Annotated in this window: 53 protein-coding genes (2 of these 53 only partly in view); 18 read left to right on the top strand and 35 right to left on the bottom strand. The window is 55.7% G+C overall.

Translation table 11 applies throughout. The features are described from left to right. Positions 1-93, top strand: partial view of a molybdopterin molybdotransferase MoeA gene (locus SADFL11_RS05245; protein WP_008196418.1) — the end only. It extends 1,113 nt beyond the left edge of the window; only the last 93 of its 1,206 coding nucleotides appear in the window; its start codon lies beyond the left edge, outside the window; the stop codon is at positions 91-93. Between the two features lie 47 nt (positions 94-140). Here the strand turns inward: SADFL11_RS05245 and SADFL11_RS05240 are convergent, their stop codons facing one another. The 7 genes from SADFL11_RS05240 to SADFL11_RS05210 all read right to left on the bottom strand — a co-directional run bounded on the left by SADFL11_RS05240 (position 141) and on the right by SADFL11_RS05210 (position 9,304). Beyond that, complete coding sequence (locus SADFL11_RS05240) at positions 141-2,384, bottom strand: bifunctional diguanylate cyclase/phosphodiesterase (RefSeq protein ID WP_008195507.1); 2,244 nt, start codon at positions 2,382-2,384, stop codon at positions 141-143. Between the two features lies 1 nt (position 2,385). Next, complete coding sequence (locus SADFL11_RS05235) at positions 2,386-3,987, bottom strand: sensor histidine kinase (protein WP_209002739.1); 1,602 nt, start codon at positions 3,985-3,987, stop codon at positions 2,386-2,388. A 622-nt stretch (positions 3,988-4,609) separates the two neighbouring features. Next, positions 4,610-5,395, bottom strand: a complete 786-nt coding sequence (locus SADFL11_RS05230; protein WP_008193510.1) for a response regulator transcription factor — start codon at positions 5,393-5,395, stop codon at positions 4,610-4,612. Between the two features lie 291 nt (positions 5,396-5,686). Next, the gene (locus SADFL11_RS05225) at positions 5,687-7,033 is read right to left on the bottom strand and encodes a FliI/YscN family ATPase (RefSeq protein ID WP_008196722.1); all 1,347 of its coding nucleotides are present in this window, start codon (positions 7,031-7,033) and stop codon (positions 5,687-5,689) included. Then, positions 7,011-7,781 carry a hypothetical protein gene (locus SADFL11_RS05220; RefSeq protein ID WP_050775944.1) on the bottom strand — a complete coding sequence of 257 codons (771 nt, stop codon included), beginning with the start codon at positions 7,779-7,781 and terminating at the stop codon, positions 7,011-7,013. Before SADFL11_RS05220 ends, SADFL11_RS05225 begins: the two co-directional genes overlap by 23 nt. Next, positions 7,778-8,509, bottom strand: a complete 732-nt coding sequence (flgF, locus tag SADFL11_RS05215; RefSeq protein ID WP_008194854.1) for a flagellar basal-body rod protein FlgF — start codon at positions 8,507-8,509, stop codon at positions 7,778-7,780. Before flgF ends, SADFL11_RS05220 begins: the two co-directional genes overlap by 4 nt. Positions 8,510-8,512: 3 nt before the next feature. Further along, positions 8,513-9,304: a DUF1217 domain-containing protein gene (locus SADFL11_RS05210; RefSeq protein ID WP_040452063.1), complete on the bottom strand. Its 792-nt coding sequence runs from the start codon at positions 9,302-9,304 to the stop codon at positions 8,513-8,515. A gap of 169 nt (positions 9,305-9,473) precedes the next feature. On the opposite strand from SADFL11_RS05210, the gene motA reads away from it, so the two are divergent. From motA to SADFL11_RS05175, 7 genes are all read left to right on the top strand, one after another. Beyond that, entirely contained in the window at positions 9,474-10,367 is an 894-nt protein-coding gene (motA, locus tag SADFL11_RS05205) for a flagellar motor stator protein MotA (RefSeq protein ID WP_008197164.1), read from the top strand. A 3-nt stretch (positions 10,368-10,370) separates the two neighbouring features. Then, complete coding sequence (locus tag SADFL11_RS05200) at positions 10,371-11,330, top strand: flagellar motor switch protein FliM (protein ID WP_008195690.1); 960 nt, start codon at positions 10,371-10,373, stop codon at positions 11,328-11,330. Next, positions 11,311-11,874 carry a hypothetical protein gene (locus SADFL11_RS05195; RefSeq protein ID WP_040450537.1) on the top strand — a complete coding sequence of 188 codons (564 nt, stop codon included), beginning with the start codon at positions 11,311-11,313 and terminating at the stop codon, positions 11,872-11,874. The genes SADFL11_RS05200 and SADFL11_RS05195 overlap by 20 nt, the downstream gene beginning before the upstream one ends. A 116-nt stretch (positions 11,875-11,990) precedes the next feature. Then, positions 11,991-12,266 (top strand): flagellar motor switch protein FliN, encoded by a 276-nt coding sequence (fliN, locus tag SADFL11_RS05190; RefSeq protein WP_208981091.1) that lies wholly within the window; start codon positions 11,991-11,993, stop codon positions 12,264-12,266. A 69-nt stretch (positions 12,267-12,335) separates the two neighbouring features. Next, positions 12,336-13,397: a flagellar motor switch protein FliG gene (locus SADFL11_RS05185; protein ID WP_050775945.1), complete on the top strand. Its 1,062-nt coding sequence runs from the start codon at positions 12,336-12,338 to the stop codon at positions 13,395-13,397. A gap of 55 nt (positions 13,398-13,452) precedes the next feature. Beyond that, entirely contained in the window at positions 13,453-14,529 is a 1,077-nt protein-coding gene (gene flhB, locus SADFL11_RS05180; protein ID WP_008197007.1) for a flagellar biosynthesis protein FlhB, read from the top strand. 24 nt (positions 14,530-14,553) lie between these two features. Then, positions 14,554-15,000: a hypothetical protein gene (locus tag SADFL11_RS05175; protein WP_008195900.1), complete on the top strand. Its 447-nt coding sequence runs from the start codon at positions 14,554-14,556 to the stop codon at positions 14,998-15,000. A gap of 156 nt (positions 15,001-15,156) precedes the next feature. Here SADFL11_RS05175 and SADFL11_RS05170 read toward each other — a convergent pair whose 3' ends face one another. The 11 genes from SADFL11_RS05170 to nagZ form a co-directional block, all read right to left on the bottom strand. Then, positions 15,157-16,578 carry a LysM peptidoglycan-binding domain-containing M23 family metallopeptidase gene (locus SADFL11_RS05170; RefSeq protein ID WP_085955886.1) on the bottom strand — a complete coding sequence of 474 codons (1,422 nt, stop codon included), beginning with the start codon at positions 16,576-16,578 and terminating at the stop codon, positions 15,157-15,159. 354 nt (positions 16,579-16,932) lie between these two features. After that, a complete protein-coding gene (locus SADFL11_RS05165) occupies positions 16,933-17,625 on the bottom strand; it encodes a protein-L-isoaspartate(D-aspartate) O-methyltransferase (protein ID WP_008193629.1) in 693 nt (230 codons plus the stop codon). A 228-nt stretch (positions 17,626-17,853) separates the two neighbouring features. Then, positions 17,854-18,612, bottom strand: coding sequence for a 5'/3'-nucleotidase SurE (gene surE / locus SADFL11_RS05160; RefSeq protein WP_040450554.1), 759 nt, complete (start codon positions 18,610-18,612; stop codon positions 17,854-17,856). A gap of 147 nt (positions 18,613-18,759) precedes the next feature. Further along, positions 18,760-20,040, bottom strand: coding sequence for a serine--tRNA ligase (serS, locus tag SADFL11_RS05155; protein ID WP_008193963.1), 1,281 nt, complete (start codon positions 20,038-20,040; stop codon positions 18,760-18,762). 68 nt (positions 20,041-20,108) lie between these two features. Beyond that, entirely contained in the window at positions 20,109-20,909 is an 801-nt protein-coding gene (tatC, locus tag SADFL11_RS05150) for a twin-arginine translocase subunit TatC (protein WP_008194188.1), read from the bottom strand. Continuing rightward, entirely contained in the window at positions 20,906-21,325 is a 420-nt protein-coding gene (gene tatB / locus SADFL11_RS05145) for a Sec-independent protein translocase protein TatB (RefSeq protein ID WP_008189762.1), read from the bottom strand. The genes tatC and tatB overlap by 4 nt, the downstream gene beginning before the upstream one ends. Positions 21,326-21,365: 40 nt before the next feature. Then, positions 21,366-21,590: a twin-arginine translocase TatA/TatE family subunit gene (locus SADFL11_RS05140; RefSeq protein ID WP_008189412.1), complete on the bottom strand. Its 225-nt coding sequence runs from the start codon at positions 21,588-21,590 to the stop codon at positions 21,366-21,368. 144 nt (positions 21,591-21,734) lie between these two features. Further along, positions 21,735-22,850, bottom strand: coding sequence for an ABC transporter ATP-binding protein (locus SADFL11_RS05135; protein ID WP_008193732.1), 1,116 nt, complete (start codon positions 22,848-22,850; stop codon positions 21,735-21,737). Further along, complete coding sequence (gene scpB / locus SADFL11_RS05130) at positions 22,850-23,470, bottom strand: SMC-Scp complex subunit ScpB (protein ID WP_228198277.1); 621 nt, start codon at positions 23,468-23,470, stop codon at positions 22,850-22,852. Before scpB ends, SADFL11_RS05135 begins: the two co-directional genes overlap by 1 nt. 82 nt (positions 23,471-23,552) lie before the next feature. After that, on the bottom strand, positions 23,553-24,392 hold the full coding sequence (locus SADFL11_RS05125; protein ID WP_134852911.1) for a segregation and condensation protein A: 840 nt from the start codon (positions 24,390-24,392) through the stop codon (positions 23,553-23,555). A gap of 11 nt (positions 24,393-24,403) precedes the next feature. Then, the gene (gene nagZ / locus SADFL11_RS05120; protein ID WP_134852910.1) at positions 24,404-25,423 is read right to left on the bottom strand and encodes a beta-N-acetylhexosaminidase; all 1,020 of its coding nucleotides are present in this window, start codon (positions 25,421-25,423) and stop codon (positions 24,404-24,406) included. A 129-nt stretch (positions 25,424-25,552) separates the two neighbouring features. Between nagZ and SADFL11_RS05115 the strand changes: the two genes are divergently transcribed. Further along, a complete protein-coding gene (locus SADFL11_RS05115) occupies positions 25,553-26,566 on the top strand; it encodes an alpha/beta hydrolase (protein WP_008191257.1) in 1,014 nt (337 codons plus the stop codon). Between the two features lie 4 nt (positions 26,567-26,570). On the opposite strand, the gene SADFL11_RS05110 is transcribed toward SADFL11_RS05115, so the two are convergent. After that, a complete protein-coding gene (locus SADFL11_RS05110; RefSeq protein WP_134852909.1) occupies positions 26,571-27,473 on the bottom strand; it encodes a DMT family transporter in 903 nt (300 codons plus the stop codon). Positions 27,474-27,612: 139 nt separating this feature from the next. Here SADFL11_RS05110 and SADFL11_RS05105 point away from each other — a divergent pair, with 139 nt between their 5' ends. Continuing rightward, complete coding sequence (locus SADFL11_RS05105) at positions 27,613-28,530, top strand: LysR family transcriptional regulator (RefSeq protein WP_008195712.1); 918 nt, start codon at positions 27,613-27,615, stop codon at positions 28,528-28,530. Between the two features lie 52 nt (positions 28,531-28,582). Here the strand turns inward: SADFL11_RS05105 and SADFL11_RS05100 are convergent, their stop codons facing one another. From SADFL11_RS05100 to SADFL11_RS05090, 3 genes are all read right to left on the bottom strand, one after another. Continuing rightward, positions 28,583-31,138 carry an SPOR domain-containing protein gene (locus tag SADFL11_RS05100; protein ID WP_008195068.1) on the bottom strand — a complete coding sequence of 852 codons (2,556 nt, stop codon included), beginning with the start codon at positions 31,136-31,138 and terminating at the stop codon, positions 28,583-28,585. 72 nt (positions 31,139-31,210) lie between these two features. Then, positions 31,211-32,980 carry an arginine--tRNA ligase gene (gene argS, locus SADFL11_RS05095; RefSeq protein ID WP_040450560.1) on the bottom strand — a complete coding sequence of 590 codons (1,770 nt, stop codon included), beginning with the start codon at positions 32,978-32,980 and terminating at the stop codon, positions 31,211-31,213. A 98-nt stretch (positions 32,981-33,078) separates the two neighbouring features. Further along, positions 33,079-34,317 carry a deoxyguanosinetriphosphate triphosphohydrolase gene (locus tag SADFL11_RS05090; protein WP_008196978.1) on the bottom strand — a complete coding sequence of 413 codons (1,239 nt, stop codon included), beginning with the start codon at positions 34,315-34,317 and terminating at the stop codon, positions 33,079-33,081. A 129-nt stretch (positions 34,318-34,446) separates the two neighbouring features. On the opposite strand from SADFL11_RS05090, the gene SADFL11_RS05085 reads away from it, so the two are divergent. Beyond that, a complete protein-coding gene (locus SADFL11_RS05085; RefSeq protein WP_008194073.1) occupies positions 34,447-34,788 on the top strand; it encodes a HesB/IscA family protein in 342 nt (113 codons plus the stop codon). A 135-nt stretch (positions 34,789-34,923) separates the two neighbouring features. Then, positions 34,924-35,706: an exodeoxyribonuclease III gene (gene xth, locus SADFL11_RS05080; RefSeq protein ID WP_008189871.1), complete on the top strand. Its 783-nt coding sequence runs from the start codon at positions 34,924-34,926 to the stop codon at positions 35,704-35,706. Positions 35,707-36,011: 305 nt separating this feature from the next. On the opposite strand, the gene SADFL11_RS25205 is transcribed toward xth, so the two are convergent. Together SADFL11_RS25205 and SADFL11_RS05075 are read right to left on the bottom strand one after the other, a co-directional pair. Then, positions 36,012-36,155: a hypothetical protein gene (locus SADFL11_RS25205; protein WP_008195811.1), complete on the bottom strand. Its 144-nt coding sequence runs from the start codon at positions 36,153-36,155 to the stop codon at positions 36,012-36,014. A 152-nt stretch (positions 36,156-36,307) separates the two neighbouring features. Beyond that, positions 36,308-37,165, bottom strand: coding sequence for a tetratricopeptide repeat protein (locus SADFL11_RS05075; protein WP_228198275.1), 858 nt, complete (start codon positions 37,163-37,165; stop codon positions 36,308-36,310). Between the two features lie 596 nt (positions 37,166-37,761). Here SADFL11_RS05075 and parE point away from each other — a divergent pair. The 3 genes from parE (at position 37,762) to SADFL11_RS05060 (ending at position 42,795) form a co-directional block, all read left to right on the top strand. Then, positions 37,762-39,837 (top strand): DNA topoisomerase IV subunit B, encoded by a 2,076-nt coding sequence (gene parE / locus SADFL11_RS05070; RefSeq protein WP_008195729.1) that lies wholly within the window; start codon positions 37,762-37,764, stop codon positions 39,835-39,837. Positions 39,838-40,164: 327 nt separating this feature from the next. Further along, a complete protein-coding gene (locus SADFL11_RS05065) occupies positions 40,165-41,607 on the top strand; it encodes a DEAD/DEAH box helicase (protein WP_134852908.1) in 1,443 nt (480 codons plus the stop codon). 126 nt (positions 41,608-41,733) lie between these two features. Further along, on the top strand, positions 41,734-42,795 hold the full coding sequence (locus SADFL11_RS05060) for a GGDEF domain-containing protein (protein WP_050776118.1): 1,062 nt from the start codon (positions 41,734-41,736) through the stop codon (positions 42,793-42,795). 33 nt (positions 42,796-42,828) lie between these two features. Here SADFL11_RS05060 and tenA read toward each other — a convergent pair whose 3' ends face one another. The 8 genes from tenA to SADFL11_RS05020 form a co-directional block, all read right to left on the bottom strand. Next, positions 42,829-43,491 (bottom strand): thiaminase II, encoded by a 663-nt coding sequence (gene tenA, locus SADFL11_RS05055; protein ID WP_008191330.1) that lies wholly within the window; start codon positions 43,489-43,491, stop codon positions 42,829-42,831. 31 nt (positions 43,492-43,522) lie between these two features. Continuing rightward, the gene (gene sufA, locus SADFL11_RS05050) at positions 43,523-43,903 is read right to left on the bottom strand and encodes a Fe-S cluster assembly scaffold SufA (RefSeq protein ID WP_040450566.1); all 381 of its coding nucleotides are present in this window, start codon (positions 43,901-43,903) and stop codon (positions 43,523-43,525) included. Positions 43,904-43,975: 72 nt separating this feature from the next. Further along, entirely contained in the window at positions 43,976-44,371 is a 396-nt protein-coding gene (locus SADFL11_RS05045) for an SUF system Fe-S cluster assembly protein (protein WP_008194066.1), read from the bottom strand. A 12-nt stretch (positions 44,372-44,383) separates the two neighbouring features. Beyond that, positions 44,384-45,640: a cysteine desulfurase gene (locus tag SADFL11_RS05040; RefSeq protein ID WP_008195095.1), complete on the bottom strand. Its 1,257-nt coding sequence runs from the start codon at positions 45,638-45,640 to the stop codon at positions 44,384-44,386. 105 nt (positions 45,641-45,745) lie between these two features. Continuing rightward, positions 45,746-47,065, bottom strand: coding sequence for a Fe-S cluster assembly protein SufD (gene sufD / locus SADFL11_RS05035; protein ID WP_008196449.1), 1,320 nt, complete (start codon positions 47,063-47,065; stop codon positions 45,746-45,748). Between the two features lie 13 nt (positions 47,066-47,078). Then, complete coding sequence (sufC, locus tag SADFL11_RS05030) at positions 47,079-47,834, bottom strand: Fe-S cluster assembly ATPase SufC (protein WP_008193566.1); 756 nt, start codon at positions 47,832-47,834, stop codon at positions 47,079-47,081. A gap of 59 nt (positions 47,835-47,893) precedes the next feature. Continuing rightward, a complete protein-coding gene (sufB, locus tag SADFL11_RS05025; protein ID WP_008192139.1) occupies positions 47,894-49,366 on the bottom strand; it encodes a Fe-S cluster assembly protein SufB in 1,473 nt (490 codons plus the stop codon). A gap of 106 nt (positions 49,367-49,472) precedes the next feature. After that, the gene (locus SADFL11_RS05020; RefSeq protein ID WP_008194657.1) at positions 49,473-50,642 is read right to left on the bottom strand and encodes a cysteine desulfurase family protein; all 1,170 of its coding nucleotides are present in this window, start codon (positions 50,640-50,642) and stop codon (positions 49,473-49,475) included. 287 nt (positions 50,643-50,929) lie between these two features. Between SADFL11_RS05020 and SADFL11_RS05015 the strand changes: the two genes are divergently transcribed. After that, on the top strand, positions 50,930-51,598 hold the full coding sequence (locus SADFL11_RS05015) for an alpha/beta hydrolase (protein ID WP_040450568.1): 669 nt from the start codon (positions 50,930-50,932) through the stop codon (positions 51,596-51,598). Positions 51,599-51,677: 79 nt separating this feature from the next. Here the strand turns inward: SADFL11_RS05015 and SADFL11_RS05010 are convergent, their stop codons facing one another. Further along, positions 51,678-52,187, bottom strand: a complete 510-nt coding sequence (locus SADFL11_RS05010) for a DUF2155 domain-containing protein (protein WP_008192195.1) — start codon at positions 52,185-52,187, stop codon at positions 51,678-51,680. Positions 52,188-52,532: 345 nt separating this feature from the next. Next, entirely contained in the window at positions 52,533-55,463 is a 2,931-nt protein-coding gene (locus tag SADFL11_RS05005) for a valine--tRNA ligase (protein WP_040450571.1), read from the bottom strand. A gap of 291 nt (positions 55,464-55,754) precedes the next feature. On the opposite strand from SADFL11_RS05005, the gene SADFL11_RS05000 reads away from it, so the two are divergent. Both SADFL11_RS05000 and SADFL11_RS04995 read left to right on the top strand, forming a co-directional pair. Further along, entirely contained in the window at positions 55,755-56,636 is an 882-nt protein-coding gene (locus SADFL11_RS05000) for a hypothetical protein (protein WP_008196561.1), read from the top strand. A 52-nt stretch (positions 56,637-56,688) separates the two neighbouring features. Next, positions 56,689-57,117, top strand: coding sequence for a DUF1284 domain-containing protein (locus SADFL11_RS04995; RefSeq protein WP_040450573.1), 429 nt, complete (start codon positions 56,689-56,691; stop codon positions 57,115-57,117). Positions 57,118-57,143: 26 nt separating this feature from the next. On the opposite strand, the gene SADFL11_RS04990 is transcribed toward SADFL11_RS04995, so the two are convergent. After that, positions 57,144-57,671, bottom strand: the 3' portion of a protein-coding gene (locus tag SADFL11_RS04990; protein WP_008188604.1) for a DUF2497 domain-containing protein. Its footprint extends 237 nt past the window's final position; the window shows 528 of its 765 coding nt (coding positions 238-765); its start codon lies off the right edge, out of view; the stop codon is at positions 57,144-57,146.

Below are 57,671 nucleotides of genomic sequence, written 5' to 3'. Positions count from 1 at the left end.
GCCCTTCTGGCAAAATCGGGCGGATTGATTGTACGCCCGCCGTTTGCACCGGCTGAGCCCGCAGGTGCTGCTGTTCCTGTATTGGTTCTCTGACGGATCAGTATAAACGAGCGGAAGCAGCATCGGTTCCGCTAATAAAATCAACCAAAAGCGACGCCGGGCTCCACGGCCTTGTTGATAAAGTCCGTCAGGTCCGCCGCGCTGAGGGGCTTGGAGTAGAGATAGCCCTGCAGGTAACTGCAGTTGAGATCCTGCATTATTTTCCGTTGCGCAACGGTCTCAACACCCTCAGCGGTCACGCTAAGATCAAGCGCCTTTGCAACAGCCAGAAGCGACTTCACAACAGCAAGCGCATCGGGATCCTGATCCATGTGCATGATAAAGCTGCGGTCAATCTTGATACCGTCCACCGGAAGTTTACGCAGATAACTCAACGAAGAATATCCGGTTCCGAAATCATCTATGACGACGGTTGCCCCGCGTTTGCGAAGCCACGTCAAAAGATCAAGGGTAACCTGATCATTGCTGAGGAACAAGCCTTCTGTGACCTCGAACACAAGCCGGTTTAGAGAAAGCTCAGCGTTGGTCGCAGCGTCCTCGATGTCCTTATAGATTCGGCTGGCATGTACCTGGCGGGGTGACAGATTCACGTTCAAACGAACCTGATCAGAGATGCCCTGAAAGTTGCTGAATTCCGAGAAAGACGTCCGGAACATCCAGGCACCGATCTCCGTAATCAACCCGCTGGTCTCCGCCGCTTCAATCATGCTGGCGGTGTTCAGGAATGCGCCGCCTGGTGTACGGAACCGCATCAAGGCCTCAAAGGAGGCGATGCCCTCGTCCTTGGCCGACATGATCGGTTGGTAGTGAACGGAAAACTCCGTCTGCTCCTGACCACCTGTCAACAAAGAAGCAAGACGAAGCCGTTCAAATGCCGCTTCCTGCATCAAAGGATTGAACACAGCGTAGCTGCTGTTAGCATTCTGCCGCACGTCGTTGAGCGCAATGGAAGCCTGACGTGCAATGTCTTCAGCCGCATTGGACGGATCAGACGACATCGCGAAACCAAGACGTGGACGCAGTGTCAGTTGTGTGTCGTCCAACCGGATGGGTTCCTGAAACGCCTCTTCTACGCGGGCAACGACGTCCTGAACATCGTCATCACTGTTGCCCTTCAGGAGGATCAAAAACTCATCCCGTTCCTTGCGTGCAATCGACAAGGCATCCGGGAACGTCCGCGACAAACGGTGGCCGGTTTTTCTCAGGACACCGGAGGCCTTTTCATCACCGATGCCGTCAACAATGACCCGGAACCGCTGGATATCCGCGTGCACGACCAGCAATTTGGAAGCTGTAAGGGTGTTCCTGTAAAAAGCTTCCAAAAAACCGGAAAACGTCGACAGACCCGTCATCCGGTCCACATAAGCGAGATTTCGGATGTGCTCCAACAATCCGGTTTTCTCATAACCAAGGGCAGCATTCGATACAAAGAGCTGTACCACTTCGGAACCGACAAGTTCTTCAAGTTCCTCGTAAGTGGTTCCAAGATAAAGAGCGCCTGACATACCGTTGCGGGTGACCAATGGCAGTGCAACGCCGTCTGCGTTTGCGCACATTTCTTGTGACTCGATACACTGAGACACAGCATGACGGATATCGCTGCTGCTAATCACATCCAGCGGTAAGTCAACCTTGTCTTCATGGATGCCTCGGGCGGACAACACACGGACGCCGATTTTTTCTGACCCGGCATATTCCGGTAAGGTCTCGTAGCCGCACAAAAGACAATCGATCGGCTTGCCGATCAACGCTGTAAATTGCTCCAGTACCGCCGCCGCGAATTCACTAAGCGCATTTTGCTGAACGATCTCCGCAAAATGCGCGTTCAAATCCTTGAGCTTCTTGCGGTTGGTTTCAATTGACATCACCAGCTTGTAACCCCGCAACGCGGTGACGATCGCGGTGATGAGTTTGGTGCGCGACAATTCAGCTTTTTCGGCATATCCGTCGATGTCGAATTTCATGATGACATCGGTTTGGGGCGCATATCCCGGCTGGCCGGTTCTCAGGATCAATCTGGTGAAACGATTACCGAGATCCTTGCGAATCCAGCTGACCAGACCAAGCCCGGCTGTATCGCTCTCCATAACAACGTCGACAAGCGCAACCGGAATGTCATCGTGTTCCTGAAGGATCTGCTTGGCTTCGTGTGCGGACAATGCGTGCAACAGCTGGAACGGACGGTTTTCGAACCGGCATCCCGACACTGCTATCCGTGTGACTTCGTGCACGTCCGGATCGTCGTCAACAATCAGAACCTTCCAGGGCTTTTCAAGCTCCTCGCCGGTTTTAGGCTCAGAAGGCGCCAGAAAATCCATCACCATGTCAATGCACCTTCGTCGTTGTTGTTATGTGTGCCTTTTTCTTCTGCGGTTCCGTAACCGGGATCTCAACAGTAAACTCAGTACCATGTCCAACCTTGGATGACACGGAGATTGTGCCATTCAAAGCTTCGGTTGCAAGCTGATAACAAATGGCCATACCGAGCCCGGATCCCCCTTTACCGAATTTCGTTGTAAAAAACGGTTCAAACACTTTCTTCAAATTCTTGTCGGGTATCCCGACGCCATCGTCGCGGCACTTGAACACGATTGTTCGGCCAGCAGCGCCGGCTCCCTTGCTTCGATTTTCTATACTTGACGACAGCCGGATAGTTCCGTGTTCCTTACCCTCGTAGGCGTGCTTCACCGCATTCTCGACAAAGTTGGAGACGAGCTGACTAACAGCGCCTGGATAGCTGTCAATGACCTGATCGCCATCAAGATCTAGCTCCAGTTTGAATGGCGTTTTCTGAAGTGTTGGCTGCAAGGTTGCGATCGTCTCACGGATGATGTGATCAAAGTTGAAGGCCCGCTTCTTCTCACTTTGCCGATCAACGGCAACTTGCCGGAAATTCCCGACCAGCTCGCGGGCACGCGCCAAAGTTTTCTCAATGATACTCGCGGTTTCAGATATCCGCGCAACCTCATTTTCCAGCGCTTCTTTGCTCAAAGTTTGGCGCTCGAGTTCGTCATCAAGATGTGTTGCCGAATCCTTGATGGTTGTGGCCGCCATCAAAGCATTGCCCAACGGCGTGTTGAGTTCATGCGAAACACCGGCAACCAAGGACCCGAGCGCGGCCAGATTGTCTGCCTGAATGAGCTCTTCCTGAACCAACTTTAGCTGTTCGGTCCGATGTGTGACCAGCTCCTCAAGATTGGTTTGGTACTCTTGGATTTTCTGCAGATCCAAGTGGCGCCGCTGCACCATAGACTGCAGGCTGGACGCCAGAATCCCAATCTCGTCCGCCCGGCCCGGCATCAAGGCTTCTGTCGGCGGATCCTCAATCAATCTCGGCGTTGAAAGATATGCAACAATCTCGGAAAGAGGCAGTCCGATTAGCCTATGGAAAATACTTCGGATCACAAACGCCAAAACGAGCAAATAGGCGATGATCGCGGTCACGATGAGCCCAACCGTCGAGATAATCTCGTACGAAATGGAATTCCGGTCGATCATGATAAAGACCTGACCGATCATATCCTTGTGGAGGATCGTGCTTGGCGAGTTCAGTGTGTAACTAAGCGCTGATTGCCGCCGGTCGTCGGCGAGTGGATCTCCGAAATTGCCCGTATCCGGGGTTTCAACCCAAACCTTTTCGACCACGTCCAAACTTTCAAGACCACGAATCAACTGCAGAGTTGCATCCGCGTTGACTGTCCAAATCGCGCGCTCAAAAGGGCGTTTTGTCGCCTGAAAAAATGCTTCCGTCACTCGAATGGCGCGAGCGTGCGATGCATCCCATGTGATCTTGGTCAGGATACCAATGAAAATTATGCCAAGAACAGCAAACAAACCGAGCGTATAAACAATAAAAGTTCGCGACAGGCTGTTCCGACCCATCTCTGATGCCGCGAACGGCAAAGACGTACTGGCACTCGAACTCAAATCACTGCCCCCTTGGCCGGAGCTTCAAAAGCCGAATTACCAACCAACACCAAGGCGCCGATTAGGCCTTGACCATTGCGCGTACTGCCACCCTTAGGAATTCGATACCCGCTCGACAAACAACTGCTCCAGATCATTCTAACTCCAACAACGTCAGACCGACCATTGGAAAAAGTTTTAACAAGACTCAAAGCCCAACTCGTTTGTAGAGATTGGTCTAGTTTTCTAAATTTTTCTTAAAAGACAATTGTAACTTACGCCTATATCCGTCGATTAGACATCATTTTTGGTGCGCTTTTTGTGCAGCGATCAGCATTCCTGAGAAAACAGCCATCCAAGACCGCTAATAGACGAGTTGTTCGCTCGGGCCAAAAACTTAGGTTCGATCATTTAGACAGGTCTGGAGCGGCGCAGAAAGCAGGCCGCATTCAACACAAACAACACGAAACCGCAAAAACAAGAAAATGGCGGTGTGTCTTTAAAAAAAACGCGAATTCAATACAGTCGTTTTTTTGGAGGGGGGCGTATACTGCAAGTGCCGGAGCCATGAATGACCCCGGCTGCATTAGTAGGTCCGGAGGGCCTGGGGGATAGGCCAGGACACACTGGCTATGTGAGCATTCTATCCAACATTCTCGACCGCAAGAACCAATTCCCGCTTGTTAACCGCCGCCCAAACTGGCTGACGAGCAGATTTCGGCAAAGGCGTTTCGCTGACGAGACGTTTTGGAGACGCTGTGTCTTTCAACATGTACCCGATATATCGGGTGGATTCGATGGCATCAAAACCAAGCTGCCGTTTCAGCTTTTTGCGAAGCTTGGAGATATGGCTCTCGACCACACACTCGTCTACGCCTTCGTTCATAACACCATAAACTGCATTAAAGATCTGCGTTTTGGTAACCCTGCGGCCCTTGTTTTTGACAAGATACTCAAGGATACGACGCTCACGGCGCGGCAACTCCATGACCTGCCCGCCAACAGTCGGGTCGCGACCGTCAAAAAACACCTCAATGGCACCAGCCTCCGAGGACGTGTCCCGCGCCATGGCGCGGCGGCGGAATACACCGAACCGGGCAATGATCTCGCGAACATGAACTGGTTTCTTCAACACCTCGTCGAAACCGGCTGAGAAAAGATCAAGTGTACCTTGCAAGCTTGCAGTGTCTTCAAGGGCAACAATTTGCGCTTCCGGGCAACGACTTCTGATCTGCGTTATAAAACCCGCCCTCTCAGTACATTCGCCAATCAAGATTGCATCAACAGAAGCTAGATCTTGCGAGCACCCTGTTTCCAGCCAATCAGGCAATTCACCAGGCAACAATTCGAGGGAAGCGTACCCCTCCCTCTCAAAGGCAGCGGCATAGCCACTTGTGACGATCTCTCTGTCGTCAACGATAATAAACATGATTTAGCCCCCAAAACTTTTCGATGTAGTATGGGTAAAATTACCACATCGCGCCGTCAACAATTCTTCCATCGCAAGAGTTGTATTTGGAGGTTTTTGGTAACGACTAAGCTTATTGGAAATTGCAAAACTAAATAAAACGACAGAAAGATTGAGATAAAAATAATAAGTAATTTTATTAAAATACGTTTCCACTGGTTATATCAAATGAATTAGTCGAAGATATATATAAAAAGCGCCGCTAAATAAAGCGACGCCTCGTAACTTTTACATGATTTCGGCGAAAATGGTTTACGCGTCCGCAGCCAAGGCTTGAGCCAACTCGGCAAAAGGATCTCCAGGCACCGGTTGCTTTGCACCCTGACGCATCGCTTCGTAGATCCTGGGAACAAGGCGGCACGCTTTCTCCAAGTGCTCATCGCCAGTAATCTGAAATCCACCCATCATCCGAAGATCTTTCGTATCTTCATAGTGAGAAATCAGCCCCTTGATCCGGTGGATCAATTCTTGTTGATCTTCTGTCCACGCGCGGGACGCAAGACGCGATGTTGACTTCAAAATCTCTACCGGCGGATATCTTCCTGATTCTGCGGTTTTTCGATCCAGAACAATATGACCGTCAAGCAAACCCCGAATGGCGTCAGACACGGGATCATTGTGGTCATCACCGTCTACCAGGACAGAAAAAATACCGGTAATCGAGCCCTCGCCGCTGGCTCCTGGTCCAGCGCGTTCAATCAACCGGGCAAGATCAGCAAAAACACTTGGTGGATACCCACGGGCGACCGGAGGCTCACCGGCCGCAAGAGCGACATCGCGGGCCGCATGCGCAAACCGGGTTGCAGAATCCAGAATCAGCAGAACTTTGTGGCCTTGAGCCCTGAAATATTCGGCAACACTCATTGCCGTCTTCGGAGCGAGACGGCGCTGCATTGCGCTTTCATCACCGGTGGAAGCAACAACGACGGAATTGGCAATCGTTTCACCAAGAATGTCGTCAATAAACTCCCGGACTTCACGACCGCGCTCACCAACAAGCCCAACCACGACAGTGTCGAATTCTCCGAACCCTGCGAGCATCCCGAGCAACGTCGATTTCCCTACTCCGGATCCTGCGAATACACCGATCCTCTGCCCTACACATAACGGAGTAAAAAGATCGATGACACGAACACCTGTTCGCACACCTTCCGTGACCTTCTCCCGATTCATTGCCGGAGGTGGAGCACGGTCCAGAAGAAAAGCCTCGACCCCGTGCCGCAATTGCCCCTGCCCGTCGATCGGCTCTCCGAGTGCATTGATGATGCGCCCGCGCCAACTGAGGTCCGGATGGATCGCCAAACCTCCCATCAGCGAGGCAACGCTGCCAATTCCGATGTCCGATACCCGCTCCAGAGGTTTAACAACAACATCCTTTTGTTCAAGCCGGATAATCTCGCCCTGACGAACACCGGACCGGCCTTCAAACTGGATCAGGTCTCCCAAACAAACCACGCGTGACAATCCAGACACCCGGATCGCTTCTGCGGAGACCTGCGTGACCTGACCGCTCAGTTTGACGCGGCCAATTTCTGTATCAAGAGCGGCCAAGGAGGCCGTGATTTGATCCAGGCTGTTAAGATGCTGAGAGCTTGGCATGACGCTCCTGTAGGGCTTTCAAGACATCCAGGGAAAGGTGGTTGGAGTCATGCTCTGCGAGCCTGCCCAAATCGTCGCTGCTTGGCACAACAGTCTTGGTATCGGTCTGGTCGGCTCCCCCCGGTGCGACACCTGCTGATACCCTGCCCGGTTCGGGTACGCGTTCAGCGGAACTGTTATTGTCCGGCTTCGGCGCAGGAACTGCGTCCGCTGTTAACTCGCCGAATTGCAGCAAATTAAACGGTGTTCCCAATGTTCGCTCACCGGCACTCGCAACTGTTTCGCCGAGGATTGGGGGCGGCCCGGATACCATTGTTTCGACGCCGCTATCAACGCCATCCCTACTAGATGTGTCGGCGGGGTTGATTGTTCGAGGTGTCTCAACCGATGCAACTTCAGGATCCAAAGTGTCCAGCGCAGTGCCGCTAGATCCAGGTGTTGTCATCGCATCATAGGCCATCATCAAACCGATGCCGACCGGACCGCCCAATGCAGCTCCATACAATGTGCGTCCGGCGTGACGCGCGTCTTCGGAAATCTGATCGTTCGTCAACGCGCGGTAGACGTCAGAAACACCTGGGATGTGCTGCAGCGGATTGATCACATCAACAAAATCGGAAAACCCGAACCCCGCCTTTGCCGGCGCGGTTGCGTCCGTTGCTTTTTGTGTTGCCTCCACCGCTTTCAGCAACACATGACGTGGGGATGGATCCTCAGAGGGCGAGCTTATGCCAACGACCGCACTCATGATGTCTTGCCCAATTCGCGGATGGCCGTCTTTTGGCTTTCACTGCCCATGTCGATCATTTTCGTGGCGCTTTCAAAGGCGCGGGAGATCATGATCATCTTGGTCATCTCGCGGACGGGATTTATGTTCGCCCCTTCCACATAGCCCTGACGGATCCCATGCTGGTCGAAGACCTGTACAGGAATTACGGCCCGGTCCGGAACAACTGCAGAGTTTTCCTTTCGGGTCAGTTTGGCATCATTCGGGATCAGGAAGAGACCAATCTGGCCGACGATGTCTTCATCGCCTTGTATGATGTCCCCGTTTTGCGTGATAAGAGGTGTTCCTCCGTCCGGATTAAGCTGGATCGGTTGCCCGCCGGCACCAACGACCACCTGCCCGGTCACAGTCTTCAAGGTTCCGTCATCAGAGATGTGCAAGCGGCCATCGCGTGTATAGGAAAGTCCGCCATTTGCATCCCGAATGGCGAACCAGGCTTCTCCTTCTATTGCCAAATCCAGAGGATTGTCGGTTTTGTTCAGGCTGCCGTTCTGACGCGAGATGTAGTTCTCGCCACCACTTGAAAAGCTGACTTTATCGGGGCCTGCTTTGGACACCATTTCAGCGAAATTGATCTCGTCAGCGCGGTAACCCGCAGTGTTCATATTCGCAACGTTCCGAGAGACTGTTTCCAGCCGGTTGGAAAGAGCGACTTGAGCGGACAACGCGACATAAAGGGCTGACTGCATGGCTCAACTGCCTCCGAGTTTAAAGTTCTGAATGCTGGACAAAAGGCCTTCACCAAATGGAACGATTCCGGGACCCGGACCGAATACAGCCAGCGTTGGGGCAGCTGCCGTTTGAGCACCGTTACTCAAGTCATACATCGCGGAAAATCTCTCCAAAAACTTGGAAAGGTACTCCGGGTCACTGCTTAGTTTTTCGTAGTCCAGATGTTTGTCAAAATACTCGGCTTGCTTGTCTATGTCTGTCAAAGCAAAAGCATCGGGTAACCCGAGCGCTGTACGGACTGTTTCAGCGAGCGCCCGATCTGCCAGAATATCGAACGGGCCTGTTATTTCGGACGCTTTGCGTTCGAAATATAAGGCAAGGCGCACGCCATCGTTCTGAGCACCCTCTTTGACCTCGAGGGTTTGCCGATGAAACTTATCTACTATGCCCTCTTGTGTACGGCTGAAGGAAGTTGCGGTCTCTCCGTAGTTCGCAAAATTAAATGTCTCTGCGAAATTTCGGTACTTTGAATCCGCCAATTGATTGGCGAAAGCCGCGCGGCTTGCTGTGCCCTCTGTAAGAACTTTGCGCATGAACGCTTTCGCATAAATCATGTCTTCAAGCCCCATGGCGGTCATTGCATACCGGTAAATACGATCATCCGCCATGAAGTCGTCTACAGACTTAATGTTGCGGATATTCTCGCGGTAATATTCGGTTTGTCGGTCCACCACCGGATCTGCGGCGACAGTGGCCAGCGACCGATCCATGTTGTTTCTGACAATCTGAACTTGAGTAAGCGTATTGATCATGTCCGCGCCCTTTAAGCGGTAAGTGTCTTGAAAACACATTCGCGCCCGGAGCTTACGCCAAGCTGACTGGGCCACACCGGTGCAACCGGCCGTTCGGTCAGCTTCGGACAAGTCTCGTCCCCTAGCTTTTCACCAGCACAGTAAAACCTCACCCGATAGGAGCTGTTTGGTGACTATTATTATCGGCCTGATAATCGGCGCGGCATCCCTGATTGGCGGTTTCGCCGCCATGGGCGGAAAGGTCCTCGTTCTTTGGCAACCTTGGGAACTGGTGATCATTCTCGGCGTTGCAATTGGCGCATTCATCGTTGCCAATCCAGTGAAAGTCATACTCGGGACGACTGTTGCCGTTTCCGACGCGTTGCGGAATGCGGTACCGTCCAAACGTGATTACTTGGATGTGCTGGCTCTGCTCTATGGACTGATGCGAGAATTGCGTGCGAAAGGCCGCAATGCTGTTGAACCGCACATCGAAGACCCAAGCACATCCCCGATTTTCCAGAAATATCCGTCGGTCCTGCGCGACGCCAACATGACGACGTTCATTTGCGACTATTTCCGCCTGATCATTGTCGGAAACGCCCGAGCGCATGAAATCGAAGCCCTGGTCGATGAGGAAATCCAGACCATCCACCGGGATCAGATGAAGCCTTATCATGCAATGAGCAGCGTGGCCGATGCCCTGCCGGCGATCGGGATCATTGCTGCGGTCCTCGGCGTGATCAAGGCAATGGGCGCAATCGACCAGTCGCCGCAGCTGCTCGGCAGCCTGATCGGGGCAGCCCTTGTGGGAACGTTCATCGGGATCCTGTTCTCCTACTCCTTGTTTGGCCCCCTGGCAGCAAAGATCAAATCGGTCCGGGAAACGCGGCTGCGCAATTACATCGTTGTCAAGCAAACCCTGCTTGCCTTCATGAACGGTGCTGACCCGCAAATCGCACTCGAGCATGGCCGCAAGACCATCTCCGGATACGACCGGCCAACCATCGACGAAGTCGAGAACGAAACCATGAGAGCCGGCGGAGCAGAAACCAGCACGGCCGATCTCCAGGGAGCCGCATAAACCATGCTCGATGCAGCAACAGACACGCAATCTACCTCCAACTCAGAACGGGCGATGATCACGGACCGCCTGCTGGACGCCGCCGGCATTTCCGTTGACCGATTGCCTATGCTGCCGGTGGTGTTTGACCGGATGGCGCGCTTGATGGCCGACGTAATGCGGCAGAAGTCGCCCTCACCGTCCTACATCTCGGTCAGCTACGTGGAAAACAACCGTATTGGTGATGTCCTCGATGAATTTGAATCCAATGCGCTTGTTGCCGTTCTCTACTCTCCGGAATGGGATGCTCGCGTGCTCGTCGGCTTCGACCGCGATTTCATTTTCACGCTCGTCGACGTTCTGTTTGGGGCAGATGGCACCGAGCCGCCGATTGATGAGGAACGGCCGTTCTCAAATATCGAAACACGGATTGCCCGGACGATTTTTGAAATAGCCGCCAAATCACTTGCAGAATCTTTCGCGCCAATTGCGGAGACGACCCTCAAGATTGAGAGAATCGAAAGCCGTATGGATTTTGCGGTTGTCGGCCGGAGCAACAACCCGGCGGTCGTTGGGCGCCTGCTCCAGCAGGCCATCGGCCGTGGTGGTGAAGTTTTCGTCGTTCTGCCGCACGCGACACTCAATCCGTTGCGTCAGGCCCTGTCCCAGGTGTTGTCCGGCGAAATGTCCGGCCGCGACAAACAATGGACGCAGCACTTCCACAATGAAATCCAGCGGACGGAAGTCAAGCTGGAAGCGATCCTGGAAGAACGCGAGATGCACCTCGGTGAGTTGTCGAACCTGAAGGTCGGCCAAGTGATTGAGCTTCAGGCAACAGCGCGGTCGCCGGTCACCCTGGCTTGCAACGACCAACCGATATTTACCTGCCAGCTTGGACAGCTGGACGGATCCTACACCCTGCAGATTGAAGAACTCATCCACGAGGAAGAAAAGGATCTTTTCGATGATCTCCGCAATCGTTGACGGCGTGCTGCTTCTGGCATTGGTCGTAACCACTATCCGAATGTTGCAAATGCACAAGGATCTGCGCCGCTTGGGGTCCTATCACGAAGATTACCAGCGCATTTTCGACCAGACTGCACTGGCACTGGACGGGATTGAAGTCTCCATCCAGGAGATCAATGTCAAAGGCGCTCAGATCCTCAATGCGCTGGGCAATCGTATGGATGATGCCCGGGAGTTGATTGCAGAAATTGACGCCCTCACACGCGAGGCAAAACGTCAGCAATCAGTTCTGAAAGCCGAACTCAAGGAACTCTCTAGCTCTCATGCCCTTCTGCAAAAGGCAAACCGCTTTACGCCTGTTCGTGAAGATCTCGATTTGTTCAATGATGAAACTGCGGCGCAGCCAAGCCCTGTTTCAGCTGTGGCAAGCTCCCCGCAAGATGGACCGGTTATTCACCGTGGAACCAGCGGTCCAAAGGCTCCGGCCCGTGTGCACAAAATCGATAACACGCTCGGAAGCCCCTTCCGCTCTGTCTCTATGAACCAAAAGGATACGTTTTAATGTCCGACAAAATTGTTGAAAACGTTGATGTAGAAACCGGTGCAACCATCAAAACGGCCGATGCGGCGAATTTCGCCAGGGTTGAAGCGCCAGACAAGAAAAATGCCGGCGACACCATGGGCGATGATCGCAACCTCGACACGATCCTCGGCATTCCGGTCAATATTCAGGTGGTTTTGGGCTCTGCAACCATGCTGGTATCCAATCTTTTGAAGCTTGGCCGCGGCGCTGTTATCCCTCTCAACCACCGTGTTGGTGAGCCGATCGATATTGTTGTCAATGGGCGTGTCATCGCCCGCGGTGAAGTGGTTGTTGTGGAAGACGACAACTCCCGTTTCGGTGTGTCCCTGACAGAGATCATCAGCTCACAAACAAGCCCGCTGGAAATCTAAACCAACCAGCCGGACGCCAGATTTTCCGAACCCTTTGATTGCCATGCTCCTTTTGAGGAACACGCGAGAATGACAAGCCAAGCCAAAGCTGCCCCGGCACCTGCCGCCGTCCCCAAGCCACCGGCTCCACCGATCCGGCGTTTGAATGGGGTGCAGCGTGTCGCCGCCCTGCTTCTATCGCTTGGACGGACCAGCTCCCAAAAACTGCTGCGCCATTTTGATCAGGAAGAGATCAGGATGATCACTGTAAGCGCGGCCCAGCTGGGAACGGTCGCTTCTGCGGAACTGGACAAGCTTGCCGAAGAGTTCATCGACCAGTTTTCCAACGGCACCACCTTGTTCGGGTCTGCCAACGAAGTGGAAAAGATGCTGGAAGGCGTTCTGCCAGACGAACAGCTCGCGGACATCATGTCGGACGTCCACGGCAATTCAAACCGCTCGATCTGGGACCGGCTAACGACCGTGTCGGAAACCGTGTTTGCCAACTACCTGTTGAAAGAGCACCCGCAAACGGCGGCCTTGATCCTAACGAAAATCAAGCCAAGCGCAGCCGCAAAGGTTCTCGGCCACATCCGGGCCGACATGCGCAATCAGCTGGTGCGGCGGATGTTGTCGATCAAGGCGGTGGTCCCGGAAATCATGCGCGACGTGGAAAAGACAATGCATGAGGACTTCATGCTCAACCTGTCCGGGACACTGGAAGCAGACTCCCATGCGCGCATGGCTGACATCTTGAACAAGATGGAACGGGATCACATGGAAGATGCGCTGGAAAACCTCAACGAGATCAGGCCGAAAACGGCAGAACTCCTGAAGGGTCTCCTGTTCACCTTCGACGACATCAGCAACCTCAATGCACGTACTCGGATGGCGATCTTCGATCAGATCCCAGCAGACCGGATTGTCCTGGCATTGAAGGGAACATCGGCAGAATTCAGAGAAGTGGTCCTCTCGTCCATGACGTCCCGTGCCCGCAGAATTGCCGAACACGAACTGGCAGCTGGCGAACCGGCAGCACAGCGCGACGTGCTGGAAGCCCGCAGCTCGATCACGAACCTCGCACTGGAAATGGCGGGACGCGGCGAAATCGAGCTTAATCCGAAACAGGATGAAGGGGCTTACTTTGCATAAGGATCACTTGTTCCGGCCCAACGGCGGCCTGCGTTTCTAAGGAGACTGCAGGGCGATGTCGGAAGAAGCGGATAAGGACTCAAAAACAGAGGAACCGACCGAGAAAAAGATCCAGGACGCAATTGAGAAGGGCAACACGCCGGTCTCCAAGGAAGCTCCTGTTCTTGCAATGTTGATCGGTGCCTTGTTGATCGGCGGTTTCGCAATAACATCTGGGGTGCGCCAGCTTGTTTCAGACATGGCGCACCTCCTGGACGTATCGGGAGGATTGGACCTTGGTAACAGCGCAGACGCACTCATGCTGTCCCACAGCCTGTCCATCAAGGTTGGGCTGTTCCTTGCGCCGATCATCGCCATTTTGTCGGTGTCCGGCCTTGCATCCGCTTTCCTTCAGAACAAACCCAGCATCGTTCCAAACCGGATCAAACCAGAACTCAGCAAGCTATCGCTCAAAAAGGGCTGGTCGCGGATTTTTGGAGCCCAGGGCTTTGTCGAATTCCTCAAGGCTGTTTTCAAATTCAGCACGGTCAGCGCAATCGTGTATGCTCAGTTCCGCGCTCATGAATCGGATCTGATCAACGCCATGTTCACCGATCCAAGTGCCCTCCCCGAGATGATACTGCAGATATCCCTGCGGCTGATCTCCGGTGTCTGCATTGTCACAATCCTTCTCGTGACCGTCGACATCCTCTGGTCGCGTTCTCACTGGCGCAAGAACCTGCGGATGACCAAGCAGGAAGTCAAAGACGAGCACAAACAGATGGAGGGCGATCCGATCGTCAAAGCGCGGCAGAGATCGCTTGCACGCGACCGCGCCCGTAACCGCATGATGTCGGCGGTTCCCCAGGCAACCCTGGTGGTCGCGAACCCGACACACTTCGCGGTTGCGTTGCGGTATGACGGTGAGAAAAATCCGGCGCCGGTCGTTGTGGCAAAGGGACAGGACCTGATTGCATTAAAAATCAGGGAAATCGCAGAAACCAACGACATCCCGGTGATCGAGGACCGGCAGTTGGCGCGCTCACTTTACGCGGCGACAGAAGTGGAGCGGATGATACCGCCTGAATTCTATCGCGCTGTTGCTGAAATCATCTGTTTCGTTTATTCACGCAAATCCAAGACCGCTGTATAAAACAATGAATAATGGAGGGTTTGGATGAGTAAGCTGCGTGAGGCTGCCGCAATGGAACCTGAAGCGGATGATAAAACCCGCAAGCGCCAGGCGGCAATTGCCGAGGCCTTGACCGGTTTCATAGAAGACTTGAAGCTCGTCGATGTTCTGGATTTTGCCGCTTACATCCGGCTCGAACAGCACGCCAACATCGCCGACCTTGTAAAGACCTCTGCCGAACTGTTCTTCAAGGAAGATACGCTACGGTATTCCATGGGCGGACAGGCTGAACTCGATTGGGATAGCCTGCCACGAATAAGGCTGGACCTGGAATTCCTCAACAAAGGTGTCTGGATCTATTTCACTGTTGTTCTGGCCTCGCCCGACAATTCGGTGAACGTGTCCTATGTTGAGATTCCCGATTCTGGCGGCGATCCGGACAAGGAAGCCGAATTGATGCTCGAGGCATTGAAAGATGCCCGGCTCAAATGATTCTGCGTGTCTTGATGAGTGGTCCTTATGTACCCGGAAGCAAGGACGCGTACCTCAAAAACGAGAAATGGCCGCCCTTTTCAGAGCGACCAATTCATTTTCCATCAAGCTTTGGTAACGATTGCGAAGCTGCCCTAGCCTAAGGGCCGCTCCAGCCTAACGCCGTGGAAGATATTTCAGCGGATCGACCGGCTTGTTGCCCTGACGCAATTCAAAATGCACTTGCGGCTGATTGACCGAGCCTGTGGCACCTGCGAGCGCGACTGGATCTCCCCGGCGCACCGTATCGCCGCGTTTGACATTCAAGACGCTGTTGTGAGCATAGGCGGACACCCAACCTTCGTCATGGCGGACAAGCACAAGATTTCCATACCCTTTCAGCTCATTACCGGCATAGATAACTGACCCATCACCGGCAGCCTTGACCGGCGTTCCCTCAGGAACAGCCAAATTCACACCTTCGTTACGGCCACCACCCGGTTTTGCGCCGAAATCGGATATGATACGGCCACGAACCGGCCAGCGAAACTTGGCAACAGGCTCATCGGCTTGCGGTTGAATGCTCGCAACCTCGATTGGTTTTTCAGGTGCAGCCTCCGTCTTGACCGGTACATCTGCCGCAGAATCTGGAGCTGCAATTGGGGTCGTTTCGACCTGGATTGAATCGTTTAAACGGTTCGTTGAGACAATCCGGTCCGGTTGGCGCTTGGGAGACGGGACACTTGAGCCGCCACCTGATACCGTCTGTGGAACAGATGCGGTTACAATCGGTGCGCTCACCCCTTGAGGCTTGCTCTTCGGCAAAGCGCTGACCGGAACAACCGGGGCTGCGACAATCGCAGGTGTTGATTGGGTCACCTGCGCGAAGGTCGGTTGCGCATAGGGCTTCCGGTCCGGACGTGGTGCCGCTCGCGACACGTTCGGTATGGAGCCAGTGACTACGTTTTCGGTCCGCGAAACAGTCGGCAGTTGCACGGCTCTCGTCTCACCGTCGGTGGTGCTCGTAGAGCCATTGCGGTCCGAATAAACATAAGTCGGGATAATCAGAGACTGCCCCGCCTGCACACTGGATCGGCTCTGAAGACCGTTGACGGATGCGACAGCCTGAATGGGCACGCCATAGCGGCGGGAGATTGAAGCTAGCGTATCGCCCTGCCGTGCTTTGACCTGTGTGCCACCAGCTGAGCTCCAGCCTTTCCAGTCCTTGCCAGCCGCAAGTGTCTCCGGTGCAGGAACCGCCGGAACTTGAGCCGAGGTGATGGACGGTGCAATCGGAGCGCTGACGACAGCTGGAGACGTTGCAGGTGCTGGCTGACGCGGGATCGAACCTGTCGAGACAGGAGAAGACGTGTTTTGCGGCAAGCCTGCCGTCGTTCCACCCGTGCCGTTGATAATGTCCTGATAGGACGGTTGCGCGGGTGCAGATCCGGTCAGGATCTCTTTCTGATTGGCGGTGCTGGCGGTGTAAATGTCGTTGGGTCCGAACCGCTCGGTGGCCGAGGAACACCCTGCAAGAGCTGCTGCTCCAAGAGTAACCGTTGCGACTTTACCCAGTAAATCCTGGCGGAGGAAACGCATCCGCTTTTTCATCGACTCAACCCAAACTGCTTTACATGGCTGCTGTGGTTAAGATTAGAAAGCAGTAAGGTTTATAAAGACTAAAGAAGAGGCCTCGAATTCCGGCCAACCTGAAAAACCTGTATGCCGCTCAACGCCTGCAACACCCGCAATTCTGCCGATTTTCAATTCTTCTCAGGGCAATTGCATAAGGTAAACGCGCATTGGACCTACCGGCCCGCATCCATCGGGCAACCGGCTGGATCGTCCGACTCAGTTCCCTCGCTTTCGCCGATAATCGATATTACTGCGCCCTGCAGTGGGATTACGGGATCGGCGTCAGATGGAAGGTTCCGTCATCCGGCGCTTAAGCGTCTACAGATGTTGAGCAACACCCGGCATCAGGGAAACCCTGCGGACTTCTGCGACTGTTTTGCTTGCGCCGATGCTTTCGGCATTGGTGATCCGTACGAGCGATTGGGCGTTTCCCGGTGGACCCAATGGAGCGATCAAAATGCCATCCGGCCGAAGCTGCGCGATCAAAGTATCGGGTATCTCCGAGACTGCCCCGTTCAGAACAATCCGGTCAAAGGGGGCTTTCTTCTCAAGGCCCGAGAGCCCATCCCTGTGCTCAAGCGCAACGTTGGTCTGTTTCAAGGCCGCCAGGCGTTGATCCGCCAGCTTGAGAAGGGTCTGATATCGGTCGAGGCTGTAAACATGCCGGACGAGCTGTGAGAGGATTGCAGTCTGGTACCCGGAACCCGTCCCAACCTCCAAAACCGTTTGATCTGGCTGCAAGTCGAGAAGCTGGAGCGCAAACGCAACCTCGCCCGGCGCGGTCATGGTCTGCCCGCACTCCATTGGAAGCGCGGTGTCTTCGTAGGCCAGATTGTGATAGCGGGCCGCGAGAAAAAGCCGCCGTGGCAGACGTTCAATGGCAGACAGAATGTTCACAGAAGCAATGCCGCGCTGACGCAAACCAAGCACCAGCGCTGCTCGCGCCTCCGCTTCATCCGGTAAGTTCGATTGCGTTGCCCGGTCGTCATCACCGGGAACGAATGCGGCCATTCACGCGTTCTCCATTACCCGGCCCCGGGATACCCGTTCGCCGCCAGACATCTGTGGCAGCGTGCAGATGGGTCAACCGTGAGAGATTCCCACCGTCACCCTGTCCTCATACTGACCGACCCGAGCGCCAAGACACAATGGCCGTTCAGGCATGGCGCCCTGTTTTCCCGGTTAAAGAACACCCCGAGCGCTCTACTCAAAAGAAGTTGCCACCGAAAAAGAAGGAAATCAGCCCAAGCTGTCCGTCAATCGACCGACGAGATCATGCGCCGTCAGATCGATCCGCAGCGGGGTTACGGAAACATACCCATCGGCAACAGCGTGCAGGTCAGAGTTATCCAGAACAGATTTCCCCCGGTCCTGGAATTTCAGCCAGTAGTAAGGATTGCCGCGGCCATCCGTTCGCTCGTCAATGGACAGGCCGCTTTGCTCATGGTGGCCCTGCACCGTGATCTTCACACCCTTGACCGCATCGGCGGGACCAACCGGGAAGTTGACATTCAGGAGGGAGTACGGCGGCAGATCGAAGGTCATCAGTTTCTTGAAGAGCTCCGGCGCATGCGCTTCCGCGACACCATAATCCGGCTCTGACTTAGGGTTCCAGCTGTAGGCTTGGGAAACGGCGATCGAGCGGATACCCAGGATTGCCGCTTCCATCGCTCCTGCCACGGTCCCCGAGTAGGTGACGTCTTCTGCAAGGTTCTGCCCGCGGTTGATGCCCGACAGCACCAGGTCCGGCAAACCCGGAAGCACCTTACGGCACCCCATGATGACACAATCCGTCGGAGTGCCTTTCACCGCGAAATGCCGGTCATCGATCTGGCGCAGTCGAAGCGGATCTCCAAGGGTCAGCGAGTGTGCCACGCCACTTTGATCCGTCTCCGGCGCGATCACCCAAACATCATCGGAGAGTGTCCTTGCGATCCGCTCAAGAACGTAGAGCCCGGAAGAATGAATGCCGTCGTCATTGGTGATCAAAATACGCATGAAAAATCCGTTCTAGATCGGCGGCCGCTCTACCGGACCCGGTTGAACTACCAAAAGCTGATCGATGTTAAAGTGGTAGAGCATCCTGCGTTTTCCTAAACGCAGTATGCTCCAGGCCAACCAGTCGCGATCAAGGGCTTGATGCCCTTAACCGATTTTCTCCAAACCGCCCATATAGGGCCGCAGAACGTCAGGCACAGTGATTGAGCCATCCGCGTTCTGATAGTTCTCAAGAACAGCGATGAGCGCACGCCCGACCGCGATCCCGGATCCGTTCAGTGTGTGGACATGCACAGGCTGCTTGGAACCGGCTGGACGGAAGCGCGCATTCATGCGCCGGGCCTGGAAATCGCCGCAAACCGAACAGGACGAAATTTCGCGGAACGTGTCCTGCCCCGGCAACCAGACTTCAATGTCATAGGTTTTGCGGGCCCCAAAGCCCATGTCGCCGGTACACAGCGTCATAACCCGGTAATGAAGGCCGAGTTTCTGCAAAATCATTTCCGCGCAACCAAGCATTCGCTCCAATTCGTTGAGCGACTCCTCCGGTGTCGTGACAGACACCAGCTCACACTTCTGGAACTGATGCTGGCGCAACATGCCCCGGGTATCCCGGCCCGCAGAGCCAGCTTCGGACCGGAAACAGTAGGTCAAGGCCGTGACACGCAGCGGCAGCTGATCCTCGGACATGATTTCCCCGGCCACCAGATTGGTAAGCGGGACTTCAGCAGTCGGGATCAGGTAGTGATCCGTTGCGGTCTTGAAAAGGTCTTCTTCAAATTTCGGCAGCTGACCGGTGCCGTAGAGCGGATCGCTGTGGACCAGCAGCGGCGGCGAGACTTCCGTGTAGCCGTTTTCCTGCGTGTGCATATCGATCATAAATTGACCGAGGGCCCGCTCCAGCCGCGCAATCTGGCCTTTCAGCACGACAAAACGTGAGCCGGACAACTTGGCGGCAGTGGAGAAATCCATCCCGCCGAGCTCTTCGCCAAGTTCGTAATGCTCTTTCGGCGCTTCATTGAAGGTGAACGCCGGTTTTTCACCATGCGTCTTGTAAAGCACGTTGCCGGCTTCATCCGCACCTTCCGGGACATCATCATGCGGAAGGTTCGGAATGACGGCCATCGCCTCTTCCAGAGCTGCGATCAGCTTGCGTTCTTCTTCCTCGCCAGATTGGATGAAGGCCTTGATCTGAGCAACTTCGTCGATCAGCTCTTGAGCCCGGACGTCATCCCCGGAGCCTTTGGCTTTGCCGATTTCTTTGGAGGCCGCATTACGCCGTTCCTGAGCTTCCTGCAGCTTGGTGATGTGGGAGCGACGGGAATCGTCCAAGGCAATCAAATTGGCAGCAGAGGGTTCATAGCCCCGCTTTGCCAAAGCCTTGTCGAAGGCATCTGCGTTTTCCCGGATCCATTTGATATCAAACATCTTCGCTTCCCGAACGGCGGTCTTTGTCTAAGGACTGGCCGCCGCGGGAGGAAGACTGGGCTTGAGGTTTATGCCGCAGCATCCTCAGCTTCACGCTCGGCATCACGTTCCGCGCGCTTTTTCTCCACCATCCGGACGGACAGAATGGAGACTTCGTAGAGAAGCAACGTTGGCAGCGCAAGACCGATCTGCGAGATCGGGTCCGGTGGTGTCAAAATAGCAGCAGCTGCAAAGGCACCAACAATCGCGTATTTGCGTTTCTGTTTGAGACCGTCAGCGGTCACCATGCCTGCGCGACCCAAAAGAGTCAGGATCACCGGCAATTGGAACACGAGACCGAAAGCGAAAATCAGGATCATGATCAGACCTAGATATTCGCTCACCTTTGCGAGGTGCTCGATAGCAACCTGGCCTGACCCGCCGGTTTGCTCCATTGACAGGAAGAAACCCATCGCCATCGGCATGACGAGGAAATAAACCAGACACGCACCGATCAGAAACAGGATGGGTGTTGCGGCCAGGAATGGCAGGAACGCACCACGCTCGTGCTTGTACAAGCCCGGCGCTACGAACATGTAGATCTGGCTGGCGATCACCGGGAAAGCCAGGAACAAGGCCCCGAAGAGCGCAAGTTTCAGCTGGGTGAAGAACCACTCCTGCGGGGCCGTGAAGATCATCTTCACGTGCTCCGGGTCCGGCGCGGCACGCAGGTACGGCACAGTCAGGATGTTGTAGATGTCGGTGGCGAAATAGAAGCAGATCACAAACATCGCCAAGATGGCCGCGATGGACCACATCAACCGCTGGCGCAGTTCGATCAAATGCTCGATCAAGGGCGCCTTTGAGGCGTCGATATCTTCCTGGCTCATGCCTTGGCTTCTTCCGTCACCGGCGTTTCCTTGTCCGCAGCGGCCGGCTTCGGCGGGGAAACCGCTGGCGCCTCGACCTCTTCGCTCTCAGACGTCGAATTGGTCTCTGCTTTTTCCTTAGGTTTTGCCGGAGTGGTCTTTTTCACAGCATCCTCTTCAATCGACTTCTTCAAGTCACCGAGAGGATTGAAATTGGCTGCTTCCTCGACCTGTTTCTTCATGTCCGCGATATCGGCTTGTTGTTCAGCTTCTCGCAAAGCCTCATTGAACGTGGACTGAAATTCACGCGACATCCGACGCATCTTGCCCAAGTTCTGGCCAAGTGAGCGCAGCATGCGCGGTAAGTCTTTCGGCCCCACAACGATGATCGCGATGCAGGCGATCACCAAGAGCTCCGTCCAACCAATATCGAACATAGGTACTTTCGCCCCTTAAGGAGACGCGACGCAGATAAAATCAGCTCGCTTTTGTCTGATCTTCCGCTTTGGTGGACTTCACTGGCTCACCGCTCTCATGATCGATGGTCTTGGGAGGCTCCTCGGTATCGTCTTCAGCCATACCCTTTTTGAAGCTTTTGATTCCCTTGGCGACATCGCCCATCAACTCGGAAATCTTGCCACGTCCGAACAGCAAAACCACCACAACTGCGATGATCAAAATCTGCCAGATACTAATGCCCATACGCCAAACTCCTGATAACCGGCTTCCTCGCCCTTTGAGCCCTTGTACAAAACTGGCTCCTTGATCGCAACAATACATGCTGGAATGTTTCTGTACTCCTAGACAGAAGGCTAAGCCGGTGAATTAGCTTATATTGATTTGGTATCACGAGCGCGGAAAGACAAGGACATCCTTCGGATCAGTGGTAACACCAACGTCCATGCCCTGCTCCCATTCGCACCCTGCCCGCACCCGCGCTTGTAACGGTTGATCGAGACCTTCAACGATAATCGTCAGCAAATCGACCTCTCCAACGAATCGTTTGGACTGGATTCGTCCCCTCACGCCGCACAAACCGGCCCTGCCGAGAAGAATGCCCTGCGGACGGATGCAGACATCGGCAGATCCCTGGTTCATCCCGGATGAGGCAACAATGCCGAGCGGCGTTTCAACACCGGAAGATGTCACATTGCCCTCTATCTGGTTGAGTTCGGAAAAGAACCGGGCGGCGAACAAGTCGGCAGGGTTGTTGTAGAGTTCGGCAGCGGTCCCGTGCTGAACGAGCTCCCCGCGCCGCATCAACGCGATCTGATCACCCATCCGCATGGCCTCTTCGGGGTCGTGAGTCACAATGATGCAGGTGGCGCGTGTCTCGCGGATCACTGCCAGCGTCTCATCACGCACGCTGTCGCGCAGACGTTTGTCGAGACCTGAAAACGGCTCATCCATCAAAAGGATGCCCGGCCGCGGCACCAGGGCCCGGGCAAGCGCGACACGTTGCTGTTCGCCCCCCGACAACGCATGCGGATAATCGTCGGCGTAGTCGGCCAGGCCAACCCGCCGCAAGGCCGTTAATGCGGCCGCACTTGCCGCTTCCTTGCCGAGTTTCTTGATGCCGAACACCACGTTGTCCAGGATCGTCATATGCGGAAACAGGGCGTAGTCCTGAAACATCAGGCCGATACCGCGCCGCTCGGGCGGGACAAACGTCTGCGGTCCCGCGATCTCCTTGCCGTTGATCAGGACCCGGCCCGCGCTTTGCCGTTCTATCCCGGCCGCAATGCGCATCAAGGTGGTCTTGCCACAGCCGGAATGGCCGAGCAGGCACAAGATCTCGCCCGGAGCAATCGAGAGACTCAAGTTCCGGACAGACGGCACACCCTCATAGTCATGAGAAATGTTCTCGAAGACCAGGCCAGCGGCAATCGTGGCGCTCGCTGACCCTCGCGCACCCCATGTTTTCGGACCGCCATTCCAGTTGGATTCGTTGGATTTGAACATCAGCTACCGGCAGTCTCATCCGTTTCTTCATCGAACAATGTGCCGTCCTCTAAAGGATCTTCGTCTTCGGTCAAGGCAGCATCGTCACTTGGTATTGGCACCAGGAAGGACGCCGGGATCGCGCTATCAAGCAAGCCTGCCCCTTTCAGCTCTTCCAGACCCGGCAAGTCCTTGACGTTTTCAAGACCGAAATGAATCAGAAACTGCTCGGTTGTTCCGTAAGTTACCGGACGCCCCGGGGTTCGCCTGCGGCCCCGCATCCGGATCCAGGTTGTCTCCAAAAGGACATCCAGCGTTCCTTTTGATGTCGATACGCCGCGGATTTCTTCAATTTCAGCCCGTGTTACCGGTTGGTGATACGCGATGATGGCCAGGGTCTCAAGCGCTGCGCGCGACAGTTTGCGTTGCTCCTCAACGTTCCGGTGCATCAAGTAACTTAGATCTTCAGCTGTCCGGAAACACCACTTGCCCGCCAGCCGAACCACATTAACACCGCGCGGAGCATACATTTCCTGCAGCGCTTCCAGCAGCCCAAGGACATCGGCTCCCTCCGGCAAACGGAGTGTCAGCTCTTCAAGAGACAATGGTTCGGACGAGGCAAACAAGAGTGCTTCTACCATCCGCAGGCCGGCAAGATCATCAGAGGCTTTTTGTGGTGCTGCGCCCAAACCCGCACCGCCGTCCAAATGAAGCTGTTCAAGCTCAGACATCTTTGTCAGGTTCCTGTTCTAGGGCGCGAATATAGACCGGCGAAAACGGCTCTCCTTGGCGGATTTCAACCGTTCCTTCTCGGACCATCTCCAGGCTGGCGGAAAAGCTGCTTGCCACGACCGTCGCCCAATCCTTGTTGTCATAAAGGTAGTCGCGAAGATACGCATTCAAAGGGGTCCATTCACTGACCCGGCCGACGAGTTTGGTCAGCAGCTCCCGCGCCTCCTGGAGCGACCACACTGTTCTGCGCAAAACCCGAACAGATGTAACCGACTGGCGCTGGCGTTGCGTGGCATAGGCCGACAGGAGGTCGTAGACCGAGGCATCCCAGATACTTTTGTGTACGACGGACATGGTTTCAGGTTCCCCCCGGAAAAACACATCGCGCCCGGCCCGGCTGCGGGCCAGCAGTTTTTCAGAAACCTCCCGCATGGCCTCAAGGCGGCGCAAACGAAAGGCAAGCGCTGCAGCCAGTTCTGCCCCGGTTGGCTCGTCCTCACCCTTTTGTTCGGGAAGCAAAAGGCGGGATTTCAAATAGGCCAGCCACGCGGCCATCACCAGATAGTCCGCGGCGAGCTCAAGACGCATCCGCCGGGCTTCGGTCACAAACTCCAGATACTGCTCCACCAAGGCTAGGATCGAGATCTTGGCGAGATCCACCTTCTGTGTGCGCGCAAGACCGAGAAGCAGATCAAGCGGCCCCTCAAAACCATCGACATCCACTACCAGCTGCGGATCGGACATCGCCCGTTCCTCGCTAGTATGCACCGCGCTCAGAAGGTCAAATGACTTGTCTGGCGCAGATACCGGTTGTGTGTCCTGTTCCGCCATGTGCTGTCCCGTTACGCTCCCGCCCAGCCAGTCAGGGATTGAAACTCTGCCCAGACCTTGTCTGCATTAAAGTCTGGTTCCAACGGTTTGTACCCAGCCAAAGCGGTGTTACAGCGCTCCTGGGAACGTCCCGCAAGTACCGGCGCGGCATCCGCAACTGCCTGCATTTCCGACATATTGCCATTGCAGTGGAGCACGACATCGCATCCGGCATCCCAAATTTTTGTTGACCGGCTCGACACATCGCCGCCAAGCGCCTTCATGGAGATGTCATCACTCATCAGACAGCCGTCAAAGCCGATTTCATCGCGGATAATCCCATTTATGACTGCACTGCTCTGCGTCCCCGGGTTTTCTGGATCTATGCTCTCATAAAGCAAGTGTGCGGTCATGCCCAAGGAGATGTCTGCAAGTGCCTTGAATGGCAGGAAATCCAAAGCTTCCAATAAGTTTTTGTCATCCGTGACACGCGGCAGTTCAAGATGGCTGTCCACCTTGGCGCGGCCGTGCCCTGGAATGTGCTTGATAACTGGCAGAACACCCCCGGCGATCGCGCCATTGATCATCTCGCGCCCGAGGATTGCAACAGTCTCCGGATCTTCGGAAATCGCGCGATCTCCGATCGCATCGACGGTGTCCGGAAACCGTACATCAAGGCACGGCAAACAGTCGATGGTAATTCCGACCTCGGACAGTTCAGCGGCAATCAGCTGGGCGCCCAGGAATGCGGCACGTTTTCCAGCGGCCTTATCCGTCTTGTAGAGATCGCCGAAGAGCTTTGGTGCTGGATACTTGCGCCAATGCGGCGGCCGTAGCCTTTGCACCCGGCCTCCTTCCTGATCGACAAGAACCGGCGCGTCCGCCCGGCCAACAGCATCGCGAAAAGACCGGGTCAGCTCCAGAACCTGGTCCGGATTGTCGACATTTCGCGCAAACAGGATCAGTCCCCAAGGATTATGCTCATTGAAAAACGCTTTTTCAGCAGCGGAGAGACTTGTGCCGGCGCAGCCGGAAATAAAGGCTTTGATCATGACCATCGCTTACCGGCACCACCCTTGCCCGTCAAGAAAGGTCCGGAGCCCTCGCAAGCGCACTTGCGCTCATGATACGAACTTGCAATCTAGGCTTCCTCATTTTGTTTCTCACTGGAGTTGCTTCCCATGCGCGCGCGCCATGACATTCCGGCCGGCACTTTGCACCGGATTTCCGTCACATCCGAAATCTTGACACAAAACCGGCTTGGCGATCCGGCAACGCGCGCAGTTGTCATTTACGTTCCACATGGACATGACGGCGGCGGGCTGCCGCTTCTGGTCGATATCGTTGGTTATACGTCCGGCGGCCCGGCGCATGTGAACTGGAAGAATTTCGGCGAAAACGTTCCGGAGCGTTTGGACCGGCTGATCCAGGATGGTGCACTCCCGCCGGTTGTCGTCGCTTTCCCGGATTGTTTCACGCGCCTCGGTGGCAACCAGTATATCGACAGCACATCTATGGGACCTTGGGCAACGTGGCTCACCACAGACATGCTTCAGACTGTCGAGGGCCAATTCGGCTGCGGTGGACACGGCAAACGCGGTTTGTTCGGCAAGTCATCCGGCGGCTATGGCGCCATCGTCCATGCCATGAAATATGCCGACGTCTGGTCGGCAGCTGCCTGTCACTCCGGAGATATGGCGTTTGAACTCTGTTACTTGCCAGAAATGCCAAGTGCCCTGCGGGCAATCCAGAAACATGGATCAATTGAGGCTTTTGTTCGTTGGTTTGAAGCCGGACCGAAGTATCCCGGTGGCGCATTGCATGACCTAATGACCTTCGCGATGGCTGCGACCTACGATCCAGATCCGTCGCCGGACACCTTCTGCGGGATTCGCTTACCTGTTGACCTAGAGACATGCGAAATCATTGAAGACCGCTGGAATGCCTGGTTGTCCTGGGATCCTTTGCAAATGATCGAAGCGCATACAGATGCCTTGAAATCCATGAAAGGGCTCTGGATCGATTGCGGTTACATCGACCAATACAATCTGGTCTATGGTGCGCGCCGTTTGAAACGGAAGCTTGAGGCCGCCGGTGTTGATCACATCTACGAAGAGTTCAATGACACCCACTCGTCGATTGACTACCGAATGGACGAAAGCCTGCCGTTCCTTGCAAACGCACTTCTGAAATAGGCACTTACCGGCCAAGGCGCAGGGTCAAGACCGCGCCCCCGGCCAGGATCAGCAGCGCACCGACGAGGGCTTCAGGTCCCGGCACCTCGCCCCAAACGGCATAACCAAACAGCGCCGAAAGAACCACGGTGGCGTAGAAGGCAGGCGCAAGTGTTGCAGCTCCCGCTCTTCGGTAAGCTGAAATATTGAAAGACTGGCCGATAATTGCGAGCGGGCCAAGCCAGGCGAACGCGAGCAGATCACCCATCGCAACACCGTCTTGGGCGATCAGCCAAATCACCGGCACGGCCAGAAACAACGCTGCAAAAACATTCACATAGGCCAGGATCGTAACTGTATCTTCGCGCTGGGCGATATAGCGCATGATCAAGCTTTCCGCCGCCATAAAGAGCGCACTTGCAATCGCTGCTATGGCCCCAGCGAGCGCCATCTCCGAATTCTGAGCTACATTGTCGGCCGATTGAACGACGAGATAGGCGCCGAGCATACTCATAGCTCCCGCAATCCAATGCTTGCCGGTCACCAGCTCTTTCAGGATCAACCCGGCCAGGGCAATCGCGAAGATGCCTTTTGTCAATCCAATCGCTGTCGCATCCGCAAGCGGCATCACGGATGCTGCATAGACCGCACAGGACAAGCCTCCCACACCGCACACCGCCCGCATCAAATGGAGCTTCCATAAGGGACTTATCTGTTTGTGGAGCGGAACTTTCTTCACGCTTGCAATGCACAGAATGGTTGCAGCCCCGCCGGCAAACCGCAGCCAGACGAGAGCAACAATCGGCAACACACCGCCTGCAAGTTTCCCGGCCGCAAAAATCGGCGTGAAGGCTGACATGCCCAGGAGCGCCAGAAACAGTGCCGCAGGGATGTTTTCGCGCTGGCCTATGGCGGCAGTTGGTATCACGGCGAAGGCTCCAGTTCGTGTACTTGATGATTGGGTACTACCACTCAGGAGTCTCTCAAAACAGATACCAGATCCTCATGCACACTATGCGAATACGCATAACATTGCGCTTATTTAGGCGAATACGTATACTACCGTCATGAATTGGGATGATCTTAAACTCGTGGATGCTGCGGCCCGGGCGCGGTCTTTATCCGGTGCTGCCAAGGCTTTGGATATCAGTCAGCCGCAACTCAGCCGGCGCTTGAAAGCATTCGAGGACCGCGTCGGAGCCCGGCTGTTTGACAGAACACCTTCAGGCCTCAAGCCCACCGAAGCAGGGCTGCGGCTAATTCCACTTGCCGCAGACATGCGCCAACGTGCGGATGCTGCAGCACGCATTATGCCGGATCTGGCAGGTGCTTCGCTCAGGGTCGTTCGTGTTGCCGTCGATGAGGTGCGCGCCCGCGTCCTGACGGATATGTATCCCCTTCTGGACGACCGGCTCAAAGACATTGAGCTTGAGCTGATCTCCAGCCACAGCCATGTCGATCATCAAAGCCGCAGCATCGAATTGCAGATCAGAAACTGCCTGCCGGAGACCGATACGCTGATTGCCCGGAAAATCGGAGATCTCGCTTACGGCGTCTATGCAAGCAAAACCTATGCTGCGGCACACCCATCTGTTTTTGAAGAAGCCCGGTACACAGCGTGCAGTTGGCTTGGATTTACGCCGGACGACCTCTGGTATCCGGCCCATAACCGCTGGCTCGCAGAACGCCTGCCGGCGCCTCCGAGGCTGCGCACGAACACCATGACCACTATGATGAACATGATCGCGAGCGGATCCGGCCTCGGATTGCTTCCAGTCTTCATGGGCGACCGGCATCCAGATCTCTTACGGGTCATGGGGCCTTTGCCGGAACTCACCAATCCGGAGCATATCATCGTTCACCGCGATGTCCGGCGTGAACCTGCCGTCCGTCTGGCGATCGACGCTATTTCGGATGTTTACCGTCATATGACCCCGCACCTTTTGGGCTTGCAGAGCCAAGTCAAGATGACTGCAGCCGAATAAAAAACGGCCGGAAAACCCGGCCATTCTAATCGTTGTATTGGTGTGCTTTGGTCTATTGCCTGCGGACGAAACAGTCGCCGCCAGCGCCTTGCAGCTGCTCACACAACCGGATGGCTTCGTCACGCGATCCAGTGGGGATACGGGCCCGGTAGAAGACCCCCCGATCGCCGAGGTCAGCCGCCACAATCACAGCATTCACATTTCCGATAATCGACGGGTACCGACGTTGCAGCGACGAATAGGCATCGCTCGCAGCCGACGCTGAGCGCTGAGACGTCACCTGAACGATATACGTTCCGGCCGGTATGGACCCGGCGCCAGCAGTTGTTGCGGCAGATGCCGTGGTCGTGACGGGTGCCGATGCTGGCTGAGACAGGTTCAGTGGACCATTGTTCTGCGTTGCCGGTGCAGGATTTGTGGCAGCTGCAGGTGCTTGCGCAACTTGCACAGGCGCAGCTGGTTTCTTACGCGGCAGGACAGTCGGAACAGGACCTGCAGACTCTTCAACCGGCGCAGCAGGTTCTGCTGCAGCAACAATTGCGGGCGTGCTCGGTGCCGGCGTTGCAGGCTGAGGCGTTGCGGCAGCCGGTTCCGGCGAAGGTGTTGCTGTTATCGGCTGTGTTGCAACAACACGGGGCTCAGCTGGCGCAGGGGCTGCCGGTTGTGCGGTACCAGTCGCGGCTGAGGCCGCATCATCACCCGACACGATCGTTCCGTCCGGGCGCACAACAACCGTGCGGACCCGCTTGGTTGCCCCCGGAACGAGTTCCGCACCGGATTGAACACCGGCCGGTGCCGGCGGCAAGGAGGCAGGCTCTGGTGTTTCCGGCCGCGCGAGTTGTGTCGGCGCATTTTCGTTGCGGCCATCGACGCGATCGTAAATCAGTTTAGCGGACTGATTGTTGCCGCCAGACGGATCCTGCTCTTCCGGGAAAATCTTTAGCGGCTCTTGGAGGCCGCTGATTACCGGTGGCGGACCATCTGGAACTGCAATCGTGTCGGTATCCAGGAAGAAGAACCCGACAGCGCCAAGTGCAGCAACGCCCAGGACACCAGCAGCAACAAAGATGCCGCGGCGAGAACGTTCTTCTGCATGTGGAACCGCAGCCTGCTCTGCCCGGGAGTGCGGCGGCAAAACCCCGCTGCCCTTCAAGGTTGGGTCACTCTCCTGCATCGCACGTGCGACAGCATCAAGATCATAACCTTCTGGCGGCGGCGGTGTGTCATCATCGCCAAGGTCGCGAACAGCATCTGCAGCTGCCGGCCAGACCATGTCGTCGATGTCATCAGCTGTCTGTCGACCGGGAACCGGAGCCTCGGCAGCATAACTTGCCGCAGTGGCCGTTGTTTCGGCCGACGTTTGTGCCGCGGCACGCTCAGATGAATTATCTGCCGCGCTTTGTTGACGAGCCCGGTCGTCCCGTTCCGGAAAATCGAGATCTGCCAGAAGCGTATCGATCCCGGCGATCGATTGCTGACTGTCCTCCGATGCCTGAGGCTTACTCTCAGCAGCCGCACCACCTTGTGGCGTGGTTAGGGCAGCAAACAGATCATCTTCGTTGATTGCCGGTCGTTGCGGCGCCGGGGCGGACGGCGAATAGCCCTCAGGCCGAATATCCTGTGCTGGACGGTCAAAAGCCTGCATGGGTGGAGCGGTTTCCGGACCGAATGCCGGGCCCAGATCGCCCGTGCGGCTTAGGGTATCATCCGGCGTATCTGTATCCGGATAGTTTTCGGAACGCGCCGGAGCCGGTGTTTGGCTGTAGCTTGCCGTGTGCGCTTGGTACCCACCAGAATAGTAGCTCGAGTCCGTAGCCGGCGACTGGGTTTGCGATGGAGTGTGCGGCTCCGGCGAATTGCGCGCGGGCGCAGCGCTCTGACCGAACTCCTGTACTTCGGGCGGATCGATGGTCTGACGCAGGGCGCCCTTCAGCTCATCCTCAAGTTCAGCGGTCAAATTCTGTTCAAGATCATTGGCAACAGAAGCTGCCAAACCTGCTCCAAAATCACGTCCAATATTGACAGCCGGTCCGCGCGGTTCAGGCGGAGACGACGGTTGGAAAGCTGGTTGCGCTAACTCTGAAACTGGCGGTGTCGGCACAGATGGTGCCGGGCGGTTCATCGCACTTGCAGCGGTGGCTTCAATCGTATCCAGCTGCGGCACCTGAGGCCAGTCAGGCACATTGCCTGCGGCGACCGCCTGCGATTGATAGCCCGGTGCAGACGCTTCAGAAGGCCGCACAACATCCGTAGCTGCATAGGACCCAGTTTCACGAGTGGGCTGCGGAGCATCAAAACGCGGCTGTTCGTTCGACCGCGTGTCGCCGGACAGAGGAATTTCCCGGGATTGCCCGACGCCGAATGCGGGTTCCTGGCGCGTTGGATTGGGATCTGCAGCGGGTTTCGGTTCACTCGCGAAATCATCCAAGTCTGCGAAATAGTCTGTGCTTCCAACCCGGCCGCTGCTCACCGGCGCCCCCAATTGCTTGTTATTATGAACAATGCGCGCCAATTCAATCAGCGGATCTTCACCAGACGGCCGGTTTCCCCCGGACGGTGCCGGGGTCTCTGCCGCATCTGGCCGCTTTTTGTCGTATTCGTCTGACATGAGCGCTCTAAAGAACCGGTTTCGTTACGCTACGTTTTAACAACATACCCTGATCACTGCTCACAAGGCATATCAGCGCATTTCCTCAGGAGCTTGTACACCGAGAATCGCCAAGCCTGACGAAAGTACCAAGGATACTGCACGAACCAAAGCAACACGCGCTACGGTTAATTTCGTGTTACTAGAATCAATAAAACGTAAATGAGGCAATTCCTTGCCTCTATTCCAGTGACCGTGCAGTGAACTTGCAAGTTCATGCAGGTAAAACGCGATTCTATGCGGCTCATGAGTGTCGGCCGCCGCCTCGACAACTTTTGGCCACTCGGCCATTTTGCCGATCAATTCAAGCTCACCGGTGTCATCAAGCAGGGAATAGTCGGCACTCGCGAGCACAGAATCACCCAAATCTTGCCCGGACAGCTCTTCTGCGGCCTGCCTCAAAACAGAACAGCAACGCGCATGACCATATTGAACATAAAAGACCGGATTGTCCTTGGACTGCTCCGTCACCTTCTTGAAGTCAAAGTCGAGCGGTGCATCGTTCTTCCGGAACAACATCATGAACCGGACCGGATCCGATCCCACTTCGTCGACCACTTCGCGCAAAGTAATGAAATCACCGGACCGCTTTGACATTTTCACCGGCGCGCCGTCACGCATCAGCTTCACAAGCTGGCAAAAGCGGACAATGACTTCCGTATCACCGCCGGAGACAGCCTTGCCGACTGCCTGCAAGCGTTTGGCGTAGCCGCCGTGGTCCGCGCCAAGAACGTAAATCGCTTCCTTGAAGCCGCGCTTGAACTTGTCCTCGAAATACGCAACGTCGGCAGCAAAATACGTGTAGGACCCGTCAGATTTTTTCAGCGCCCGATCGGTATCGTCTCCATAGTCGCTCGCCCTGAAAAGTGTCTGTTCGCGGTCTTCCCAGTCTTCCGGGACCTGGCCCTTGGGCGGCGGGAGCGTGCCTTCATACACAAGACCCTTGGCCCGCAGACCATCGAGCATGTGATCAATCTTTGACCCGTTGCTGTCACTACGCTCATGGAGAGATCGTTCGGAGAAAAAGACCTCGTGCTCAACACCAAGTGCGGCGAGATCCGAGCGGATCAATTCCAGCATGGCTGAGATGGCACGTTCCTTGACCTTCGGGAGCCAGTCGGCTTCGTCCTGATCGCGCAGATCACTGCCGAATTCGTCTTTCAGCGCCACGCCAACCGGGACGAGGTAATCTCCGGGATATAGGCCTGCCGGAATCTCGCCGATGTCTTCGCCGAGTGCCTCGCGATAACGCAGAAAGGCGCTGCGGGCGAGCGTGTCGATCTGAGAGCCTGCATCGTTGATGTAGTACTCCTTGACCACTTCATTGCCGGCAAATTCCAGCAAATTTGCAAGCGCATCGCCAACCACTGCACCGCGAATATGTCCGACATGCATTGGGCCGGTCGGATTCGCGGAGACATACTCGACATTCACCTTGGAAGGGTCAGCGGTCTTCGTACCGCCATAACCAAGGCCTTCCGCAAGAATGCGCCCGAGTATCTTCTGCCAGACACTTTGGGCGACCCGTAGATTGATAAACCCGGGACCTGCGACCGTGGTTTCCGTGATTTCCGGGTCTTTCGAGAGTTCGACAACCAGACGCTCTGCCAGATCACGCGGCTTCATGCCGAGCGGCTTTGCAAGAACCATTGCAGCGTTGGTTGCAAAGTCGCCATGAGCCGGATCCCGAGGTGCCTCGACGACAACGCGGGACAGATCTGGCGCATTGCCGTCCGGTCCTTCTAATTCAAGCGCTTCGAGACATTTTTTCACGCGTCGCGTGAACTCGGCAAAGATGTTCATTCAGGCACCGGTCAGGGTTGATACTTCAAACACAACGGCCCCGCACGCGCCAACGGGAAAGCCTCTGGCGCGGCGGGGATCCGATTTTGACCTTGCGCCTACCCCAAATCCGGTGTGTCGTCAAACAGTCTGCGGTGTTCTTCGATCGCATAACGATCTGTCATGCCAGCAATATAGTCGCATACACGCCGCGCTTTGCTGGTATCGTCAAGGCTATCCAAGCCCCTGTCCCAAGGGGCCGGCATCAGGTTCGGCTCGGCAAGAAGGCGCGCAAACAGATCTCTGACGACACGGGCAACAAGGCGGCGGACAGACAAAACATCTTCATGGCGGTAAACACGCGCAAACAAGAAACGTTTCACTTCCTTTTCGGCCGCGATCATGGATGGTGAAAACCCGACCAGGCATTTTCCGGCAGTACGCACATCCTCCACGTTTTGCGGATCTAACTCGCTGATATTGAGGACGCCTTCCTGTATAACATCTTCCACCATCCGGGTGATACTGCGGCGGACGATCTCGTGGATCCGCCGTGTTTCTTCAAGGCCCGGATACTTGTGGTCCACTTCGGCAAGGATATCAGCCAGAAAGGGAACTTCCCGCATGTCGTCGATTGCGAACAGACCAGCCCGAAGTCCATCGTCAAGATCATGCGCGTCGTAGGCGATGTCATCTGCAATCGCTGCCGCCTGAGCCTCACCACTCGGCCAGGTTCCGAGCATGAGATCCTGCTGTCTTTGGTACTCCCGGATCGCAAAGGGCAACTCACCGTCTTTGAACTTGCCGAGCGGTGCGCCGGCATCATCGACCAGTGGGCCATTGTGCTTCACGAGCCCTTCCAGGGTCTCCCAGGCGAGATTCAGGCCATCGAACTCCGCATATCGATGCTCCAGATGCGTAACGACCCGCAGGGACTGGGCATTGTGATCAAAGCCGCCATACGGAGCCATGCATTCATGCATGACATCCTCGCCTTCATGGCCGAAAGGCGTGTGTCCAAGATCGTGTGCAAGTGCAAGACACTCTGCGAGATCCTCATCCAGCCTAAGTGCACGGGCGAGCGAGCGGGCGATTTGCGAAACCTCAATCGTGTGCGTCAAACGCGTGCGGAAGTGATCTCCCTCATGATACACAAACACCTGTGTCTTGTGCTTGAGGCGCCGGAAGGCCGAAGAATGGATGATCCGGTCCCGATCCCGCTGAAAAGGGGTCCGGGTCGGGCTTTCAGGCTCCGGAAAAAGACGACCTCGGCTTTTGAAAGGGTTTTGAGCATAGACTGCAAGGGATTGCGCCCCATACCCGATGTCTGCCTGGATTTTCTTCCAATTGTCGTTCACTGCCCGTCCCCTTGAATAACGCACCGGTACTGGCCCAGTTATTGACGCTTGCGCTTCGAGATCTTAACTATCGGGTTAAGTCAATTTTGTCGCGCTATCATTGGCGCCGACACAGCGAGTCCGTAGAAGATGACCGAAACGCTTGAAAATCGAGTAACAGTCAGTGATCGCGCTGCCAAGCGCATTGCCAAGATTTTGTCGGGAGAGGCTTCCGGCAGCATGCTGCGCGTCAGCGTGGAAGGCGGCGGATGCTCGGGCCTGCAATACAAATACGATGTGGTCGGCGCACAAGAAGACGATGATCTGGTTATCGAGAAACTCGGCGCGACAGTGCTGATCGATTCCATCTCTTTGCAATATATGGGCGGATCAGAGATCGACTTCGTCGACGATCTGATCGGTCAGGCCTTCCAGATTAACAATCCGCACGCGGTTGCCGGTTGCGGCTGCGGCACAAGCTTTACGATCTAAAGGCCTGCCTGAACCAAGCTTTTGGCTCAAAGACCGATCTGGTTGAATGCTAATGGCTGGGCATATTTTCAGAACGTGGGCGACAAACAATCTCCTTCGCATATGATGCGGCGCAGAGAGCGGCGGAGACTAGCAATGAAAATTGCCACCTGGAACATTAACGGCGTCAAGGCACGGCTGGAAACAGTGCAGGAATGGCTGAAAGAAGCCTCGCCCGATGTTGCGTGTTTTCAGGAGATCAAGTCGGTCGACGAAAACTTTCCCCGCCAGCCATTTGAAGATCTCGGCTACAACGTGGAAACCCATGGGCAAAAAGGCTTCAATGGCGTCGCCATCCTCTCAAAAACACCACTGGAAGACGTTGAACGGCGACTTCCAGGAAACGACGACGACGAACAGGCGCGTTATATCGAAGCAACGGTGACGCACGGAGACGGCGTTGTCCGCTTTGGCTGCCTGTATCTGCCCAACGGCAACCCGCTTGGGACCGAAAAATTTCCTTACAAACTCGGCTGGATGGACCGATTGCTGGTTCATGCTGAAAAACGGCTTGCGGAAGAAGTGCCCTTCATTCTCCTGGGCGACTACAATGTCATCCCGGATCCGGTCGATGCGAAGAATCCGGAAAACTGGACGGACGATGCCCTGTTTCAGCCCGAAAGCCGTCAGAAATTCCGCGCGCTTACGCATCTTGGCATGACCGAAGCCATCCGCGCCTGCACCGAAGCTCCAGAAACATTCACCTTCTGGGACTATCAGGCCGGAGCCTGGCAGAAAAACAACGGTATCCGCATTGATCACATTTTGATGTCACCGCAAGCGAACGACAAAATGCTCGGCTGCGGAATCGACAAACATGTTCGCGGCTGGGAAAAGCCGTCCGACCATGTTCCCGTGTGGGTTACACTCGCAGCCTGAACACCGATGCCCCCCGCGCCTTTGTATCCACTGCATTGAAGACATTGGCTGGTCTATGCCGTTTGCGATCCTTCGCCGGCATGCTATGTTTTCAGTAATGGGATAAAGGACCAAGGCCACTGGCCCGCACCGGCGAAAAGCGGGTATTTCTCCTGGCGCAGCTTCAAGCTGCGCTCCCCAAATCTCTTTGCCGCGTTGACTGCGACGCTCTTGTCGAGCGGATCCTTATACGTTTCAACTGAAGCTCAAGCCCAAGACACGGCCAAACCGAACGTGCCCTGCACGTGCCGATATCAGGGTGAGGACTACAGCATCGGCGACTCCATCTGCTTGTCCAGCGGCTCAAGCCCGAAAATGGCGACATGTTCGATGGTTCTGAACAACACGTCCTGGAAGATGAGCAACGCTCCCTGCCCGCAAGCTCTGGAGATTCCTGAGGTATCGCGCATTCAACAGGCGTCACCGGACGATTTGGCGGATACACCGATCCTTTGATTGATCGTGATTGGTCGCCGCCTGCAGAAAACATGCGTTTTTATCTTCATAACGACAGCGCTGTGTGTCTGGTGGGTTTCACGCGGTCAAAGCCGCATTGCGCAAATTACTGCGTTGGAACCTGCTGAGCCGTCAGCATATCCGGACGGTTGTTTTCAATCCATGTTTCAGCCAACGACCGTGCTTGTGCACGAACCGGTTCCGGCGCGACTGCAAAATACTGTTCATGCAGGTTGTTGATCCAGGTTGTATCCTGGCCGGTGGCTTGTTTACGGGCAACAGTCAACCACATCAAAGCACGAGCTTTTTTCTTGTCTGAAGATCCAAGAGAGTAAAGCGTTTCGCCGAGCTTGGCCTGAGCACCGACATGGCCTTTGAGCGCAGCCAGATTATACCAGCGCACCGCCATCCGGCTGTTGGTCTCCCGGTACATTTCACCAAGATGAAACTGGGCAGCTGCATCGCCATAATAAGATGCTGCGTGGGTGAAGATCCTGCGGGCTTGTCCTTCATCTTTGATGACGGTGCCGTCAATGCCGTTCAGGTAATAGGAGCCAAGTGCTACGAAGGCGCTGGAAACAAACGGTGCGTCCGGCGAATCCGGGCTGTCATTGCCATGATCCCGGACGATCTGGCTATAGTATTGAAAGGCCTTGTAGTCGTCTTCCTGAACACCGTCGCCCTTGGCGTACATATCACCAAGCTTCCAGGCAGCCATGGTCTGCCCGTTTTCTGCCGCGTATTTCAAAGACGAGATCGCTGCTGTTTTATCGCCGGAATAATACTGGCGGGCACCAGTGCGCAGAGCTTCATTGGGCGACATGGTCGACGGATTGATCGGTCCGGGCGCCGCCGGCTGGCCGTCAAACGCCTGGGACGGCACTGTTGCCATCATCAAGGCGAGCGCGCCGATGATGGCCCCACCGACGCTTAAGTGCTGACGATGTGTCTTCTTGCTGTACATCCCGTTCACACTATTCTCCCGCGAACGATATTCATCGTCACGGGCACATATCCCATTCATCTGTTACACCAAGCTGATGCTTGAATGTTTGACACCTCACCATGCGTCTTGAAACGATTGCGCGATGTCCCAAATGTGAGCGATCAATCTGGCCTTAGTTGGGCTGCTCGCCCTGCCCCAGCAAAACCGCCGTAACGCATTGAACCATCGCGCAACCTGGCATCCGTATTCGTGCCGAGCGCTGCGTGTTGATCCACTCGTGTACCGCAATCATGGCCGAACATGGGCATCAAGCGGTTCCATAAAGGCACCGCAATACTTTGCCGCCAAGTGTTGCTGAATAGGCACAATTTGCCGCCCCTCCTCAAACCCAATCGAAACACACGCAGGTTGACGATCGGTTTCCATATCTTCAAAACGGCTCCAGCAATGCCAATTAGCGTCAACGCTGGGGAAAACGGGGGCTTCAGGCCAATTTCCTTGGCTGTTCTATGTTTGTACTTCAAACTGACGCATGATTCGGTGTAGGACCAGCGAATTCACATGCGCGGTCAGCACAGCAATAGAAAAACCAGGTACCCATCGGGCGATACGCAATGAGCGGAAAAGACGATCTTTTTGCAGGCAATGCAGCTGTTTCCAATCCAGTAGGGTCGGAACCAGCACCAGCACCCAAGCCTGCGCCAACGCCTGTTGCGGATCTCTCTGAGGCGCGAAAGAAGTCACAAGCTGCTGCCGAGTACAGCGACTATTCAGCTGCCGATATTGAAGTCCTGGAAGGCTTGGAGCCCGTTCGCAGACGTCCGGGTATGTATATTGGCGGCACGGACGAAAAGGCCCTCCACCACCTTTTTGCAGAAGTCATCGACAACTCAATGGATGAGGCTGTTGCGGGACACGCCACCTGGATCGATGTCTCTCTTGGTGCAGATGGCTATTTGAACATCACGGACAACGGCCGCGGCATCCCGGTCGATCCGCATCCGAAGTTCAAAGACAAGTCGGCTCTGGAAGTCATCATGACGACCCTGCACGCCGGCGGAAAATTTGACAGCAAAGTCTATGAAACGTCCGGCGGATTGCACGGCGTTGGCGTGTCTGTCGTTAATGCCCTGTCGGACGAACTGGTTGTGGAGGTGGCCCGAAGCCGCAAGCTCTATCGTCAGATCTTTCGTCGCGGTCATCCCCAAGGACCGTTGGAGCATATTGGCGACACGCAAAACCGCCGCGGCACAATGGTCCGCTTCAAACCGGACGAGATGATTTTCGGCAAGGGTGCGAAATTCCAGCCGGCACGCTTGCTCAAGATGGCGCGCTCGAAAGCCTATCTTTTTGGCGGCGTGGAAATCCGTTGGCACTGCGCTCCGGAGTTGCTTTCAGAAAAGGACGAAACCCCGGCGGAGGCTGTATTCCACTTCCCCGGCGGCTTGCGGGACTTTCTGAAAGAGCGCCTCGGCAAGGAACGGCCGGTTGTCGATGAGGTTTTTTCCGGCCGGACCGACAAGACCGGCAAACACGGGGCGGTCGAATGGGCCGTCAGCTGGTTCGCAGGGGATGGTTTCATTAACTCCTACTGCAACACGGTTCCTACCCCGGAAGGCGGAACCCACGAAGCGGGCTTCCGTTATGCCCTGCTGCGCGGTCTGAAAGCCTACGGCGAGCTGGTCAACAACAAGAAAGCTTCGATCATTACCGGCGATGATGTCATGACATCTGCTGGCGGGATGCTATCGGTCTTCATCCGGGAACCCGAGTTTGTCGGCCAGACCAAAGACAAACTGGCGACCAACGAAGCGACACGTGTTGCCGAGACGGCCGTTCGCGATGCCTTTGATCACTGGCTGACCGCCTCGCCCAATCAAGCCAACAAACTTCTGGAATGGGTAATCGACCGTGCCGAGGAACGCCTTCGGCGCCGCCAGGAAAAAGACGTTGCCCGCAAGACGGCCGTGCGCAAACTTCGTCTCCCCGGAAAGCTCGCGGATTGCTCGACCAGTCAGTCGGAAGGAACGGAACTCTTCATCGTTGAGGGGGACTCGGCGGGCGGCTCTGCAAAACAGGCGCGAAACCGCTCCAACCAGGCCATTTTACCGCTGCGCGGCAAGATCCTGAACGTCGCCAATGCAGGCCGCGACAAGCTGGTCGCCAATCAGCAGCTCGCGGACCTCATTCAAGCGCTCGGCTGCGGGACTCGCTCCAGCTACGCCGAAAAAGATCTGCGCTACGAAAGAATCGTCATCATGACTGATGCGGACGTGGACGGCGCGCACATCGCCTCTCTGTTGATCACGTTCTTCTATCGCGAGATGCCGGAACTGATACGCGGCGGTCATCTCTATCTTGCGGTGCCGCCGCTTTATCGCCTAAGCCAAGGCGGAAAGACGCTTTACGCACGCGACGACATGCACAAGGACGAACTCTTGGCGACCGTCTTCAAAGGCAAATCGAAGGTTGAAATCGGCCGCTTCAAGGGTCTTGGCGAAATGCTGCCGGCGCAGCTGAAGGAAACGACCATGGATCCGTCCAAACGGTCGCTTCTTAAGGTCCGCGTTGATGAGCTCGCAATTGCGGACACCAACGATACGGTCGAACGGCTCATGGGCAACAAACCTGAAGCTCGTTTCCGGTTCATCCAGGACAATGCGGAATTCGCCGACGACCTTGATATATAGCGCATTTCCGCATGGATCCCAATCAATTCAACAGGTTACCGGTTTGCCGGCAACTGGCGTTCATTTGTCTCAAATGCCGATGAAATCATGTGATGCTGAAGTTTTATGCGTATGATCACTCATAAAACACATTTAATCGCGCATGATTTATGTCCAACCATTAACTGAGTTGGCAAAACCACCAGAGAATTACTGAACATTTCTGATATTTAACCTCGCCAATGCATTGACTCACCAGCGAACAAATGTAGGGTGTGGCCAAATCGGCGAAGGGCGGTTCAAAACGAACCGCTGCCATCAAATCACATCATTCGGGCAAAGTGCTCCATGTCATTTAATACTCTCGGTCTTAGCGAGAAGGTCCTCGCTGCAGTTGATGCGGCAGGTTACAAAGATCCAACAGCTATCCAGGCGGGTGCCATACCTCAAGTTCTGGAACGGCGCGATGTCCTCGGCATTGCACAGACCGGGACCGGGAAGACTGCCAGCTTCACTTTGCCAATGCTGACCCTGCTTGAAAAAGGACGTGCCCGGGCCCGTATGCCGCGCACGCTGATCCTGGAGCCGACGCGCGAACTGGCCGCTCAGGTCCAGGAAAACTTCGAGAGATACGGCACGAACCACAAGCTGAACGTAGCCCTCTTGATTGGCGGCGTCTCCTTTGCCGAGCAGGACAAGAAACTCGATCGCGGTACCGACGTGCTGATCGCAACGCCTGGCCGCCTGCTGGATCATTTCGAGCGCGGCAAGCTGCTCCTCCAAGGCGTCGAAATCCTAGTGATCGATGAAGCTGACCGTATGCTCGACATGGGCTTCATTCCGGACATCGAGCGGATCTGCAAACTGATCCCGTTCACGCGGCAGACCCTGTTCTTCTCTGCAACGATGCCACCGGAAATTCAGCGGTTGACCGAAACGTTCTTGCAAAACCCTGCAAGGATCGAAGTGGCTCCTACCTCCTCGACGGCAGAAAATGTTACGCAGCAGCTGAAGGCTGCTGGCGGCAAAGATTACGATAAACGTGTCGCCTTGCGCGAACTTCTGGAAGGTGCTGAAGACCTTCAGAACGCGATTGTATTCTGTAACCGCAAGCGCGATATTTCAACGCTGTTCCGGTCGCTCGAGCGCCACGAGTATAATGTTGGCGCCCTGCATGGCGACATGGACCAGCGCACTCGCATGATGATGCTGGAAAACTTCCGGAAAGGCGCGATCAAGTTGCTCGTTGCAAGTGATGTAGCTGCCCGCGGCCTGGACATCCCGGAAGTCAGTCATGTCTTTCACTACGATGTTCCGATTAATGCGGAAGACTACGTTCACCGTATCGGTAGGACGGGACGCGCTGGCCGCAGCGGCACAGCATATACGCTTGTAACGGAAAGCGATCAGAAGTATTTGCGCGCGATCGAAGAGCTGACAAACCAGTCAATTGAATGGGTCGGCGAATCGATTGACTTTGAAGCTGCCGCAGCGGAACGCAAAGCCAAGCGCCGTTCCTCAAAAACTTCCAAGGCAGATTCCAGCAACGATAACGACGCAGCTCAGAGCAAACCAGCGCCGAAAAAACGGGGCCAGTCACGCCGGAAAACCGAAGAACCTGCCCCTGAATCTCCAGTTGAAGAAACACGCCCAACTAACCGAGTTCAAAAGATTTCTCAGAAACCAGCGAACAAGCCGCAAAAGCAGGACAATAACGCGCCAGCCTTCAGCGAAGGTGTGCATATTCCAGCGTTCCTGCTTCGGGACCCACGGGCGAAAAAAGCGTCCTGATCCCCAATTAATGGGAAACCTAATTATATATTTAACTCGTCCTTAAACGTTACGTCAGATTTTGGATGTCGGGAATTCGGGCCGTGTGGGGTGGCCACCGAAGAAGACTTGACTGAGAGAAGATTGATGTCGGATAAGGACGATCATATCAGGACCATCGGATACGGTGAGTCCGCGATCGGGTACATAAGGAAAAACACCTTACCCGCTTATCCGCGATCTTATGAACTCTGGTACACATATTCCGCCGGATACAATCAGGGCCTAAACCGGGCAATCAACGAAGCGGTAAAAGACAATGGCCGGATCAGCACCGATGAAATGCTGTCTCTCTATGGCCGGTTCTTATCCCCTACCCGATTGGGAGACCGGCTCGATGATGTTGGTTCGAAAGTCTCTCGCGAAGTCGAAGAAATAGTCGAGACCCTCAAGCTGAGCGCTGATGCGACCTCGGACTATGGTGCCGCACTAGAACAGGCCGGTATGAAGATTGCCGGCATCTCCGATCCCGATAAGTTGAAGCTTTATGTGACCCATTTGGTAAAATCGACCCAGAATGCGGTTGCCTCTAATCGGAAGCTGGAAAGCCAGCTGCTGGAATCAAAAAAGCACATTGAGAACCTGCAGTCCTCCCTTGAGGCGATCCGCTATGAGTCTCTGATAGATGAGCTGACAACCCTCAACAATCGCAAACACTTCGATAATTCGCTCGAGAAAGTTATACGGAACTCTATAGAGAGTGGCCGCGGGTTTGCGTTGTTGATGACGGATATCGATCATTTCAAGAAATTCAACGATACCTACGGTCACCAGACGGGCGATCAGGTTTTGCGCCTCGTGGCCTTGTCCGTGAAACAGAATATATCAAGCCAAGACGTCGCATGCAGATACGGCGGCGAAGAGTTCGCGATCATCCTGCCGCATGCAGCACTCGACGAAGCTGTTGAAGTGGCTGAAAAAATCCGGGCAGCTGTGATGGCCAAAGAACTTGTCAAACGTTCAACAGGCGAAAACCTTGGTCGCATTACAATTTCTGCCGGAGTTGCCGCCTACAATCCGGACGACAATGAGCACACCATTGTCTCGCGTGCTGATGAAGCAATGTATGCGGCCAAAAACGCTGGCCGTAACCTTGTGAAAACCGAAAACGATCTTGAAGTGAAAGAAAATCAGGAAAACGTCGCCTGACGGCTGATGATCTCCTGAAAATCTCTCTGGGACCTAATCTGCAGCGTCCAATCCCATCTGCCAGAAATCAGCTTCCAGTCGGCTTGCCTTTTCGAACATGGACAAAAGCCGCGCATACCGTGCTTCGGTCAGATAGACGTCCCCAGTCTCGTCAATCCAGTTGGCAAAACCCTTGGCCAGATCCTGATAGGCATCACTGCCATATTCCTCGATCCAGCGGCTGTAAGGATTGCCATCGGTGGCCGCTCCCGCATTCCTCAGCGCTGACCCGATTTCCGCGTAACCGATCACACATGGTGCGAGTGCCGCTTGCAGGTCCAGAAGATCGCCCGACATGCCCGCATCCAGAACAAAGCGCGTGTATGCCATAGTAGGCGTATTTTCTGGGGCACTTTCAATATCTTCGCGTGTCATGCCCCAGGAGCCACAAAGCTCCAGATGGAGGTCCAGTTCAACATCCAGGATGGCCTTAACGCCCTCCAGCGACTGGCGCATATCCCCAACGGTCGGGCTCTTGTAAATCCCGAGTGCGTAGGCACGCGCAAACTGGATCAGAAACAGATAGTCCTGAACCAGATAATGCTTGAAAGCGCTGAGCGGGAGATCCCCCTTGCCAAGCTGGCGAACGAACTCGTGGTCCACATAGGACGCCCACTGCGGGGCCGCATCGGCCTTCAGCCGCTCAAACAACTTCACGCTATCACCTGAGATATTGGAGTGTGGTCAATCAGTTCCGCGCATGTGCGCTGAGGTCCGCTGCCTGAAGAGACACGGATTCGCCGCAGCCGCAGGCGGACACTTCATTCGGGTTCTTGAAGACGAAGCCGGACCGGAACTTGGTCACTTCAAAGTCCATCTCCGTTCCGAGCAGGAACAGCACTGCGGACGGGTCGACAAAGATCTTTGCGCCTTTGTCTTCGATCACATCATCGCCGGGGCTCGCCTCTTCGACGAGATCCATGGCGTATTCCATGCCGGCGCAGCCGCCTTTTTTGATGCCGACACGCAAACCCAATGCTGGCTTGTCCGCGTTATCGACAAGCTCGCAGACCCGTTCGGCAGCGGCATCGGTCAGTGTCATGACCTGGAATTTTGAGGCAGAAGCCATTACGTCCTCTCAAGCAGTCTCAGGAGTTTAACCTGATATAGGAACTCAGCTTAAGGATACAAAGGAAAGAACTCAATACCAGTTGAGTGCGACCTTGGCCTCATCGGACATGCGATCCGGCGTCCAGGGCGGATCAAAGACCATGTCGACAGCCACCGGGCCAACACCGGCAACCGAGGCAACAGCGTTCTCAACCCAGCCCGGCATTTCACCGGCCACAGGGCAACCGGGCGCTGTGAGGGTCATATCGATGTTGATCGACCGGTCATCATCGATATCGACCTTGTAGATCAGGCCGAGTTCATAGATGTCACACGGAATTTCTGGATCGTAGACGGTTTTGAGAGCACCGATGATGTCCGTCGTCAGGCGGTCGAGTTCGGCCGGAGAGATCGCGCTTTGGGCGCTGACCTCAGCCTGGAGCTCTTCACCAGCTGCATTCGTGTCGATCGTGGTTGCGTTATCCATGTCCGTCGGTCCTTACCCGAAGAAGCTCTGCGCCTTTACGAGCGCTTCATACAGCGCGTCAACTTCATCGCGCGTATTGTACATTCCAAAACTTGCCCGGCATGTGGAGGTTACACCATATTTTGCCAAGAGGGGCTGAGCGCAATGTGTGCCCGCACGGACCGCCACGCCAGACCGATCAATGATCGTTGAGACATCATGAGCGTGGGCCCCCTCGATCTCAAATGAGATGATGGCCCCCTTCCCCGGTGCATCGCCGAAAATCCGGAGCGAGTTGATCTGGCGGAGTTTTTCATGTGCGTAGATTTTCAGATCTTCCTCATGGCGCGCAATGTTCTCGCGGCCAATGGAATCCATGTAGTCCAGCGCAGCACCAAGACCAATCGCCTGAACGATCGGCGGAGTGCCGGCCTCAAACCGGTGCGGCGGAGCGTTGTAGGTCGCATCATCCTCGGTCACATCGAGGATCATTTCGCCGCCGCCCTGGAACGGACGCAGCGCTTCCAGACGTTCCGGCTTGCCGTAGAGCACGCCAATGCCTGACGGGCCGTACACCTTGTGTCCTGTGAAAACGTAGTAGTCGCAACCAATGTCCTGAACATCGACCGGCATATGCACGGCTGCCTGACTGCCGTCCACGAGGACTTGAATGCCGCGCTCATGCGCGATTTCACAGATCTCCTTGACCGGAACCACGGTTCCAAGGACGTTGGACATATGCGTGATCGCGACAAGCTTGGTCCGGTCGGTCAACGCGTCCTTGAACGCGTCCAGATCAAACGAGCCATCCTCACGGACATAGACCCACTTCAGCTTTGCTCCGTGCCGCTCCCGGTGGAAGTGCCAGGGCACGATGTTGGAGTGGTGCTCCATGATCGACAGAACGATCTCATCGCCTTCTGCGAAGAATTTCCCGCCAAGCCCATAGGCAACGAGATTGATCGCTTCGGTGGTCGACTTGGTGAAAACAATATTGTCGACAGAACCAGCGTTCAGGAAACGGCGAACCTTTTCCCGCGCCGCTTCGAAGTTGTCAGTCGCCGTATTGGACAGGTAATGCAGGCCCCGGTGGACGTTGGCGTATTCATGGCTATACGCCTTGGTCACCGCATCGATCACCGCCTGAGGTTTTTGCGCCGAGGCGCCATTGTCGAGATAAACCAGCGGCTTTCCATAGACCTCGCGCGCAAGGATCGGGAAATCCTTGCGGATCGCCTCAACATCGTATGCCGTCGATATCATGGTCTCTTGTGCGGTTGCGACCGTCATGCGGCGCTGCTCCTTATTCCAAATTTCCTTTCCCGCAGAGATGCTTCATCACCCGGCGGAAAACAAGAGTGTGCGCGGATTTGCCCAACCCGCGCAACCACATCATCAGTGACCGGCAAGCCAGTCGCGGACCCGCTGTTCCAGACCTTCCGTCACATCATCCTCGCCATACTCTTCAATGGCTTCGGAGAGGAAGGCAAGAACGAGAAGTGTCTTGGCTTCGTCTTCCGGGATGCCGCGGGCACGGAGGTAGAACAGAAGATCTTCATCGATTTGGCCGCTGGTCGCACCATGGGCACACAGAACGTCATCAGCGAAGATTTCCAGCTCCGGCTTGTTCGCCATTTCCGCTGTTTCAGACAGAAGCAGCGCCTGGGTCATCATTTCGCCGTCGGTCTTCTGGGCATGCGGTGCCACATTGATCCGGCCCTGATAGACACCCCGTGCTTCGCCATCGAGCACAGTTTTAAAGAACTCGCGGCTGTTACAATGCGGTACGGCGTGATCGACGATCAGTGTCTGGTCGGCAAGATCAGAACCTCCCGCCATCGAAACACCGTAGATCTTGGCCTCGGAATTCTCACCTGTGAAGTTGATGAACTGCTGGTTCCGAACGAATTGCGGCCCTGCGATGAAGCCGAGAGACTTGAACTCAGCCTCGGCTCCAAGCGTTGCAATCGTCGTCAGAAGACGCGCAGCTTCGGTCTTTCCGGCAATCAACCGAGTTGCTGCAACAGATGCATTGTCTGCAACGTGATAGTCAAACACGGTGTTGATCTCACCGGCACCGGTGTCGCCTGAAAAGCTCTCCAGAACACGCAGCTTGGCGCCCTTGCCAACCGTGATCTTGTTGCGGACCACCTGTGCTCCGGTTGCAGTTGCCAGCTGAACCAGCTCAAGCGGTTTGGAGACTTCCGCGCCGTCCTTCACGGTGACAACCACACCGCCTTGAACAAAGGCCGTGTTGAGCGCAACCAAACCGTCATTCGGTCCGGTTTTAGGCGACTTCAGCAGCTGTGCGCCCTCGTCACCGGACAGTGCATCCGCGAGATTGGAGACTGTGACACCTTCTGCAGCAAGTGCATCAATGTCCGACAGCTCTGCAACAAAACTGCCGTTGGCCACAACGATCTTGAAACGATCCAGATCTCCGAAAGTCTCGGAGGCCTCCAGAACGCCTTTGACGGCGGCACTGTCAGCAGCGGTTGCCAGTGGTGCAGCAGACTTCATGAAGGCGCGCAGATCGGAGTATTTGTACTCCTCAACGCGGCGGTGCGGCAGGCCCTTGTTCTTGATCTGACCAAGCGCGGATTCGCGGAGGGCTGATACAGCAACGGAGCCTGAAAGTGCGCTCTTGGCCGCGTCGTATCGGTCGATCAGGTCACTTTCGGCCTGGGTGTTCCTGATGGGTGCATTTGCGTTCATGTCGCGGCTCCTATCAAGCGGCTGCGTTGATGATGTCAGCGTAACCGTTTTTCTCCAGTTCAAGCGCCAGGTTCTTGTCGCCTGTCTTCACGATCTTGCCTTTGGACAAGACGTGGACAACATCGGGGACAATGTGATCCAGCAGACGCTGATAGTGCGTGATCACGACCATGGCCCGGTCCGGACCGCGCAGCTTGTTGACGCCTTCGGAGACGATGCGCAGAGCATCAATGTCGAGGCCGGAATCGGTCTCGTCGAGCACGCACAGTTTCGGCTCCAGAAGAGACATTTGAAGGATTTCAGCACGCTTCTTCTCACCGCCGGAAAAACCAACGTTGAGCGGGCGCTTCAGCATGTCCATGGAGACGTTCAGGTGAGCCGCTGCTTCCTTGACACGCTTCATGAAGTCCGGAATGGACAGAGTGTCTTCGCCGCGCGCCTTCCGCTGCGCGTTCATCGCTGTCTTCAGGAATTCCATGGTCGCAACACCCGGTATTTCGATCGGGTACTGGAACGCCAGGAACATGCCGGCCGCCGCCCGCTCGTCCGGCTCCATGTCGAGCATGTTTTCACCGTTGAACAGGATCTCGCCTTCGGTGACTTCATAGTCGTCCTTGCCAGCCAGGATGTAGGACAGCGTGGACTTGCCGGAGCCGTTCGGGCCCATGATGGCGTGAACTTCACCGGCGTTGACGGTCAGGTCGATGCCGCGCAGGATTTCTGTCTCGTCTTCCGCGATGCGGGCGTGCAGGTTTTTGATCTCAAGCATTGAGATGGTCCTTGTCATTCAAAGGGCAGTCGTCGCCCAAACCAATTTTTCAGGCGGGCTTAGCCCACAGATCCTTCAAGGCTGATCGAGATCAGCTTTTGAGCTTCAACGGCAAATTCCATCGGCAGCTGCTGGATGACGTCCTTGACGAAGCCATTGACGATCAGCGCCACCGCTTCTTCTTCGTTCATCCCGCGTTGCAGGCAGTAAAACATCTGGTCGTCCGAAATCTTCGAGGTTGTGGCCTCGTGCTCGAACTGCGCCGTTGCGTTCTTGCTCTCGATATACGGCACCGTATGCGCACCGCAGTCCTGCCCGATCAGCAAGCTGTCACACTGGGTGAAGTTCCGGGCATTGGATGCCTTGCGGTGGGCTGAGATCAGACCACGGTAGGTGTTTTCCGACTTGCCGGCGGAAATGCCCTTGGAGATCACCCGGCTCGATGTGTTCTTGCCGAGGTGGATCATCTTGGTGCCGCTGTCGATCTGCTGGTGGCCGTTGGACACCGCAATGGAGTAGAACTCACCGCGGGAGTTGTCGCCGCGCAGAATGCAGGACGGGTACTTCCAGGTGATCGCAGAGCCGGTCTCGACCTGGGTCCAGGAGATCTTGGAGTTCTTGCCGCGGCAATCGCCCCGCTTGGTGACGAAGTTGTAGATGCCGCCCTTGCCGTCCTTGTCGCCCGGGAACCAGTTCTGAACTGTGGAGTACTTGATCTCCGCATCGTCCAACGCAATCAGTTCCACGACCGCCGCGTGCAGCTGGTTCTCATCGCGCTGCGGGGCCGTACAGCCTTCCAGATAGGAAACGTAGGAGCCCTTGTCGGCAATGATCAGCGTGCGCTCGAACTGACCTGTGTTCTGCTCGTTGATGCGGAAGTAGGTCGACAGCTCCATCGGGCAGCGCACGCCCTCCGGGATGTATACGAAGGATCCATCGGAGAAAACGGCCGAGTTCAGCGTCGCATAATAGTTGTCGGTCACCGGAACCACGGATCCGATGTATTTCTTCACAAGGTCCGGATACTCGCGCATCGCTTCGGAAATGGAGCAGAAAATGACGCCGGCCTTCTTCAGCTCCTCCTTGAAAGTCGTGACAACAGAAACTGAATCGAAGACAGCGTCGACAGCGACCCGGTTTTCAGGCGCAACACCTGCCAGGATCTCTTGTTCGCGCAGCGGAATACCGAGCTTCTCGTAGGTTTCAAGGAGTTCCGGATCAACTTCGTCCAGGCTCTTTGGTCCCTCGACGGACTTCGGCGCTGCCCAATAGTAAAGCTCGTCAAAGTCGATCTTCGGATAGGAGACGCGCGCCCAATCCGGCTCGTCCATCTGCTGGAAGCGGCGCAGAGCGTCAAGACGCCACTCCGTCATCCACTCGGGTTCGTCTTTTTTCGCCGACAGGAACCGGACGGTTTCCTCGGACAGACCCTTGGCACCCTTTTCCGACTCGATATCGGTTACAAAGCCGTATTTATACTGGTCAACATCGATGGCTTTCACCTGGTCGATGGTTTCCTGTACAGCTGGCATCGCTTGCCTCCATTATGCGGACGGACGTGTCCGCGTCTTTTGCATGTCCATGTGCCGCGAACCGCGGCCCAAGGTGTGATGGCGGTTGCCCGCCAGATTTCGTGCCTCACGCAGCCTTATTTCGTGCTTCCGGGTTCAGCCGGTCGACGATTTTCGGCCAGACCTCAAGAAAACGCTCGATTTCCTGTGTGCCCGTGTCCCAACCCATGCTGATCCTGAGTGCGCCCCGCGCCGTGTCTTCATCCACACCCATCGCGGTCAGAACATGCGACACGGAAACTTTTCCGGACGAGCAAGCAGACCCCGATGAAACAGATACGCGTTCCAAGTCAAAAGCGATCAGTGCGGTTTCAGCTGCAATGCCGGGAACGGCGAAACAAACAGTATTGACCAAGCGGTCGGTGCCCTCACCGAAGATAACCGTCTCCGGGCACACTGTCCGCAAGCCGTCTTCGAGTTTTTCCCTCAGAGCACTGAAATGGGATGTATCGGCCGCGTCCTCAAGGACCGCCTTCGCCGCGATGCCAAATCCGGCAATCGCCGAGACGTTTTCCGTACCGCCCCGGCGCCAGTTTTCCTGCCCGCCGCCCACCATAAGCGGGGCTGGAACACGGGCTGTGGACCGGACCACAACAGCGCCCATGCCTTGAGGGCCACCAAATTTGTGCGCGGACAGTGTGATAACGTCCGCGCCCCAGGCCTCAATGTCGATCGGCATCCGGCCAGCAGCCTGAACCGCGTCGACATGAAAAAAGTGACTGTATTTCGCAGCCAAAGCAGCAATATCTGAGAGCGGCTCGATGACTCCAGTCTCATTGTTTGCAGCCATCACCGAAATCAGGCTAGGCGCGGCGTCCTTGATCAAGTCTTCCAACGCACCAAGATCGACCACGCCGTGCGAATCAACTGGAACAACCGCTTGATCTATCGCCGGGAAACGCCCGCCGGTCACAACGGACGGGTGTTCGACCGCACTGCGGAACAACTTGTCGAGATAGAAGGGGGTACCCTGATCCTGCCACGCAGGCGCCAGCGCGGTCATGTTGGCTTCCGTGCCACCAGACACAAAGGTCACCGCTCGGGTCTTGGCACCGCACAGGCGGGCCACCGCTTCGCGAGCTTCTTCAATCCTGCCCCGTGCCTTCCGGCCGTGGGTATGAACGGAAGAGGCATTTCCTGCGTCCTGAAGCACAGTGATCATCGCATCACGCACGTCAGGGCGCATGGGCGCACCTGCGTTGTGATCGAGATAAACCGGTTCGGAGCGGCGGGACATGACACCTCTTCGGAGAGACTGGATACGTTTAGCTTCAAAAATCCGTACAATTTTCAAGCATCTGTTCGAAAAACTTGAAATTTTCCGCCGTGATGACGATAACAGCGACAACCGGTCGAACCGAGTGTTGCCATTTCCGCGGCAGCACGAACTTTCGAATAATTCTAAACAAGGTTCTAAAAACTTGGAGCTTGAGAGTCAAGTTTAGACTTACGGGAAACCACGTACAGAACCGAATTCACCGGCGGCCGTTCGGCCGCCGTCAAAACACAAGGATAAATCGCTTCATGCCTGAGGTGATCTTCAACGGTCCCGCCGGCCGGCTGGAAGGCCGGTTCCATCCCGCGAAAAAGCGCAACGCTCCCATCGCTCTGGTCCTGCACCTTCACCCCCAGTTCGGGGGCACGATGAACAATCAGATTGTTTATCAGATGTATTACATGTTTGCCCGGCGCGGTTTCGCGGTTCTGCGTTTCAATTTCCGCGGCGTTGGCCGTTCGCAAGGCACATTCGATCACGGACAAGGCGAGTTGTCTGATGCAGCAGCCGCGCTCGACTGGGTCCAGACCGTTCATCCAGATGCCCGCGCTTGCTGGATTGCCGGATTCTCGTTCGGCGCCTGGATCGGCATGCAGCTCTTGATGCGTCGCCCGGAAGTGGAAGGCTTCATTTCCGTGGCCCCGCCGGCGAACCTGCACGACTTCTCGTTCCTGGCCCCCTGCCCTTCCTCCGGCCTGATCATTCACGGCGAGCAGGACAAGGTGGTTCCGCAAAAGGACGTTCAGACGTTGGTCGACAAGCTGAAAACTCAGAAAGGCATCGTCATCGATCACCAGACGATCCCGGGCGCGAACCATTTCTTTGAAAACGACATGGACACGCTGATCGACAATTGCGGGGATTATGTCGATGGCCGCCTCGGCCTGACACCCACCGATTATGTCGACATCGACTGATTCCTGAGACAATCAGAAAATAAAAAACCCGCCAATCCGGCGGGTTTTTTGTTGCTGCGATACCAATCAAATTCGAGATTTACCCCTGAAACGGCTTGGCACGGGGGATACCGGGTCCGGTATCGACCCCATCGTCAGGACCTGCCAGAGGATCTTCGCCTTCTGCAACGACACCCTTGATCGGCGGACCGTCATAGTCCTCCGGCGGCGGTACCTTGGACGCTAGACGGCAGTCGGTCAGCCAGATGTCGTAGACCGGGTGCTCAACTGCATGAAGGCCCGGACTTGCCGCATACATCCAGCCGGAAAAGATCCGGCGGACCTCGTTGTTCAAGGTGATTTCATCGACCTGGACAAATCCGGTCGTCAGCGGCGACTCGGTTTGCGGGCGGGTGTGACAGACCCGCGGCGTCACCTGAAGAGCGCCAAATTGAACCGTTTCGCCAACATAGACGTCGAAGTTGATGATCCGGCCCGTGATCTTGTCGAGCCCCGAGAATACAGCCACCGGGTTTTCAATTTTTTCCGATTCCGCCTGCGCGAGCGCAGTCTGCGGCTGAAAAGCAAGCATCCCGAGCCCGAATGCCATTGCGGCAGGCTTTAAAACAGTTCGACCATCAAAAAACACGTGGGGCATCAGCTCCGACCAGATTCGCAATTTCAATCCTATCCCTGCCTGGGGACCGGGCGCTAGTGGATCGAATTCGACATTTGAAACCCATTTGCGGATGGGCACATTTTTCAAATGTCGAATGTAATAGATCCACTAGAAACATAGACTTGGCTAGTGGTTTTTAAGACACCCACATTTGCAAATATGAGTTTGTTGCACGGTGACGCAAATGTTGGTGTCAAACCACTGGCATTGAAATGCGGCCCGGACGCGGCAACAAGCGCATCCGGGCCGTCTATCAAGCAGATTGTACGGCCTCAATTAGCCGATTTCGGCAAGCCGGCTGAGGGCGATGTTGATCTTATCCAGCTTTTCCTTGGCTTCGCTTACCTTTTCCCGCTCGCCGGCAACCACTTCGTCCGGAGCCTTTTCGACAAACTTCGGGTTGGAGAGCTTCTTTTCGATCTTCGAAATATCGGCCTCCAGCTTGCCGGCATCCTTGGAAAGGCGCGCCTTTTCAGCAGCAAGATCGATCACCCCGGCCAAAGGCAGGCAGATCGTTGCTTCACCGATAATGATCTGCGCAGATCCAGCAGGAGCCGCATCTGCCATCGAGATGTGCTCGGCACGCGCCAGACGCTGGATCGCAGGCTCATGAGTCGCGATCCGGCTCCTTGATACGTCGTTTGCGCCGACAACAACCAGCTGGACTTTGGCTCCGGCCGGAATGTTCATTTCAGCACGAACCGAGCGGATTTCAGAGATCAAATCGACCAGCCAGTTGATTTCCCCGGCGGCCGACTCATCGCTGACAAGCGGCTTCGGCCACGCGCTCAGCATCAACAGCTCACCTGCTTTCTGGCCCTCGTCGCCAAGACGTTCCCAAAGCTCTTCGGTCAGGAACGGCATGAACGGATGCAGGACCTTTAGAATCTCGTCGATCGCCCAGGCAGCCGTTGCGCGTGTTTCGGCCTTGGCCGCCTCGTCGTCCCCGTTGAAGATCGGCTTGGCGAGTTCAAGGTACCAGTCGCAAAACGTGTTCCAGGTGAACCGGTAGATCCCGCCAGAGGCATCGTTGAACCGGTAGTCGTCCAGCGCCTGCGTGACTTCGGCAATACACTTGCCCATTTCGGTCGCGATCCAGCGATTGAGCGTATGACTCGCAGTCGACGGATCGAACCCTTCAACCCGGCCACAGCCGTTCATTTCAGCAAATCTGGCCGCGTTCCAGAGTTTGGTCGCAAAGCGCTGGCCACCTTCGGCTGCCTGATCTGACATGCGCAGTGTCCGGCGTCCCTGAACCTCCTGGCTGGCCAGAGCGTAGCGGGTCGCGTCCGCGCCATAACTCGCGATCATTTCCAATGGGTCGAGAACGTTGCCCAAAGACTTGGACATCTTTTTCCCGTTCTTATCGACCACGATCGAGTTGATGTAGACCGTGTGGAACGGCACCTCCTTCATGAAGTGGATGCCCTGCATCATCATCCGGGCAACCCAGAAGAAGATGATGTCGAAGCCGGTGATCAGAACGTCCGTCTTGTAGTAGCGCTCAAGTTCCGGTGTCTGATGCGGCCAGCCGAGCGTCGAAAACGGCCACAACGCGGACGAGAACCACGTGTCGAGCACGTCTTCATCGCGCATCAGGGTTTTGCCGCCTGACATTTCGACAGCTTCATCCTCGCTCATTGCGCAGTATTCGTTGCCGTCTTCATCATACCAGACCGGGATCTGGTGGCCCCACCAGAGCTGGCGCGAGATACACCAGGGCTGAATGTCGTTCAGCCAGTTGTAGTAGGTCTTGTCCCAGTTCCCCGGAACGAATTTTGTGTCCCCATCCTGAACGGCCTTCAGCGCCGGTTCCGCCAGCGTCTTAGCATCCACGAACCACTGGTCGGTCAGCATCGGCTCGATGACGACCTTTGAGCGGTCGCCAAACGGCTGCATGATCTTCTTGGATTCGACCATCGGCAACGCGGCCGGACCTTCTTCGTCCTCGCCAAGCTTGCGGATTTTCGCTTTTCCGGTCTCGTCCCACTCCGGCGCCTGCCCCTTCATCCAGGCAACGTCCGGATAATTGGCCGGGACCATAACGGCAAGCCCTTCCGCGGTGATTTGATCAATGACACGCTTGCGCGCCGCAAACCGGTCCAGACCGCGCAGCTCGTCGGGAACGATGTTGATTTCATCGATCTCGTTGATGGTCAATTGCGCGCCGTCGATGATCGCCTGCGCCTTCTGCGCTTCTTCGGTGTATGGCGCCCCGTCGGCCCGCATGGACCCTTGTGTGTCCATCAGCCGGTACATCGGGATCTTGCCGCGCAAGGCGACCTGATAGTCGTTAAAGTCATGCGCGCCGGTGATCTTCACCGCACCGGAGCCGAAATCGGGATCCGGATACTCATCGGTGATGATTGGAATCAGGCGGCGGTGTTCCTTCGGCCCGACCGGAATCTCACAGAGCTTGCCAATGATCGGCTTGTAACGCTCGTCCTTTGGGTGAACGGCGACGGCGCCGTCTCCAAGCATGGTTTCCGGGCGCGTGGTGGCAATGGAGATGTAGTCCCGCGTCTCGCACAGGGTGACGTTGCCGTCCTCATCCTTTTCGACATACTCATAAGTCTCCCCGCCGGCCAGCGGGTACTTGAAGTGCCACATGTGACCGTCAGTCTCGATATTCTCGACCTCAAGGTCGGAAATCGCCGTCTCAAACTTCGGATCCCAGTTGACCAGCCGCTTGGACCGGTAAATCAAGCCTTCCTTGTAGAGATCGACAAAAACCTTCAGCACAGCGTCCGACAGATTCGGCGACATGGTGAACTCGGTCCGGCTCCAGTCACAAGACGCACCAAGACGCTTCAACTGACCAAGAATCGTGCCTTCCGACTTGCGTTTCTGTTCCCAGACCCGCTCGATGAAGGCCTCACGCCCCATGTCGCGGCGCCCCGGCTTGTTGTCAGCGGCAAGCTCACGCTCGACAACCATTTGCGTTGCAATGCCCGCGTGGTCGGTGCCCGGCTGCCACAGAACGTCATAACCTTGCATGCGTTTCCAGCGGACAAGGATATCCTGCAGCGTGTTGTTCAGCGCATGGCCCATGTGCAGGGAGCCTGTCACATTCGGCGGCGGAATTACGATGGTAAAGGCATCGGCGCCGTCCTTGGCACCGGCTCCGGCCTTGAAGGCCTCCGCCTTTTCCCAGGTTTCGTAAATCCGCGGCTCAACGCTGGCCGCATCGTAGGTCTTATCCAGCATCAGGGTCACTCAATGGGGAAGTTGTCCAGAAAATCGTGAGTTCCCGTGTAAATCGGAAGCCGCCCCGCAAGTCAACTGCCTAAGAGAGATGGTTCGACGCTTCTATCCCTTCCAGGGCTGTAAACAATTGCGTTGGGCGATCCGGTTGACCTTCAAGATGAGGATCCAATGGCTCGTTACCCAAAGTTGCTTGCCCGGTTTCTCAGCTGGAATTAGGCTTTGAGTAGAAATTTCGTCGTCTAATCCGGCCTATGACACCTGCGCCAGCTGCGCACCGGAAAGGAGTTTCGAATGACGATACCCAAATGCGGTATCATCGGTTTGATGGCCACACTGTTTTTTGCAGGGACGGCTGCTGCTGACCAGCCAATCGAAATACGTCTGCCGCAGCTTGCGTCTATACCGGAGTACACGGTCCCCCTCCTGGAACTCGCCCTTTCCAAACAGGATCGCCCGTTCAAGATCGTATTGCCGGAGAACTCCAAAGACCTCACCGCCGTAGAGGTCATGGAAAAACTCACCGACCCGGCGAGTTCGGAGTTCAATCTCTATGCGGCGGGCACTTCAAAACACTACGAAGAGATTGCCCTGCCGATCCGCGTTCCACTGGTGCGTGGTCTGATTGGTGCCCGGATCAACGCGATCCCGAAAGGCAGCCAGAACAAGTTTTTACCGGTCAACACGGTGGGCGACCTAAAGGACATGACATTCCTTCAAGGTATCGACTGGGGAGACATCATTATCCTTGAAGGCTCGGGTTTGACAGTAAAAACCGCCCGGAAAAGCCAGCTTTATCCGATGATTGCCGCGGCGGATGCCGATGCATATCCGCGGGCTTCTGTTGAAATCCTGAGCGAGCGGATGGAATACGTCCAACTGGACTATGATATCGAGCAGGAAGTTGTCCTGATCTACGACCGGTTTCCCTTCTATTTCTTTACCGGCAAGCACAACGCGGAACTTGCGGAGATCATCGAAACGGGCCTGGTGACCGCGTATGAGGACGGCAGTTTCATTCAATACTTCAGAACCCACCCGATGATCCGGGAGATTTTCACGGAGTTAAATCTCGACAGCCGGCGGCCGATCCGTTTCGACAATCCCAATCTGACGGCGGAAACAGCTTCCCTTCCGGATTACTACTGGCATAAGTTTCCGGGCGAAGCCGAGTAATCTAGACCGCCTCGACAGTACGGATACCAAAGCCAGCACGAAAACTGTTCTCATGACCATCCGCCTCCGCGCGCACCATTTGCTATGCATGCTGACCTTCGCCGGAAAGGGCTACACACCTGCCTTCGTGGCGTCCTACAAAGCCATCGTAAAACGCCTCAATGACGGTGCGGCCATTGAACTGGTCGACGGTCCGGACGACATTTGTGTGCCCATGCTGAACGACAACACCTGTCACTGTTACAATGAAAGCGTGCGCGAGCGGGATCGACTGGCCGCACACAACATCGGGCTGCTGCTCTCCGGCAAACCGCTATCAATTGGCCCTCTCCGCCTCAGCGGCGAAGACATTTCCAGACTACGTTTGGCTTTTCAGGACGGAAGCATTCGGCAGGCATGTGCTGGGTGCGAGTGGTACGAGCTTTGTACAGGCATTGCCCAAACGAACTTCAGGGGCTGCCGTCTCCGGCCGCCCCAGTAATCTCATACATCCGAGTATCCTCAGGATCAGTCGCGCCGGCGGATCACTCGCTGGACTTCCTTCTTGACCATCTGCTCCACCATGGGCGGCAGGTTCTGGTCAAGCCACGCCTTGATCATCGGACGCAGCATGTCACGAACCATCTCTTCAATGGTCTGCGCTTTCGTGCTGATCAACATGTCAGAAAAATTGTCGAGCGCCGCATGAACCGCGTGCCCTGTCGCAGCGGATGTCAGGTAGTCTTCAGGTGCAACATCCGGCAGGTCATCCGGAATCGGCTTCGACTGGATCGCCGGCTCTTCCGGCTCGAACAGCGCCTCGGGTTCGGCTTCTGGCCCTGGCGGGGCCATGATGTCTTCCGCAGGCTCCGGGTCCGGTGCAAACGAAACGTCACCGTCCACATTGTCCAGGTCTTCTGCAAGTCCATCGACCATATCCAGATCGTCGGTGGATTCGACAGCAAGCTCTTCCGTTAGTTCGAGGACATCGTCGTCCCCCGCATCGCTTTCATCTTCCGCAGCGTCGGCCATCATGGCCGCAGCCATGTCATCCGC

The organism is Roseibium alexandrii DFL-11, assembly GCF_000158095.2.
Taxonomy (GTDB): Bacteria; Pseudomonadota; Alphaproteobacteria; order Rhizobiales; family Stappiaceae; genus Roseibium; species Roseibium alexandrii.
Note: the sequence above shows the minus strand (reverse complement) of the source record. Positions and strands in the feature narration are given on the sequence as shown.

Coding starts and splice junctions, on each gene's coding strand:
- SADFL11_RS05240 (WP_008195507.1), bottom strand. CDS start 2,384: ATGGTGATGGATTTTCTGGCGCCTTCTGAGCCTAAAACCGGCGAGGAG.
- SADFL11_RS05100 (WP_008195068.1), bottom strand. CDS start 31,138: ATGTCAGACGAATACGACAAAAAGCGGCCAGATGCGGCAGAGACCCCG.
- xth (WP_008189871.1), top strand. CDS start 34,924: ATGAAAATTGCCACCTGGAACATTAACGGCGTCAAGGCACGGCTGGAA.
- SADFL11_RS05165 (WP_008193629.1), bottom strand. CDS start 17,625: ATGGCCGCATTCGTTCCCGGTGATGACGACCGGGCAACGCAATCGAAC.
- SADFL11_RS05140 (WP_008189412.1), bottom strand. CDS start 21,590: ATGGGCATTAGTATCTGGCAGATTTTGATCATCGCAGTTGTGGTGGTT.
- SADFL11_RS05210 (WP_040452063.1), bottom strand. CDS start 9,304: ATGATCAATACGCTTACTCAAGTTCAGATTGTCAGAAACAACATGGAT.
- SADFL11_RS04995 (WP_040450573.1), top strand. CDS start 56,689: ATGACCATCCGCCTCCGCGCGCACCATTTGCTATGCATGCTGACCTTC.
- SADFL11_RS05230 (WP_008193510.1), bottom strand. CDS start 5,395: ATGTTTATTATCGTTGACGACAGAGAGATCGTCACAAGTGGCTATGCC.
- SADFL11_RS05075 (WP_228198275.1), bottom strand. CDS start 37,165: ATGTACAGCAAGAAGACACATCGTCAGCACTTAAGCGTCGGTGGGGCC.
- parE (WP_008195729.1), top strand. CDS start 37,762: ATGAGCGGAAAAGACGATCTTTTTGCAGGCAATGCAGCTGTTTCCAAT.
- scpB (WP_228198277.1), bottom strand. CDS start 23,470: ATGGTAGAAGCACTCTTGTTTGCCTCGTCCGAACCATTGTCTCTTGAA.
- SADFL11_RS05225 (WP_008196722.1), bottom strand. CDS start 7,033: ATGCCAAGCTCTCAGCATCTTAACAGCCTGGATCAAATCACGGCCTCC.
- SADFL11_RS05020 (WP_008194657.1), bottom strand. CDS start 50,642: ATGTCCCGCCGCTCCGAACCGGTTTATCTCGATCACAACGCAGGTGCG.
- SADFL11_RS05040 (WP_008195095.1), bottom strand. CDS start 45,640: ATGACGGTCGCAACCGCACAAGAGACCATGATATCGACGGCATACGAT.
- SADFL11_RS05125 (WP_134852911.1), bottom strand. CDS start 24,392: ATGGCGGAACAGGACACACAACCGGTATCTGCGCCAGACAAGTCATTT.
- SADFL11_RS05115 (WP_008191257.1), top strand. CDS start 25,553: ATGCGCGCGCGCCATGACATTCCGGCCGGCACTTTGCACCGGATTTCC.
- SADFL11_RS05170 (WP_085955886.1), bottom strand. CDS start 16,578: ATGCGTTTCCTCCGCCAGGATTTACTGGGTAAAGTCGCAACGGTTACT.
- serS (WP_008193963.1), bottom strand. CDS start 20,040: ATGTTTGATATCAAATGGATCCGGGAAAACGCAGATGCCTTCGACAAG.
- SADFL11_RS05060 (WP_050776118.1), top strand. CDS start 41,734: ATGTCGGATAAGGACGATCATATCAGGACCATCGGATACGGTGAGTCC.
- flhB (WP_008197007.1), top strand. CDS start 13,453: ATGTCGGAAGAAGCGGATAAGGACTCAAAAACAGAGGAACCGACCGAG.
- SADFL11_RS05200 (WP_008195690.1), top strand. CDS start 10,371: ATGCTCGATGCAGCAACAGACACGCAATCTACCTCCAACTCAGAACGG.
- SADFL11_RS05105 (WP_008195712.1), top strand. CDS start 27,613: ATGAATTGGGATGATCTTAAACTCGTGGATGCTGCGGCCCGGGCGCGG.
- SADFL11_RS05195 (WP_040450537.1), top strand. CDS start 11,311: ATGATCTCCGCAATCGTTGACGGCGTGCTGCTTCTGGCATTGGTCGTA.
- sufC (WP_008193566.1), bottom strand. CDS start 47,834: ATGCTTGAGATCAAAAACCTGCACGCCCGCATCGCGGAAGACGAGACA.
- SADFL11_RS05185 (WP_050775945.1), top strand. CDS start 12,336: ATGACAAGCCAAGCCAAAGCTGCCCCGGCACCTGCCGCCGTCCCCAAG.
- sufD (WP_008196449.1), bottom strand. CDS start 47,065: ATGAACGCAAATGCACCCATCAGGAACACCCAGGCCGAAAGTGACCTG.
- SADFL11_RS05000 (WP_008196561.1), top strand. CDS start 55,755: ATGACGATACCCAAATGCGGTATCATCGGTTTGATGGCCACACTGTTT.
- tatC (WP_008194188.1), bottom strand. CDS start 20,909: ATGAGCCAGGAAGATATCGACGCCTCAAAGGCGCCCTTGATCGAGCAT.
- SADFL11_RS05065 (WP_134852908.1), top strand. CDS start 40,165: ATGTCATTTAATACTCTCGGTCTTAGCGAGAAGGTCCTCGCTGCAGTT.
- argS (WP_040450560.1), bottom strand. CDS start 32,980: ATGAACATCTTTGCCGAGTTCACGCGACGCGTGAAAAAATGTCTCGAA.
- SADFL11_RS05175 (WP_008195900.1), top strand. CDS start 14,554: ATGAGTAAGCTGCGTGAGGCTGCCGCAATGGAACCTGAAGCGGATGAT.
- flgF (WP_008194854.1), bottom strand. CDS start 8,509: ATGCAGTCAGCCCTTTATGTCGCGTTGTCCGCTCAAGTCGCTCTTTCC.
- SADFL11_RS05220 (WP_050775944.1), bottom strand. CDS start 7,781: ATGAGTGCGGTCGTTGGCATAAGCTCGCCCTCTGAGGATCCATCCCCA.
- surE (WP_040450554.1), bottom strand. CDS start 18,612: ATGCGTATTTTGATCACCAATGACGACGGCATTCATTCTTCCGGGCTC.
- sufA (WP_040450566.1), bottom strand. CDS start 43,903: ATGGCTTCTGCCTCAAAATTCCAGGTCATGACACTGACCGATGCCGCT.
- SADFL11_RS05045 (WP_008194066.1), bottom strand. CDS start 44,371: ATGGATAACGCAACCACGATCGACACGAATGCAGCTGGTGAAGAGCTC.
- nagZ (WP_134852910.1), bottom strand. CDS start 25,423: ATGATCAAAGCCTTTATTTCCGGCTGCGCCGGCACAAGTCTCTCCGCT.
- SADFL11_RS25205 (WP_008195811.1), bottom strand. CDS start 36,155: ATGCGCGATACCTCAGGAATCTCCAGAGCTTGCGGGCAGGGAGCGTTG.
- SADFL11_RS05085 (WP_008194073.1), top strand. CDS start 34,447: ATGACCGAAACGCTTGAAAATCGAGTAACAGTCAGTGATCGCGCTGCC.
- SADFL11_RS05135 (WP_008193732.1), bottom strand. CDS start 22,850: ATGTTCAAATCCAACGAATCCAACTGGAATGGCGGTCCGAAAACATGG.
- SADFL11_RS05010 (WP_008192195.1), bottom strand. CDS start 52,187: ATGGCATTCGGGCTCGGGATGCTTGCTTTTCAGCCGCAGACTGCGCTC.
- SADFL11_RS05005 (WP_040450571.1), bottom strand. CDS start 55,463: ATGCTGGATAAGACCTACGATGCGGCCAGCGTTGAGCCGCGGATTTAC.
- tatB (WP_008189762.1), bottom strand. CDS start 21,325: ATGTTCGATATTGGTTGGACGGAGCTCTTGGTGATCGCCTGCATCGCG.
- sufB (WP_008192139.1), bottom strand. CDS start 49,366: ATGCCAGCTGTACAGGAAACCATCGACCAGGTGAAAGCCATCGATGTT.
- SADFL11_RS05015 (WP_040450568.1), top strand. CDS start 50,930: ATGCCTGAGGTGATCTTCAACGGTCCCGCCGGCCGGCTGGAAGGCCGG.
- fliN (WP_208981091.1), top strand. CDS start 11,991: ATGGGCGATGATCGCAACCTCGACACGATCCTCGGCATTCCGGTCAAT.